The organism is Achromobacter sp. 413638 (genome assembly GCF_043119405.1).
Taxonomy (GTDB): domain Bacteria; phylum Pseudomonadota; class Gammaproteobacteria; order Burkholderiales; family Burkholderiaceae_B; genus Achromobacter.
Window position 1 is genome coordinate 1 of the sequence record NZ_JBICCO010000031.1, and the last position, 54759, is coordinate 54759.

Annotated in this window: 60 protein-coding genes, 1 tRNA gene and 1 pseudogene (1 of these 62 only partly in view); 48 read left to right on the forward strand and 14 right to left on the reverse strand. The window is 64.4% G+C overall.

The features are described 5' to 3' along the window. The 7 genes and pseudogenes from ACEU5R_RS14560 to ACEU5R_RS14590 all read left to right on the forward strand — a co-directional run. A pseudogene (locus ACEU5R_RS14560) lies at positions 1–256 on the forward strand (hypothetical protein); the annotation flags it as partial. Between the two features lie 72 nt (positions 257–328). Next, a complete protein-coding gene (locus tag ACEU5R_RS14565) occupies positions 329–1084 on the forward strand; it encodes an SDR family oxidoreductase (protein ID WP_392410647.1) in 756 nt (251 codons plus the stop codon). After that, entirely contained in the window at positions 1081–1503 is a 423-nt protein-coding gene (locus ACEU5R_RS14570) for a VOC family protein (RefSeq protein WP_392410648.1), read from the forward strand. Before ACEU5R_RS14565 ends, ACEU5R_RS14570 begins: the two co-directional genes overlap by 4 nt. Before the next feature lie 60 nt (positions 1504–1563). Further along, on the forward strand, positions 1564–2769 hold the full coding sequence (locus ACEU5R_RS14575; protein WP_392410649.1) for an MFS transporter: 1206 nt from the start codon (positions 1564–1566) through the stop codon (positions 2767–2769). 2 nt (positions 2770–2771) lie between these two features. After that, positions 2772–2963: a hypothetical protein gene (locus ACEU5R_RS14580; RefSeq protein WP_392410650.1), complete on the forward strand. Its 192-nt coding sequence runs from the start codon at positions 2772–2774 to the stop codon at positions 2961–2963. 136 nt (positions 2964–3099) lie between these two features. Further along, positions 3100–3834: a cupin domain-containing protein gene (locus ACEU5R_RS14585; RefSeq protein WP_392410651.1), complete on the forward strand. Its 735-nt coding sequence runs from the start codon at positions 3100–3102 to the stop codon at positions 3832–3834. A 271-nt stretch (positions 3835–4105) separates the two neighbouring features. Next, positions 4106–4996 carry a LysR family transcriptional regulator gene (locus tag ACEU5R_RS14590; protein ID WP_392410652.1) on the forward strand — a complete coding sequence of 297 codons (891 nt, stop codon included), beginning with the start codon at positions 4106–4108 and terminating at the stop codon, positions 4994–4996. Between the two features lie 23 nt (positions 4997–5019). Here the strand turns inward: ACEU5R_RS14590 and ACEU5R_RS14595 are convergent, their stop codons facing one another. Then, positions 5020–5313: a helix-turn-helix domain-containing protein gene (locus ACEU5R_RS14595; protein WP_392410653.1), complete on the reverse strand. Its 294-nt coding sequence runs from the start codon at positions 5311–5313 to the stop codon at positions 5020–5022. Between the two features lie 122 nt (positions 5314–5435). Here ACEU5R_RS14595 and ACEU5R_RS14600 point away from each other — a divergent pair, with 122 nt between their 5' ends. Then, entirely contained in the window at positions 5436–6074 is a 639-nt protein-coding gene (locus ACEU5R_RS14600) for a substrate-binding domain-containing protein (RefSeq protein WP_392410654.1), read from the forward strand. Between the two features lie 55 nt (positions 6075–6129). Here the strand turns inward: ACEU5R_RS14600 and ACEU5R_RS14605 are convergent, their stop codons facing one another. The 3 genes from ACEU5R_RS14605 to ACEU5R_RS14615 all read right to left on the reverse strand — a co-directional run bounded on the left by ACEU5R_RS14605 (position 6130) and on the right by ACEU5R_RS14615 (position 8615). After that, a complete protein-coding gene (locus tag ACEU5R_RS14605) occupies positions 6130–6351 on the reverse strand; it encodes a hypothetical protein (RefSeq protein WP_392410655.1) in 222 nt (73 codons plus the stop codon). 800 nt (positions 6352–7151) lie between these two features. Further along, positions 7152–7991 carry a pirin family protein gene (locus ACEU5R_RS14610; RefSeq protein ID WP_392410656.1) on the reverse strand — a complete coding sequence of 280 codons (840 nt, stop codon included), beginning with the start codon at positions 7989–7991 and terminating at the stop codon, positions 7152–7154. Positions 7992–8003: 12 nt separating this feature from the next. Continuing rightward, a complete protein-coding gene (locus ACEU5R_RS14615) occupies positions 8004–8615 on the reverse strand; it encodes an FMN-dependent NADH-azoreductase (protein WP_392410657.1) in 612 nt (203 codons plus the stop codon). A gap of 114 nt (positions 8616–8729) precedes the next feature. Here ACEU5R_RS14615 and ACEU5R_RS14620 point away from each other — a divergent pair, with 114 nt between their 5' ends. Then, positions 8730–9092, forward strand: a complete 363-nt coding sequence (locus ACEU5R_RS14620) for a winged helix-turn-helix transcriptional regulator (RefSeq protein ID WP_392410658.1) — start codon at positions 8730–8732, stop codon at positions 9090–9092. A gap of 41 nt (positions 9093–9133) precedes the next feature. Here ACEU5R_RS14620 and ACEU5R_RS14625 read toward each other — a convergent pair whose 3' ends face one another. The 10 genes from ACEU5R_RS14625 to ACEU5R_RS14670 all read right to left on the reverse strand — a co-directional run bounded on the left by ACEU5R_RS14625 (position 9134) and on the right by ACEU5R_RS14670 (position 20246). Beyond that, the gene (locus ACEU5R_RS14625) at positions 9134–11089 is read right to left on the reverse strand and encodes a tyrosine-type recombinase/integrase (RefSeq protein WP_392410659.1); all 1956 of its coding nucleotides are present in this window, start codon (positions 11087–11089) and stop codon (positions 9134–9136) included. A gap of 226 nt (positions 11090–11315) precedes the next feature. Then, positions 11316–11391: transfer RNA gene (locus ACEU5R_RS14630), tRNA-Gly, on the reverse strand. Between the two features lie 256 nt (positions 11392–11647). Then, positions 11648–12331 (reverse strand): Fe2+-dependent dioxygenase, encoded by a 684-nt coding sequence (locus ACEU5R_RS14635; RefSeq protein WP_392410660.1) that lies wholly within the window; start codon positions 12329–12331, stop codon positions 11648–11650. A 23-nt stretch (positions 12332–12354) separates the two neighbouring features. Next, positions 12355–14562 (reverse strand): TonB-dependent receptor, encoded by a 2208-nt coding sequence (locus ACEU5R_RS14640; RefSeq protein WP_392410661.1) that lies wholly within the window; start codon positions 14560–14562, stop codon positions 12355–12357. A 173-nt stretch (positions 14563–14735) separates the two neighbouring features. Continuing rightward, the gene (locus ACEU5R_RS14645) at positions 14736–15662 is read right to left on the reverse strand and encodes a dihydrodipicolinate synthase family protein (RefSeq protein ID WP_392410662.1); all 927 of its coding nucleotides are present in this window, start codon (positions 15660–15662) and stop codon (positions 14736–14738) included. A 29-nt stretch (positions 15663–15691) separates the two neighbouring features. Beyond that, a complete protein-coding gene (locus ACEU5R_RS14650) occupies positions 15692–17245 on the reverse strand; it encodes a UxaA family hydrolase (protein WP_392410663.1) in 1554 nt (517 codons plus the stop codon). A gap of 20 nt (positions 17246–17265) precedes the next feature. Continuing rightward, on the reverse strand, positions 17266–18063 hold the full coding sequence (locus tag ACEU5R_RS14655; RefSeq protein WP_392410664.1) for a transporter substrate-binding domain-containing protein: 798 nt from the start codon (positions 18061–18063) through the stop codon (positions 17266–17268). Positions 18064–18112: 49 nt separating this feature from the next. Next, complete coding sequence (locus ACEU5R_RS14660; protein WP_392410665.1) at positions 18113–18841, reverse strand: amino acid ABC transporter ATP-binding protein; 729 nt, start codon at positions 18839–18841, stop codon at positions 18113–18115. Between the two features lie 34 nt (positions 18842–18875). Next, positions 18876–19520 (reverse strand): amino acid ABC transporter permease, encoded by a 645-nt coding sequence (locus ACEU5R_RS14665; protein ID WP_392410666.1) that lies wholly within the window; start codon positions 19518–19520, stop codon positions 18876–18878. A gap of 42 nt (positions 19521–19562) precedes the next feature. Then, positions 19563–20246, reverse strand: a complete 684-nt coding sequence (locus ACEU5R_RS14670) for an amino acid ABC transporter permease (protein WP_392410667.1) — start codon at positions 20244–20246, stop codon at positions 19563–19565. Positions 20247–20443: 197 nt separating this feature from the next. On the opposite strand from ACEU5R_RS14670, the gene ACEU5R_RS14675 reads away from it, so the two are divergent. The 39 genes from ACEU5R_RS14675 to ACEU5R_RS14865 all read left to right on the forward strand — a co-directional run. Then, positions 20444–21442, forward strand: coding sequence for a GntR family transcriptional regulator (locus ACEU5R_RS14675; RefSeq protein WP_392410668.1), 999 nt, complete (start codon positions 20444–20446; stop codon positions 21440–21442). Positions 21443–22321: 879 nt separating this feature from the next. Then, positions 22322–23074: a hypothetical protein gene (locus tag ACEU5R_RS14680; protein WP_028690967.1), complete on the forward strand. Its 753-nt coding sequence runs from the start codon at positions 22322–22324 to the stop codon at positions 23072–23074. A 118-nt stretch (positions 23075–23192) separates the two neighbouring features. Beyond that, a complete protein-coding gene (locus ACEU5R_RS14685; RefSeq protein ID WP_009459729.1) occupies positions 23193–23405 on the forward strand; it encodes an AlpA family transcriptional regulator in 213 nt (70 codons plus the stop codon). Positions 23406–23447: 42 nt separating this feature from the next. Then, the gene (locus tag ACEU5R_RS14690; protein ID WP_028690966.1) at positions 23448–24323 is read left to right on the forward strand and encodes a ParA family protein; all 876 of its coding nucleotides are present in this window, start codon (positions 23448–23450) and stop codon (positions 24321–24323) included. Then, a complete protein-coding gene (locus tag ACEU5R_RS14695; RefSeq protein ID WP_019726333.1) occupies positions 24307–24555 on the forward strand; it encodes a hypothetical protein in 249 nt (82 codons plus the stop codon). Before ACEU5R_RS14690 ends, ACEU5R_RS14695 begins: the two co-directional genes overlap by 17 nt. Then, complete coding sequence (locus ACEU5R_RS14700; RefSeq protein WP_028690965.1) at positions 24548–26206, forward strand: ParB family protein; 1659 nt, start codon at positions 24548–24550, stop codon at positions 26204–26206. The genes ACEU5R_RS14695 and ACEU5R_RS14700 overlap by 8 nt, the downstream gene beginning before the upstream one ends. Before the next feature lie 15 nt (positions 26207–26221). Beyond that, positions 26222–26782 carry a DUF2857 domain-containing protein gene (locus tag ACEU5R_RS14705; protein WP_023093474.1) on the forward strand — a complete coding sequence of 187 codons (561 nt, stop codon included), beginning with the start codon at positions 26222–26224 and terminating at the stop codon, positions 26780–26782. Positions 26783–26785: 3 nt separating this feature from the next. Continuing rightward, complete coding sequence (locus ACEU5R_RS14710; RefSeq protein WP_028690964.1) at positions 26786–28018, forward strand: STY4528 family pathogenicity island replication protein; 1233 nt, start codon at positions 26786–26788, stop codon at positions 28016–28018. A gap of 318 nt (positions 28019–28336) precedes the next feature. After that, on the forward strand, positions 28337–29116 hold the full coding sequence (locus ACEU5R_RS14715) for a PFL_4669 family integrating conjugative element protein (protein ID WP_028690963.1): 780 nt from the start codon (positions 28337–28339) through the stop codon (positions 29114–29116). After that, the gene (locus ACEU5R_RS14720; RefSeq protein WP_028690962.1) at positions 29113–29640 is read left to right on the forward strand and encodes a DUF3158 family protein; all 528 of its coding nucleotides are present in this window, start codon (positions 29113–29115) and stop codon (positions 29638–29640) included. The genes ACEU5R_RS14715 and ACEU5R_RS14720 overlap by 4 nt, the downstream gene beginning before the upstream one ends. 73 nt (positions 29641–29713) lie before the next feature. Then, the gene (locus ACEU5R_RS14725) at positions 29714–30154 is read left to right on the forward strand and encodes a single-stranded DNA-binding protein (protein WP_028690961.1); all 441 of its coding nucleotides are present in this window, start codon (positions 29714–29716) and stop codon (positions 30152–30154) included. Positions 30155–30437: 283 nt separating this feature from the next. Further along, positions 30438–32450 carry a DNA topoisomerase III gene (locus ACEU5R_RS14730; RefSeq protein WP_028690960.1) on the forward strand — a complete coding sequence of 671 codons (2013 nt, stop codon included), beginning with the start codon at positions 30438–30440 and terminating at the stop codon, positions 32448–32450. A 519-nt stretch (positions 32451–32969) separates the two neighbouring features. Then, positions 32970–34577, forward strand: coding sequence for a DNA cytosine methyltransferase (locus tag ACEU5R_RS14735; RefSeq protein WP_023103930.1), 1608 nt, complete (start codon positions 32970–32972; stop codon positions 34575–34577). 242 nt (positions 34578–34819) lie between these two features. Then, positions 34820–35377, forward strand: coding sequence for a hypothetical protein (locus ACEU5R_RS14740; RefSeq protein WP_023103929.1), 558 nt, complete (start codon positions 34820–34822; stop codon positions 35375–35377). Between the two features lie 330 nt (positions 35378–35707). After that, the gene (locus ACEU5R_RS14745; protein WP_003290186.1) at positions 35708–35920 is read left to right on the forward strand and encodes a hypothetical protein; all 213 of its coding nucleotides are present in this window, start codon (positions 35708–35710) and stop codon (positions 35918–35920) included. Between the two features lie 21 nt (positions 35921–35941). Beyond that, positions 35942–36334 (forward strand): hypothetical protein, encoded by a 393-nt coding sequence (locus ACEU5R_RS14750; protein ID WP_017512401.1) that lies wholly within the window; start codon positions 35942–35944, stop codon positions 36332–36334. 173 nt (positions 36335–36507) lie between these two features. Continuing rightward, a complete protein-coding gene (locus ACEU5R_RS14755; RefSeq protein ID WP_017512402.1) occupies positions 36508–37194 on the forward strand; it encodes a hypothetical protein in 687 nt (228 codons plus the stop codon). 80 nt (positions 37195–37274) lie between these two features. Next, the gene (locus ACEU5R_RS14760) at positions 37275–38012 is read left to right on the forward strand and encodes a hypothetical protein (RefSeq protein WP_017512403.1); all 738 of its coding nucleotides are present in this window, start codon (positions 37275–37277) and stop codon (positions 38010–38012) included. A 97-nt stretch (positions 38013–38109) separates the two neighbouring features. Then, the gene (locus ACEU5R_RS14765) at positions 38110–38388 is read left to right on the forward strand and encodes a hypothetical protein (RefSeq protein WP_009459701.1); all 279 of its coding nucleotides are present in this window, start codon (positions 38110–38112) and stop codon (positions 38386–38388) included. Positions 38389–38677: 289 nt separating this feature from the next. After that, positions 38678–39490: a hypothetical protein gene (locus ACEU5R_RS14770; protein ID WP_023103925.1), complete on the forward strand. Its 813-nt coding sequence runs from the start codon at positions 38678–38680 to the stop codon at positions 39488–39490. A 124-nt stretch (positions 39491–39614) separates the two neighbouring features. Then, positions 39615–39968, forward strand: a complete 354-nt coding sequence (locus ACEU5R_RS14775; protein ID WP_009459699.1) for a DUF3085 domain-containing protein — start codon at positions 39615–39617, stop codon at positions 39966–39968. A gap of 368 nt (positions 39969–40336) precedes the next feature. Beyond that, positions 40337–41254 carry a DUF3577 domain-containing protein gene (locus ACEU5R_RS14780; RefSeq protein WP_023103924.1) on the forward strand — a complete coding sequence of 306 codons (918 nt, stop codon included), beginning with the start codon at positions 40337–40339 and terminating at the stop codon, positions 41252–41254. A 57-nt stretch (positions 41255–41311) separates the two neighbouring features. Beyond that, entirely contained in the window at positions 41312–42001 is a 690-nt protein-coding gene (locus ACEU5R_RS14785) for a DUF3275 family protein (protein WP_023103923.1), read from the forward strand. A 94-nt stretch (positions 42002–42095) separates the two neighbouring features. Then, entirely contained in the window at positions 42096–42419 is a 324-nt protein-coding gene (locus ACEU5R_RS14790) for a hypothetical protein (protein ID WP_023103922.1), read from the forward strand. Between the two features lie 101 nt (positions 42420–42520). Beyond that, positions 42521–42928 carry a hypothetical protein gene (locus tag ACEU5R_RS14795; protein WP_023103921.1) on the forward strand — a complete coding sequence of 136 codons (408 nt, stop codon included), beginning with the start codon at positions 42521–42523 and terminating at the stop codon, positions 42926–42928. Positions 42929–42944: 16 nt separating this feature from the next. Next, on the forward strand, positions 42945–43205 hold the full coding sequence (locus tag ACEU5R_RS14800; RefSeq protein ID WP_023103920.1) for a hypothetical protein: 261 nt from the start codon (positions 42945–42947) through the stop codon (positions 43203–43205). Between the two features lie 78 nt (positions 43206–43283). Continuing rightward, the gene (locus tag ACEU5R_RS14805; protein ID WP_023103919.1) at positions 43284–43931 is read left to right on the forward strand and encodes a hypothetical protein; all 648 of its coding nucleotides are present in this window, start codon (positions 43284–43286) and stop codon (positions 43929–43931) included. A 38-nt stretch (positions 43932–43969) separates the two neighbouring features. Then, positions 43970–45103, forward strand: coding sequence for a DUF6094 domain-containing protein (locus ACEU5R_RS14810; RefSeq protein ID WP_254912518.1), 1134 nt, complete (start codon positions 43970–43972; stop codon positions 45101–45103). 50 nt (positions 45104–45153) lie between these two features. After that, a complete protein-coding gene (locus ACEU5R_RS14815; RefSeq protein WP_023103917.1) occupies positions 45154–45474 on the forward strand; it encodes a hypothetical protein in 321 nt (106 codons plus the stop codon). 90 nt (positions 45475–45564) lie between these two features. Then, positions 45565–45870: a hypothetical protein gene (locus ACEU5R_RS14820; protein ID WP_023103916.1), complete on the forward strand. Its 306-nt coding sequence runs from the start codon at positions 45565–45567 to the stop codon at positions 45868–45870. Between the two features lie 135 nt (positions 45871–46005). Further along, complete coding sequence (locus tag ACEU5R_RS14825) at positions 46006–48285, forward strand: helicase-related protein (RefSeq protein WP_058655498.1); 2280 nt, start codon at positions 46006–46008, stop codon at positions 48283–48285. A 113-nt stretch (positions 48286–48398) separates the two neighbouring features. Beyond that, positions 48399–49268, forward strand: a complete 870-nt coding sequence (locus ACEU5R_RS14830) for a hypothetical protein (RefSeq protein ID WP_028690957.1) — start codon at positions 48399–48401, stop codon at positions 49266–49268. 160 nt (positions 49269–49428) lie between these two features. Then, entirely contained in the window at positions 49429–50028 is a 600-nt protein-coding gene (locus ACEU5R_RS14835; protein ID WP_028690956.1) for a PilL N-terminal domain-containing protein, read from the forward strand. Then, on the forward strand, positions 50025–50666 hold the full coding sequence (locus tag ACEU5R_RS14840; protein ID WP_023103912.1) for a hypothetical protein: 642 nt from the start codon (positions 50025–50027) through the stop codon (positions 50664–50666). Before ACEU5R_RS14835 ends, ACEU5R_RS14840 begins: the two co-directional genes overlap by 4 nt. Positions 50667–50680: 14 nt before the next feature. Continuing rightward, a complete protein-coding gene (locus ACEU5R_RS14845; protein ID WP_023103911.1) occupies positions 50681–51406 on the forward strand; it encodes a TIGR03759 family integrating conjugative element protein in 726 nt (241 codons plus the stop codon). Continuing rightward, positions 51388–51993, forward strand: coding sequence for a transglycosylase SLT domain-containing protein (locus ACEU5R_RS14850; protein ID WP_028690955.1), 606 nt, complete (start codon positions 51388–51390; stop codon positions 51991–51993). Before ACEU5R_RS14845 ends, ACEU5R_RS14850 begins: the two co-directional genes overlap by 19 nt. Then, a complete protein-coding gene (locus ACEU5R_RS14855) occupies positions 51990–52529 on the forward strand; it encodes an integrating conjugative element protein (protein ID WP_017515759.1) in 540 nt (179 codons plus the stop codon). The genes ACEU5R_RS14850 and ACEU5R_RS14855 overlap by 4 nt, the downstream gene beginning before the upstream one ends. Before the next feature lie 4 nt (positions 52530–52533). Continuing rightward, the gene (traD, locus tag ACEU5R_RS14860) at positions 52534–54723 is read left to right on the forward strand and encodes a type IV conjugative transfer system coupling protein TraD (protein WP_023103909.1); all 2190 of its coding nucleotides are present in this window, start codon (positions 52534–52536) and stop codon (positions 54721–54723) included. Then, positions 54720–54759: the 5' portion of a TIGR03747 family integrating conjugative element membrane protein gene (locus ACEU5R_RS14865; RefSeq protein ID WP_023103908.1), read on the forward strand. Its footprint extends 710 nt past the window's final position; only the first 40 of its 750 coding nucleotides appear in the window; its start codon is at positions 54720–54722; the stop codon falls past the right edge of the window. The genes traD and ACEU5R_RS14865 overlap by 4 nt, the downstream gene beginning before the upstream one ends.

Sequence of the window (54759 nt, forward strand, 5' to 3'; positions counted from 1 at the left end):
CGCCAGCGCGCGGGCGATGCAGCTCAAACCAGCTCAACCACCATCGAGATCAACTAATCTTGCAACCCCGGACTTCCTCGTTATGAATGGCACGGCAAAAGGGGGCAGGTCAATCTGGCTCGGCGCCGGCGCCCAGTCCAACGCCGACCAAGGGTCCGATGTGGCGCCTCCCGAGGCCGATCTGGCAACGGCCCGGCACCTCGGTCAGCGTGTGGCTGAAGTGACCCTGCAACTGGCCAAGGGCAAAGCTGCCTGAAACGCGACCCGACACACCCTTGTGACGACGCAGGGATGCGTCGCCACTTCACTTCCCCAAAGGTAGATAAACATGAGCCGTTTGAAAGACAAGATCGCCTTGATCACCGGCGGAACCACGGGCATCGGCCTGGCTTCCGCCCACCTGTTTCGTAACGAGGGCGCGCGCGTCCTCATTACAGGCCAGGACGCTCAGCGCCTAGCGGCCGCGCAGAAGGACCTCGGCGACGATGTGGTTGCCATCCGCTCCGATGCCTCCAGGATCGCAGAGCTGCCGCAACTAGCGGCACAGGTGAAGCAGCACGTCGACCACCTGGATGTGCTGTTCATCAATGCCGGCATCGCCAAGTTCGCTCCATTGGAGGAGATGACCGAGGACCTGTTCGATGAAATCCACGCAATCAACGTCAAGGGCGTGGTGTTCACCGTGCAGCAACTGCTCCCCCTGCTGGGAAAGGGTTCCAGCATCGTCGTGAACACGTCCATCAATGCTCGCCTGGGCATGCCCGGCACGCTGGCCTACGCCTCCTCGAAGGCTGCGGCACGCTCGCTGGTGCGTGTGCTGGCCGGTGAGCTGGCCGAACGCGGCATACGGGTCAACGCGATCAGTCCCGGCCCCGTCACGACGCCGCTGTACGACAAGCTCGGGATGAGTGCGCAGCAGTTGGACGAGCGCGCGGCTCAGATGGCCACGCACATCCCACTGGGACGGTTCGGCACGCCCGAGGAAATTGCCAACGCAGCGCTGTTCCTGGCGTCTGCAGAGTCGTCCTATTTCACTGGTGGTGAGTTTGTCGCTGATGGCGGCTGGACGCAGGTGATCCCATGAGCGACACGACCACATCGGCCATCGACAAGCTGCGCTTCGAGAACATCGCCATTTCCGTGTCCAACCTCGATCAGGCCATCGCGTGGTATCGCGACGTCCTAGGCTTCCGTGAGGTTCGCTCAGGCGAGTTCGCCATCGTAGGAGCCCACTTCGCCTTCCTGGAGGGCAAGGGCATGTTGATCGAGCTGATCAGCACAGGGAAAGCACCCCGTCCGTCATCACTCGTCGAGCCTCCGCACCATCTGGAAAGCGCTGGCTTCAAGGCCATCGTCCTGCGAAGCGACGACCTGGCGCAAGTCACCCAGGAACTGGAACGCAAGGGTGTCACGCTCGTTTGGAAGGAGCAGGTTATCACCGCCGGCATCGCCTCGACATTGATCCGGGATATGGATGGGAACTTCATCAACATCTTTGGTTGAGCTAACCCGGATGTTTCATAAACCCGCTACGGCCTTTCCGCCGAAATCCGAGGATGATCGATGACTGCTTCGCCCGCCGTCGCCAGGCCCGCGCTCAGCCGCGGCCATTACACCCTGGTGCTACTTGCGCTGGCCTTGGGCTTTTTCGCGATCGGCACCAGCGAGTTCGCGCCGATCGGGCTACTGCCGAGCCTGACCGCCGGGCTGGCGATCAGCGAGCAGCAGGTCGGCCACATCATCAGCGCCTATGCGTTGGGCGTGGTGGTCGGCGCGCCGCTGCTGGCGATCACCTGCGCGCGGTTGCGGCGCAAGCCGATGTTGCTGGCGTTACTGGCGCTGTACGTGGCCGGCAGCGTCGCCACCGCATTAGCGCCGGGCTACTACAGCATGGTCGTGGCGCGTTTCGTTGTCGGCCTGCCGCATGGCGCATTCTTCGGCGTGGCGGCGCTGGCGGCGGCGGCGATCACCCCCACGCAGAATCGCGGCAAGGTGGTCGGGCAGGTGTTTTCCGGGCTGACCGTGGCCTTGTTGCTCGGCAACCCGCTGGCGACCTGGCTCGGCCAGGCTCTGAGCTGGCGGCTGGCATTCTGGTTCGTCGCGCTGGTGCTGGTGCTGACCATGGCGTTGATCGCTTGGTTGTTGCCGGACGACCGCAGCGAGCACCCGGCGCGGCCGCTGGCGGAACTGAAGGCGTTCAACCGTGCTCCGGTGTGGCTGGCGCTGGCAATCGGCGCAATCGGCTTCGCCGGTATGTTCTGCGTCTTCAGTTACCTGGCGCCGGCGATGACCGAGGTGGCCGGGTTGTCCAAACGCTGGATTCCGTTCGGCATGGTCGCGTTCGGCGTCGGCGCCTTTATCGGCGCGCAGGCCGGCGGCTGGCTGTTCGACAAGTTCGGTTTGCGCGCCATCGCGATCATCCTCGGTTGGTCGCTGCTGGTGCTGCTGGCGTTCGGCTGGGCTGCGCATTCGCCTTGGCTAGTGCTGCCGGCGGCGGCGCTGGTCGGCACGATGATGGCGATGTCGCCGGCGCTGCAGTTGCATCTGATGGACGTGGCCGGCAAAGCGCAAACCTTGGCCGCGGCATGCAACCACTCGGCGTTCAATTTCGCCAATGCGCTGGGCCCGTGGCTAGGCGGAATGGCGGTGGCGGCAGGCGCGAGCTGGAGCGTCATCGGCCCCGTGGGCGCAGCGACCGCGTTGGCCGGCCTCGGCATCTGGTGGCTGGCCGAGCGAGTGCAAGCGCGGCACTCTCCCAAAGGGAGATAAACATGAGCCGTTTGAAAGACAAGACCGTCTTGATCACCGGCGGAACCACAGGCATCGGCCTGGCTTCCGTCCACCTGTTTCGCAGCGAGGGCGCGCGTGCCCTCATATCACAGGCCAAGATCCTCAGCGCCTCGCTGCCGCGCAGAAGGACCTCGGCGACGATGGACGGAAACTTCATCAATATCTTTGGTTAAGACCGACAGGGAGGTGAATCGACAAGAAAGCGACTGGATAGATCGACACCAAGGAGGCGAATAACGGCCTGGCTCACGTTGTTCCACCGAGTTTCGCCGCAGACACCGCATGCAAGGAAAGACTAAGGAGTTGACGATGAAGAACTATGCATTCAATCGTTCTCGCAGACCCAAGCACAAGCATCAGGACAGTCCTTACGACCTGTTGAAGATTTTCCACATCAAGCCGGACAGGAACCCGCTGGTGCTGGAAGGACCAGGCGGCGAAATCTTTACCTTCCACAAGGTAGGAGCCACTACCGGACAGAGGTACGCCTTGGCCGAGATCACATTCGAGGCAGGGCCCGGTCCATTTCCCCATATCCATCATTACGAGAACGAATGGCTGTACATCGCAGAAGGTGCCGTTCTTGTTGCAATGGGGGAAAAGCACCATCCCGATATTGACGATGTTCCGGGCATCAACTCGCCCAAGGATGTGCTCCACACCGAGGTCGCCGGACCTGGCACACTGATTTATCTGCCGCGCTATCACGTGCACACGTTCGGAAACCAAGGCCTGACTCAAGCTCGGATGTACGCAGTATGGGCGCCCGCCGGCATCGAAAACTTCTTCCAAGCGCAAATCGGACTCACGCCGGAAGAGGTTTCGCAGATGGCACCGCAATATGGGTTGACCTTCAGTAGTACGAGAGATCAGTACGTCGAGGGAATGGTCAGCGGTGGCTCGACGCATTCGGCCGACAACCATCTTGAAGAATTCGTCGATCTGCTTTCGACAAGAACCACCGGCCAACAGGAGGATGTGCCAGAGATCAAGGCCTGGGAGCGGGCTGCCGGTGTCTGGCAATTAGCTCCCGCAAGTGATTGACAGGTGACCACGGCATTGCGGCCCGGCCAACGTGGCGACCGCAATGCCGCTCGGAGCACCGCAAACGCATGCACGGCGCGCACCGGAACAGGGTGCGTTGAGGCAAGACCGTAGTTCTGCAGCCCTTTTGTATGAAGACACATAGTCGTCGCGTCCCGGTATCACCTGCTGCAGAACGCAAAGAAGCTCCACACTAGGGAACGGATGCCGCAGCCAAGTAGCTGCCGAAACGGTGCCAAGGGACGCGACAAAAGCAATGCCGGGAGCACCGATGGAACTCAGGCACTTACGCTGCTTTGTCGCCTTGGCTGAGGAATTGCACTTCAGCCGGGCCGCTGAGCGCCTGCATATTGAGCAACCACCGTTGTCGCGAGCCATCAAGGAGTTGGAGGAGGAACTGGGCGTGATTCTCTTTGATCGGAATCGACGAGGAACAGTCCTAACTCCAGCCGGTACCGTTTTCTTGCGGGACATTCGTAGGTTATTTACGGTCCTGGAGCACGCGCGAGAAAACGTAAGTGCCATCGCAGCAGGTCTACGCGGTTGCCTGCGGGTTGCGATCTCCGATGGCGCAATCGATCCTCGTCTGTCGGCGTTTCTGGCCCGTTGCCGGGAGGAAGAGCCGGAGATCGAGATACGTCTTTCGGAGGTTCCGCTTGCCGAACAATTGCGAGGGCTACGATCGGGCGACTTTCTGATCGGCTTCGCTCACACAGGCGACGTGGGCGACGACGTCATTGCCGAACCGATCTGGCAAGACCCCTTGGTCGTGGCCGTTCCCATTCGCCATCCGCTACTTGCCCACAAGGAAGTGCCGTTACAGGAACTTGCGAGCCATCCGCTGGTTTTTTGCGACCCCCAGGTATGCGAAGGCTATTGCCGCGAACTGGCTCGTGTTCTTCGGCCTATGGAGCGAGAGCCGAATGTGGTTGCGCACGTGGCTTCACTGCACATGATGCTTACCTTGGTTGGGGCCGGCTACGGCGTCGGCTTCACCACAGCGGCCAGAATGGCAGTTAATCAACGTCCTGATGTCGTCGGTCGCCCCTTGGCTTTGGAGGAAGCCGTCATCACGACCTATCTGCTTCGGCCTCAAAGTACGATCCTATCGCCACCCTTGGATCGGTTTGTCACGCGCTTGCGCTCACAGGCTGAGGGGTGAGTATGGTTTGACCCAGCGATGGCTCATGAATCGATATCGGCACGAAGATTGCGTTCAGTTGCTGCCATCAGTTCCGCTGCGCTTATCTGGAGCGCTGCGGCGATTTTGAGGATGAGCGGAAGCGTGGGCACATGTTGCCCGCGTTCGATCTTGCCCATGTGAGAACGCGCTATTCCTGCCCGAGCTGCGAACTCGTCTTGGGCAACCCCTTGAGCGACGCGAGCAGCTCGCACGGCCTGTCCGAAGGCCAACGCTGGTTTGGATTCATACGTGGATGTTCCAGAGGGGCGCCCTGGCTGAATAGTCGTCTTCTGCATTAGCAGAAGCGTCGAACAATCCACCGAAATTAACCACGTTAAAGTTCTAGACGTTAAAGTTCTCTCTTTACTATCATGTTGGCTTGCCCTTGACCCGTTTTTGTCGCTTCTGCGGGGCTTCCATGCACAACGTCACCAGTCACCCCTTCTGTCTCAGGCTTGCGGTAACGCCGGGTGTTTCTTCCTCGCAGCTTTCAGCGCTTCTCGCGCTGCATCGCGCGGAAGCGCCGGAGGTCGCTGTCACGTTTTTCGAGGTCACGGGTGAAGAATTGCGGGCTGGCCTTCGTGAAGGACGCTACGATGCCGGAGTGTCGCTTCAGGTGTTCGGCGACCCGGACCTCAGAACGCAGCCGTTATGGACGGAGATCATGGCCGTCGCCTTGCCGCCGCGATTTCGCTTGCTCGAACGGGGGAAGCTCACTCTCTCCGACCTCAAGGACTATCCAGTCTATCGTTGGCAAGAGGAGGTTTGCCCTCTCTTGGATGAGCAGTTGGTAGCTCTCATGCCTCTTGACCAGCAGAACGTCCAGCGAGTGACTTCCTTTGAGATGATGGCGCTATGGGTCGCGGCTGGTTACGGGGTCGGGATAGCCGCGCATTCGCGCATCGTGCGTGCTCATGGGTGGGGTCTCAGCATGCGGCCACTCGCCGACGGCCCTTACGAGGTCGTGACATATCTACAGCGGCCCCACGTGCAAGTTGAGGCCACTGATCGGTTTGAACGCAGGGCGTTGCAAGTTGCCAAGGCAGGCTCACCGTAGTGATACCACTATGGCGAGGTGATTCTCACCCCAGCCATAGGTTGGAACGCGAAGATTAGACCGCCTCAAGCACCGCTGCGCGATCTACAAGCAGGCGAATGCTCCGCCGCACAGCTTCAGAAATGGACCGCGGCATAACGACGTCGGGCACAGCCGCGTGGCGCAGGTAGTCGCCAATGAGGACCAGGATGATCGCAGGCATGTTTGCCCGCGTGACCGCGTCAATGACTGCGCGATCCCCCAGGTCAGGGTGAGGTTTGATCAGCGTGCGGTACAAGTCCCAAGAATCCGCGTGCAGGCACTGGTTCATGAGCACCTGTGCCAGCTTGTGCTTGAGTGGAACCCGCTGCCAGTCGCGGGATGCCCTAGGCGAGGGACACGGCCACCGCAGCGGCTGCGTCCACCGCTTCTTCCACTTCCGATATCGCCGGAGCCCCGACGATACTAATGGCCAGGTGCACGCTCTCAGCTTCGATCTGGCCCTGTTGTTCGAGGTGGTCGAGACGATCGGGCCCAGCCCTACACCATCCGGCGCGCGGCTCACCGTACCTGACGCGGTTGTAGGCAGAACCCACTTTGTTGGGGTCGGAGCGCGGAAGCTGTCACGCCCACCAAATCTTGGCATAACGATCTCATTGAGTGTCGTCGAGATGGTTCCCGGCTTCGCCGCACCAGCTCAGATGCGGGTGGAGCACCATGGGTGCAGATAACCTCCCTCAAACGAGGCATATGAGAACTCAAGGGCGGCAAGATCGCGCACAGCGTCATCACGTCGTTCTGATTTCTCCCGGCGTTCGGTCGTTCCGTCCTGTTCAGGAGAATCTGCCGTGCAATCCGCGTTCGTCGTTGCAGCCCCATCGCCACGCCGCCATCGTGTCGCGTTCGCCCTCTTGCTTGGGCTCGCCGCCATGCCGGCGTGGGCGGCGAACGTGCCGCAAACCGTCCAGTTGACTTCCGGCCTCAACACCGGCGGCACGAGCTTTCTGGATGGATTCACCCGCACCACGCCTGACCGCATGACTGCTGATTGCAGACCCACCTGCACACCGTTCAGGCCGCCTCATTTGTGCGACGCCATCAATCAAGTCCGAAATGCGCGCCCTGCCGGCGGAAATCCGCAAAAGCCGCCTGGATCTCCGCTTCGCTGTTCATCACGAATGGGCCGTGCGCTACCACGTGCTCCCGCAGGGGCCGCCCGGCAAAGAGGATCGCCCGCATCGGCTCCTCTAGGGTGGCGAACGCGACGGAGCTTGCTTCGTCCTCGTGGCTTAGCCAGGCCACCTGTCCGGCACGTACCTGCGTCGCGCTGGCCCCGATGACGCCAGCGCCCTCCAGGATCACCACAAACCCGTTGTAATCCGGTGGCAGGTCCTGCTGGAAGTTCGCATTCGGCTGCAGCCGTACTTCGACCATGGTGACGGAGGCATGGTTGCGGGTGTCGGCCCGCACCTCACCGGACGCACCCGAAAACACCCGCGCTTCGCCGCGGGAAAGCTCCCGTGTCGGTACACGATCCGCACGTAACTCCTGCACGCTCGCCTTCACCATCTTCGTCAAGCGGGGCAGATTGACCCACAATTGCAAGGTGTGCACGGGGCGCTCATCCACCGGGACTTCGTTGTGGATCAGGCCCCGACCTGCCGTCATCCACAGTGCCTCGCCTGGGCCAATGACACCTTGATGGCCGTGGTTGTCGTAATGGGAATTGGAACCCTCCAGCATGTAGGTCACCGTCTCGATTCCTCGGTGCGGGTGATTTTCGAAGGCCCCCCGTGCATACCAGTCCTCCATGAGGAGCAGAAACGGGTCGTTCTCCTCCCACTGCCCAGGTGCCACAAGCACCCGGGCCTGGCGGTCTGGCCCGATATGGTTGGTTGCCGGCGTCTCCACACGCCGCACGTCACGAGACTTGACCACGTTGCCTCCGGCTTAGATGGTGAGTGACGCGATCTGCTCGGCCGCAGCGTCCAGGGCATTGGTACGCTGTTCCGGCCCGATGTTCAGGCCCTCGGCGATGACAGTCTGCAGGTCTGTGACGCCTACAAAGCCGAAGATCGCTCGCATGTAAGTCTCGGCATGCTCTACTGCGGCGGCCGGCGAGCCCGGGCTGTAGAAGCCGCCACGCGCGACGGCCAACACGACCTTCTTATCACCGGCCAGGCCGACCGATCCCGCTTCGGTGTAGCGGAAGGTCTTGCCAGCGACCGCGATCCGGTCGACCCAGGCCTTGAGCTGGCTGGAGATGGTGAAGTTGTAGAGCGCGACGCCCACGACCACGATATCGGCGGCCAGGAATTCCTCCAGCACGTCGCTGCTCAGGGCAAGATCGTGCTGCAAGGCGCCGTCATGCTCGCCCGCCGCGCCGCGGGCTGCGGCCAGGTAGGCGCCAGACAGATGCGGGATGGGGTCGGCCGCCAGGTCGCGGTACTGGACGCTGACCGTCGGGTCGTTGGTGGTGATGTGCTTGACCACATCGGCGGACAACTGGCGGCTGACCGAGTTCTGGCCAAGGATGCTGGAATCGAGATGGAGCAGTTTCAAGGGTAGTACCTCTTCGTTTGGTGGTGTAAATTTGATACTAAGGACGAATTGAGAACCACACAAGAAGGCACATCCGTGATACCAGATACCCCTGCTGTGACCGAGACACCCGCAGTGAACTACTCCAACTGCTGCAAGGCCGTGCTCGAAACGCTCTCGCGCATCGGCGACAAATGGAGTGTGCTGACCATCATGCAACTGGCCGACGGGCCGCGCCGGTTCAACGAGATCCGGCGCATGACCAGCGGTATTTCGCAGCGCATGTTGACCCTGACGCTGCGGCACTTGGAGCGTGACGGCCTGGTGACGCGAACGGTCTATCCGACCGTCCCGCCACGGGTGGAGTACGAGCTGACCTCGATGGGGCATTCGCTACGCACCCCTTTTCAGATCTTGGGTGAATGGGTGGCCGAGCACCAGAGCAACGTCGAAGCCGCGCGACGGGCTTTCGACAGCCGAAGCGAGGTCGATCGCTGAATTTCTCCTCGCGCTCTCCGTGCGCGAAGAGATTTCAAAATTCAAGGCGTCAGCTCTGCTTGAACGGCTTGCGTACTATCCACCAGCCGACGAATGCTCTGCCATACATCGTCGGAGATCGGCGCCGGGGGCGCGACCGTATCACTCGCCTCTGCATATTGCTGTTCGCAGTTCGTGATGACCCGGATGATCGCAGCCACATTGGTCGGCGTCACCACATCGATGGCAGCGCGATCACCCAGGTCGGGGTGTGGCTGGGTCAGCATGCGGTACAGGTCCCACGAATCCGCATGCGGGCACTGGTTCATGAGCACCTGCGCCAGCCTGTGCTTGAGCGGCACCAGTTGCCAGTCGGGAACCCGCTGCCCCCGGTTGCCCAGGCTGATCGACAGCAGCTTGCCCGCCTTCAGCTCGCGGTTGATCTGGTCCTTGGACTTGCCGGCCAGCTTGCCGAACAGCGGCACCGGCAGATTGTTCGGCGACTCGTAGATGGCCAGCATTTCCTCGCGCTCGCGCTGGATCGCGGAGACTTCCGGCTCCGGGGCATGCACCGGGGGCGGCGGCACCTGCGAAAGCCGCTGAAACGTGATTCCACCGCTGTTCGGCGTCACGACGATGGGCGTGGCTACCACGGGCGGAATGCCGGGGACAGCAGGCTCGGCTACTGCGGGGGCCGCGCCCGCCACTTCCTCCACTTCCGCCATCGCCGGAACCCCGTCGATGCGGATGGTCAGGTGCGCGCTCGCGGCTTCCACTTCGCCCTGTTCGAGCAGGTCAAGGCGATCGGCCCAGTCCTGCATCATCCGGCGGCGGGGCTCCACGTATTTGGCATGGTTGTACGCCGAGCTGACCTTGTTGGGGTCGGAGTGTGAAAGCTGCGCGTCCACCCAAATCTTGGGGTAACCGATCTCGTTGAGCGCCGTCGAGATGGTGCCGCGGATGCCATGGCCGGTCAGGCGCCCCTCGTAGCCCATGAGCTGCAGGGCCTTGTTGAGGGTGTTCTCGCTGATGCGCTTCTTGAGTTCGCTGCGGTGCGACAGTAGGTACTTCTGCGCCGGCCGCATCACGCCCAGGAGATAGCGCACGATCTCGATGGCCTGCAGGGACAGGGGCACGATGTAGGGCGGCACGTCCTGCGGGCGCTTCCCGGCCTTGCGCATTTCGTCCTGAAGCTGCTTGACGACCTGCGGCGGGATGATCCACAAGCCCCGGTCGAGGTCGAATTGCTCAGGCTCGGCCAGCCGCAGCTCGCCGGTGCGCACCCCCGTCAGGAACAGCAGCCGGACGCCAAGCTGGGTCTGCCAGCCGCGGGGGTTGTAGAGCCGGAGCTTCTGAAGGAACTCGGGCAGTTCGGGCAGGTGCAAGTAGGGGTTGTGAGCCACCGGGGGCTTGGGCTCAGCCACCACGTCCAGGTCCGCAGCCGGGTTGACTTCCAGCCCCTCGGCGATGACCAAGGCATAGCGGAACATCTGGTTGAACCAAGTGCGGACTTTCTCGGCGGTGGTGAACGCCTTGCGCTTCTCAATTGCCGCCACGACGCCCACGAGTTGGGGGCGACGAATGTCGTAGATCGACATCTTGCCCAAAGTAGGCAGCACGTCCTTGTTGAAAATGCGCAGGATCTGCGACAGCGTGCTCTGGCGGCCTTCCTTGAGTTCCTTGTGGCGATGCTCGACCCAGGCATCGAAGACGTTCTTGAAGGTGTATTCGCCCGCCAGCTTGGCCGCGTGCCGGCGCTGGTCGCGTTCGATTTGGGGATCGATCCCCCTGGCGAGCAGCGCTTGAGCCTTGTCGCGCTCGGCGCGGGCCTCGCGCAGGCTGAGGGCGGGATAGCCACCCAGGGACATGCGTTTCTGCTTGCCCAGCCAGTAGTAACGGAAGATCCACGACTTGCCGCCTGCGGCAGAGACCATCAGGCCCAGGCAGTCGTTGTCGGAGAGGGTGTAGCGCTTGCCGGTGGTCCTTGCCTGCCGGACGGTCAGATCAGAGAGTGCCATTTCGAGGCTCCTAAGTTAGGACTTAGGCCTAATGCTCGTCATGGTTCCCGCTCAGCCCCAGCAACTATCCGGTAGCCGTCCCAACCGTATTCTTGTGCCTCAATTGGTCACTCAAAAACGGTAGCTGTGGGTGGATTTCCGTGGCGCTCGCTGGAATGAAAAAAGGGGCCGAAGCCCCTCTTTTCAACGACTTACAGACGTCAGTAGAAGTCTGTAGATCACTATCTGGAGCGGGAAACGAGTCTCGAACTCGCGACCTCAACCTTGGCAAGGTTGCGCTCTACCAACTGAGCTACTCCCGCGTTTGCATTGCTGCAATTTGATGTTTGCCGTTTCTTGCGTTTTTTGTTCGCGGTTTGCTATTCGCAGTTCACCGCGCACCGGCATTCACCAAAGACAGCGATTATACACAGTTTTTGGGACGTGTGCGCGCAAGTGGCAGGCAGGGGCAAGGTGGCGGTTCGCCGGAGCGTGGGTGGCGCCGGAGGCCGGCCTCGGCCAGCGCGGCCGGCCCCGCCGCATCAGGGACTCCCGGGATGCTTTGGGGGCGGGGAAGCGCTAGGGATGCGCCCAGCGGCGCAGCAGGTTGTGGTAGGTGGCGGTCAGGCGAACCACCACGCCATGGCCGGCGCCCAGCTGCTGCCCGGCATCCTGGATGGCGCCGTCCAGGTCGAACAGCAGCCCGCGCTGGCCGTCGTCGCGGATCATGCTCTGGATCCAGAAGAATGAGCACAGGCGCATGCCGCGCGTCACCGGTGTGACGCGATGCAGGCTGCCGGCGGGATACAGCACCATGTCTCCCGCCGGCAGCTTGACCGCATGTTCGCCATAGGTGTCCTGGATGACCAGCTCGCCGCCGTCGTAGCTGTCCGGCTCGGACAGGAACAGCGTGGCCGACAGGTCGGTGCGGATGCCGGACGTCGCGCCGGGCGCATAGCGGATGGCGTTGTCCACGTGCAGGCCGAAGGACTGGCCTTCGCCGTAGACGTTGAACAGCTTCGGGAAGATGCGCGCCGGCAGCGCGGCCGACATGAAGAGCGGATTGCGGGCCAGGCCCTGGTCGATCAGCGCGGCGGCCTGCAGCCCCTGTTCGGAATCGGCGGGCAGCTGCAGGTTGTTCTTCACCAGGGCGGACTGGAAGCCGGCGGTGCCACGGCCGTCCCGCCAGTCCGCCTGCTGCAGCAGTTGCCGGCAGCTCGTGAGCGGGCCGGTGGCCAGCACGCCGGGTACGTGGACGATCATCGCGGCGGCTTCCTGTCTGTGGCCTAGAACTTGTAGATAGCCGACAGCATGGCCGAGCGGCCGTCGCCGTACTCGATGGCGGACGAGCGCGACTCGTTGCCCACCACCTGGCGCACGCGTTCGACGTAGGCCTTGTCGGTCAGGTTCTCGACGTTGAGCTGCAGCTTGAGGTTGCGGTTCACGTCGTAGGACGCCATCACGCTGTGGACCCAGTAGGCGTCGAGCTTGCCGTCGCCCTGCGAGGTGACGTTGCGCGTGCCCACGGCGCGCGCGCCATAGCCGACCGTCCAGCCGCCGGGCAGGGCATAGGTGGTCCACAGGCTGAAGGAGTTGCGCGGCGTGTTGCCCAGGGCGCGGCCGACGCGCAGCGGCTGGGTGGTCGACTTGCGCGTTTCGCTGTCCATGTAGGTGTAGTTGGCGTACACGTCCCACTGCGGCGTGACCTTGCCGGACAGGTTCAGCTCCAGGCCCTTCACGCGCTGGGCGCCGGCGAGCAGGTAGCTGCCATCGGCCAGCGCTTCGCGGGCATTGGTCTTGTCCACCTGGAACAGCGCGCCGCCCAGCGCCAGGCGCTGGTCCAGCAGTTCCCATTTGGTGCCCAGCTCCACCGTGCGATTCTTCTCCGGCGCCAGGCTGTTGTTCCTGGCATCCAGGCCGCCGCCCGTGGTGACCAGGAATTCCGCCGACGGGTTGAAGGACGTGCCGTAGGCCACATAGATGCGGCCGTTCTCGGCGGGCTTGAACGTCAGGCCGACGCGCGTGCTGAGCTTGCGGTCGGCGCTGTCGACATCCAGGCGCGCGCCGCCGACGGGGCGGCTGGACGACTTGGCGTCGATCCAGTCGTAGCGCAGTCCCAGGCTGACATCGAACATCCGGCCCAGCGCGATGGTGTCCATCGCATAGAGCGCCTTGGTGTCCAGGCTGGTCTTGTTGCGGGCGGAATCGCTCTTGCTGGTGGGGCCGTCCCAGCGGCCGGGCGGCCGGGACAGCTCGAAGCCGCCCGCGGGATAGTAGCGGTTGATGTTGTAGGAGTAGGTCGTGCGGTCATAGGTTTCGCGCGAGATCTCGAAACCCGTCACCAGCGTATGACCCAGGCCGAAGGTGTCGAACTTGCTGGTCAGGTTGGTCTGGTTGACCCACATTTCGGTGGTGGAATCGCGGCCATAGCCCTGCGGGCCCGCCGGCTTGTAGTAGCCCGGCCGCATGCCGCGCAGATCCACGTGCGAGGCCGATACGGTCGTGTCACGGCTCAGGCTGGAATAGCGGGTCAGGTTCTGCAGCTTGAGGTCGGCCGAGAAGTCGTGCTCGAGCTTGGCGGTGAGCGCGTTGGACTGAATCTTCTCCTTGTCCAGGTTGCGCCAGCCGAAATAGGACTCCCGCGAGACGCCGTCGAGTCGCTTGCCATAGAGCGCCGGCACGCCGAAATCGGGCAGGTTGTCGTCGGTCTGGTGCAGGAAGCTCAGCGTCAGCCGCGTCGGTCCGTTCATGCCCAGCGTCAGTGAAGGCGCCACGCCCCAGCGGCGCTTGTAGATTTGATCGCGGCCGGGCACGTCGTTGCCATGGGCCATCAGGTTCAGGCGGAAGGCGGCGAAGCCTTCGCTGCCCAGCGTCTGGTTGGTGTCGACCGTGAGCCGCTTGTAGCGGTCGGTGCCCAGGCGCGCGGCGATCTCGGTGGAATCCGTGGACTTGGGCTGCTTGCTGATCATGTTGATGCTGCCGCCGGTGGTGCCCGAGCCGCCGAAGACCGAGTTGGGCCCCTTGATGACTTCCACCGAGTCGAGGTTGAAGAGGTCGCTGCGGCTGGTCTGCGCGCTGTCGCGCAAGCCGTCCACCTGCATGTTCGCGTTGGCGCTGAAGCCGCGGATGTTGATCGAGTCGCCGGAACCGCCACCGCCTTCGCCCGCGTTGAAGGTGATGCCCGAGACATTGGACAGGGCCTGCCGCAGGCTGAGCGCGTTCTGTTCGTCCAGCACCTGGCGCGGCACCACGGTGATGGTCTGCGGCACGTCCAGCAGCGGCACGGCGTACTTGGCCGATCCGGAAACGTCGGTCTTGGAACCCGTGACCGCCTGCCCGCTGACCGTGACCGGCGCCAGTTGCACGCTCGTGCCGTCGGCGGCGCCTTGGGCATAGGCCGGCGCGGCCAGGGTGGCGGCGGTCGCGGCCGCGAAGGCGGAATAGAGACTGGCGCGGGGCGGCAGGGCGCGGGAGCGGATGTGCGGCGAGGTCATGATGAAATCCTTTTAATAGGAATGGTTCCTATTTCTATTAAAGATTTATCGAGCCTGTCGCCGCAATCGGATAAGTCCTATTCGTGATGGAAATGTATGAGCCGGCGCGCCGCGGGTCATCCTGAGCGCGGCAGCCGCCAACAGGATGATCCCCACGCTCGCCAGGCCCGTTATCAGGCCCAGCGCAGCACGAGCGGGTCTAGCCTCCGGGCGATATCCAACAGGCCCCGGCGTGTCTCCGGATGCAGGGCGGGCCAGGGATGCCTGGGCGCGTCGCAGCGGATGATGCCGCCTTCCTTCATCAGGGCTTTGGCCGCCAGAAACCCCGCCTGCCGGTTCTCATGGTTGATCAGGGGAAGCCAGGCCTGGTACTGCGCATAGGCCTTGTCCCGGTCCCCCGCCCGATAGGCGTCGATGATGGGCCGGATGCCGTCGGCGTAGCCGCCGCCCGTCATGGATCCGGTGGCGCCGGCGTCCAGGTCGGCCAGCAGCGTGATGCCTTCCTCGCCGTCCCAGGGGCCTTCGATGGCCTCGCCGCCCAGCTGGATGAGCTCGCGCAGTTTCGCCGCCGCGCCCGCCGTTTCCATCTTGAAATACGACACCTGCTCGATTTCGCGGGCCATGCGCGCCATGAAGGCGGGCGACATCGGCGTTCCCGCCACGGGCGCGTCCTGGATCATGATGGGAATGCGCAGCGCATCGGACAGGGTCGCGTAGAAATCGTGGATCTGCGCTTCGCCGACCCGGAACGTCGCGCCATGATAGGGCGGCATGACCATCACCATGGCGGCGCCCATGTCCTGGGCGCGCCGGCTGCGCTCGACGCAGACCGTCGAGCTGAAGTGGCTGGTGGTGACGATGACCGACACGCGGCCGTCCACGCATTGCAGGATCTGCCGCGTCAGGATCTCGCGCTCCTCGTCGGCCAGCAGGAATTGCTCCGAATAGTTCGCCAGCACACACAGGCCATCGACGCCGGAGTCGATCATGAACTGCACGCAGCGGCGCTGACCGTCCAGGTCCAGGCTGCCGTCTTCGTTGAAGATCGTCGGCACGACGGGGTAGAGGCCGCGATGGCGGGGAGGGTGAGAGAGGCTCATGGGATTCCAATCAAGGAGGATGGGAGGGATCAGGTGATCACGCTGGTTTGCCAGGGCACGAATTCCTGTTGCCCATATCCATGGCGCTCGCTGCGCGACGGCGCGCCGGAAGCGGTTGCAAGCAGTTGCTCGAACAGGATCGCGCCCAGTTCGGCGATGCCGCGCGTGCCGTCCAGCACATCGCCGCAGTTCAGGTCCATGTCGTCGGCCTGCCGGCGCCACAGGGCGGTGTTGGTGGCCAGCTTGAAAGAGGGCGCCGGCGCGCAGCCATAAGCGGAGCCGCGGCCGGTGGTGAAGCAGATCAGATTGGCGCCGCCCGCGACCTGGCCGGTGGCGGAGACCGGGTCATAGCCCGGCGTATCCATGAAGACCAGGCCCTGCGCGCGCACGGGTTCGGCGTATTGGTAGACCTCGACCAGGTTGGTGGAGCCGGCCTTGGCGATGCCACCCAGCGATTTTTCCAGCACCGTGGTCAGGCCGCCGGCCTTGTTGCCGGACGAGGGATTGTTGTCCATCGAGGCGCCGTTGCGGGCGCAGTATTCCTCCCACCAACGGATCCGTTCGAGGAGCTTGCGTCCGACGTCCGGCGTCTGCGCGCGCCGGGTCAACAGGTGTTCGGCGCCGTAGATCTCCGGCGTCTCGGAAAGAATCGCCGTGCCGCCGTGCTGGACGAGCAGGTCCACCGCCGCGCCCAGGACCGGGTTGGCCGAGATGCCCGAATAGCCGTCTGATCCGCCGCATTGCAGGCCCAGTCGCAGGTGGCTGGCCGGCACGGCCTGCCGGCGCACGGCGTTGGCCTGGGGCAGCATGTCTCGGATCAGCTCGATTCCCTTGCGGATCGTGTGGACGGTGCCCCCGCTGTCCTGGATGGTGAAGGTCCGCAGGCCGGGACTCTCGGCGAGGCCCTGCGTGGCCAGCAGGCGCGGGATCTGATTGGTTTCGCAACCCAGCCCGATGATCAGCACGCCGGCGAAGTTGGGGTGGCAGGCATAGCCGCCCAGCGTGCGCTGGAGCATCTTCAGGCCGTCGCCCTCCGCGTCCATCGCACAGCCGCTGTGATGGGTCAGCGCGACCACGCCATCGACATGGGGGTAGTCGGCCAGGGCCTCGGGATGGATGTCGCGCCGGAAGTGATCGGCGATCGCGCGCGCCACCGTGGCCGAGCAATTCACGCTGGTCAGGATGCCGATGTAGTTGCGCGTGGCGATCCTGCCGTCGGCCCGGGGAATGCCCAGGAACGTGGCGGGCTCGGCCGCCATCGTCGTGGCGCGCGCTTCCGCCGAGTGGGCATAGTCGCGCACGAAATCGCCGATGCTCAAATTGTGGCTGTGTACGTGCTGCCCCGGACTGATCGGCTGGCTGGCGAAGCCGATGATCTGGCCATAGCGCCGGACCGGCTCGCCGGCGGCCAGCGTCCGCGTCGCCATCTTGTGGCCGGGCGGAACCAATCCGGAAACGGTCACCGCTTCGCTGGCGACGTAGACGCCCGCGATCAACTGGTCCAGGGCCACGACCACGTCGTCGCGCGGATGCAGGCGGATGACGCGAGCCGGTTTCAAGGGGGCGGTATCGTTGCTGGGCATGTTGTGTTTCCCCGGGTGACTCAGCGCTGCATGTCCGCAGGCAAGGGCATGCCGAAGTAGCGTTGATAGATCTCGTTGAACGCGCCGTTCTTCAGGTTCGCGGCCACCCAGTCGTCCAGCCAGGCCTTCAGCTCGGGTTCGTTCTTGCGCAGCCCCACCGCATAGGGATAGGCCGTGGCGGTGAACTTGGGCACGATGTCCCGCGCCGGATTGGCCTGCCTGATTGCGAGCAGCACGCTGGGCGCGCCGACCAGGAAGTCCTGCTGGCCCGTGGCGACGGCGGTATTGGTGGTGGCGTCGTCCTCGTAGCGGACGATTCTCGCGCCGGGCACATCCTTCAGTCCGCGGCTCAGTTCCTGGTCGCTGGTGGTGCCGCGCGTCACCGCGATGGTCTTGCCGCGCAGGTCGGCGAAGCAGGCGACGGAAACCGACGCGGGGCCGGCCACCAACACGGGCACGACGCCGTAGGGCTCCGAGTACGCCACGACCTTCTTGCGTTCTTCGGTGATCGAGAAAGAGGCCAGCACCACATCGACCTTGCGGCTCAGCAGATAGGGCACCCTGTTCGGGCCGTTCACCGGCACGATCTCCAGGGCCACGCCCAGATCCTTGGCGAGCAACCGCGCCGCTTCGACGTCCGACCCCGTCTGGCGCGCCTGCTCATCGAGCATGCCGTAAGGCGGCGCGCTGATGTCGACGCCGACCAGGATCTTCTGGCGTTGCCTGATGGTTTCGAGCGTGTTGGACCAGGCGCCGGCGCTGGCCAGGAGCAGGCTGGATGCGACGAGCGCGGAAAGCAGCCGGGACAGGATTTTCATGGGATTCTCCCTATGGATGGCGGGATGGAAAGCTGGCGGCGTAACCGGGCTACAAGCCGCTGGAAATGAACTGCCGCAATTCGGGGGTGCGGGGCTGGTCGAGCATGCGGCCGTCTCCGTGTTCCCAGACGACGCCGTCATGCATGAACAGGATCTGATCGGCCACCGATCTGGCGAACGCCATTTCGTGGGTCACGAGCACCATGGTCATGCCCTCGGCGGCGAGCGATTCGATCACGCGCAGCACTTCGCCGGTGAGTTCCGGATCCAGCGCCGAGGTCACCTCGTCGAACAGCATCAGCTTGGGCTGCATGGCCAGCGAGCGGGCGATCGCCGCGCGTTGCTGCTGTCCGCCGGACAGTTGCTCCGGGTAGTAGTGGGCGCGGTCCCGCATGCCCACCTTGTCCAGGACCTGCATGGCCAGCGCGTCGGCCCGCGCGTCCGGCAGTCCCTTGACCTTGCAGGGCGCCAGTTTGACGTTCTGCAGCACGGTCAGGTGGGGAAAGAGGTTGTAGGCCTGGAACACGATGCCGACTTCCTGGCGCAGCGCCAGCAGGTTATGGCCGCCGCGTTCCAGCGCCCGGCCGCAGACTTGCAGCTGGCCGTCCTGGATCGTTTCCAGTCCGTTGATACAGCGCAGCGCCGTGGTCTTGCCCGAGCCGCTGCGGCCGATCAGCGCCACGACCTGGCCGGGGGCGACGGAAAAGCTGACGCCCTTCAACACCTGGGCATCGCCGAAGGACTTGCGTACCTGCTTGAAGCAAACGATGTCGCTCATGAAATCTGTCTCCTGATTTTTTCCAGCCTGTCGCCTAGACGCGGCGCAGGCGTTTCTCGAGCCGGTACGAGAGCACCGACAGGGGGTAGCAGATGGCGAAGTACAGGACGGCCGCGATGCTGAACACCGCGAAGGGCTCGAAGGTCGAGTTGTTCACGACGCGCGCGGAGTAGGTCAGGTCGAAGAAGCCGATCACCACCGCGTAGGAAGAGTTCTTCACGATCTGCACCAGGAATCCCACCGTGGGCGCCACCGCGATGCGCGCCGCTTGCGGCAGTACCACATGCCGGACGCACTGCAACGGGCGCAGCGCCAGGCACTCGGCGGCTTCCCACTGCGTCTTCGAGACGGCCTGGATACAGGCTTTCCAGATCTCCGCCAGGAACGCGGCCGAATACAGCGTCATCGCCAGGCCCGCCGCCGCCAGGCTGGGCAGGTCATAGCCGGCGATGCTGATGCCGAAATAACACAGGAACATCAGGACGGGCAGCGGAATGCCCTGCACCAGCTGGATGAGCGCGCCCGTCGTGGCGCGCCACAGGCGCGCGCCGCGGCTGCGCAACAGCGCCAGCGGCAGTCCCAGCAGCGCGCCGCCGGCGAAGCCGATCAGCGACAGCAACAGCGTCCAGCCCGCGCCATGGAGGATGAAGCGCAATTGTTCGAAGGAAATGCCCAACATGTGCCGACTCCGAGAGAGGGGGGAGGGACTGCCCTTGGGGCGCTACAGCGGCGTGCCAAGCCGGCGTTGACGGGTGAACGCCGCGCGGGCCAGGCTGGCCATCAGCAGGCGCAGTAGCCAGGACAGGCAGAGATAGACCAGGGCGACGACCAGATAGATCTCGAACCCGCGAAACGTCTCGGATTGGACGCTGTAGCCAGCCGAGGTCAGTTCCTCGACGGAGATCTGGGACATGATCGAGGTCGCCAGCAGCATCAGCACGAATTGGCTGACCAGCGCCGGATACATGCGTTCCACCGCCTGGGGCAGGATCACCAGGCGCAGGACTTTCCAGCGGTTCATGCCCAGACAGGACGCGGCCTCGATCTGGCCGCGAGGAATCGACTCGATGCCCGCCCGCAGGATTTCCGTGGTGTACGCGGATACGTTGATCACCAAGGCGATGACCGCGGCGGCAATCGCCGGAATGCGCACCTGCAGCGAGGCCAGGCCGAAGAACAGCCAGAAGGCCTGAATCACCAGCGGCGTGTTGCGGATCACGTCCACGTAGGCCGTGACGATCCGGCGCGCCGCGCGCGGCCCTTGCGTGCGGATCACGGCCAGCACCGCGCCCGCCAGGAATCCCAGCGCGATCGTCGCCAGGGACATGAGCGCCGTCGAGCGCGCGCCGGCCAGGAAGGCATCCCAATGCGTGGACAGGAAACTGAAGTCGAAGTCGTAATCCATGATCCCTCGTCCGCAAGGCTCGTGCTGGTGCTCAATAAAGGGTTGTTGCCGGCAATGATCAAAAATATAAACGATCAATGCCGGCAATAAGCGCTATCGTTTTCCCTAGCTGCTTCATATCGAGTGCGTGCTTGTCTTACGATTCGGTCTGACGCATAAGCGATGCACCTCCCGTGACGCCGTCCACGAATACGTTCATGTCCACCGAATTCTCCTTGCCCGGAACGCCCGCCAGCACCCCGCTCTATGCCCGCATCGCGGACCTGTTGCGCCAGGCGCTGGCCAGCGGCGCGTTGCCGCCGGGCATGGTGTTGCTCGAGGGGCCGCTGTCCGAACTGCTGGGCGTCACGCGCAACCCCGTGCGCCAGGCGCTGCGCGAGCTGGAAAGCGAAGGACTGGTTGCGCGGTTTGACGGCCGTGGCATGCTGGCGGGCGGCGCGTCCGAGACGCCCTTGCGGCAATCGCTGACGCCAGGGATGCTGGGGCTGGGCGATGAGAGCGAACCCGTGCGCAAGGCACAGGGCTGGGAGCACATCTATCACGCGGTCGAGCACGACGTGGTCCATCTTTCGGTGTTCGGCGCCTATCGGCTCAACGAGGTCGAGCTGGCGCGGCACTTCGGGGTTGGTCGCACCGCCGCGCGCGACGTGCTGTTGCGGCTTGAAGGATTGGGGCTGGTGGGCAAGGACGAGCGCCAGCGCTGGATCGTCACGCCGCTGGACGAGCGGCGCATCCGCAACCTTTATCAGCTGCGCTGGCTGCTGGAGCCCGCCGCGCTGGCCGGCGCGGCCGCCGACGTGTCCGCCGAAGACATCGCCGCGATGGCGCAACGGCTGCGGCGCGCCAAGGCGCGCTATCCGCGCCTGACCCGGGCCGAGCTGGACGAGCTGGAACATGATTTGCATGTCGCGCTGATCGGCCGTTGTCCCAACGACAGCATCGTCGAAAGCCTGCAGCGCACGCGCTGCATCCTGACGCTGAGCAAGCATGTGCTGGGCGCTGCCGCGCCCATGCCTAACGAAGATCCGTTCATGCAGGAGCATCTGGACGTGCTGGAAGCGCTGGCTCGCGGCGAGACGGGGCAGGCGCAGGAGGCGTTGCGGCGCCACCTGGAAGCGTCGTGCCTGAAGATCGTCGAGCGTGTGGGCCTGATCCACGAGCGGGTGCCCGCGCCGAGGCTGCCTTATCTCGCGTGATGAGGGATCGCGCGGAAATGAAAAAAGGGCCGACAGGCCCTTTTTTCAATGATCCGCAGACTCCGGTGGAAATCTGCGGATCGGATGTTGGAGCGGGAAACGAGACGTGTACTAGGACAGTAAGTCGTTGTTTCCCAATCACTTTCTTCGTTGGGCTGGCCAGCGAAGACCTCAATTGTAGCCTTGTTTTTCGTCCTCGGCAACAAATTCGTCCAAAGAGTTCCACAGACGTCCAAAGAGCTGCACTCAGCACACCAGACCCACGATCGGTACATCGTCGTAGGCAACTCCCTCGAACTCATCATCCACGCCCGGTCGTCTGCCCCGCATCCATCACCGCGAAGACGATCAGGCAGATGGTTCTGGTGATGGCACAGCTCGGATGCCACCTAGGAACGCCTGCACCACAACTCACAGGCGACCTTCTGGTCAAGCTCCTTTGAAAGAACGCGCATGCTGGCCACCGCGTTTCCGCACACGATTCTTTGTCGATATATCAGGATGACGGGGCAAGCATGACAGGCGCCGGTTTGCTGCGTCCGACTGGACATTCGAGGACGATTGCGGCCCCCTCACGCTTCCTGAGACCGCTGGCATATCAGGTCATACCTAGACGGTTTTGCAGAAACCGTAACTTCTCACGACCCTGATAGCGTGAGCGTCGCTGTCGAGCCTACGTCCCGATGCTCGACCTTCTGATCGATGATTTTTGCACATCGAACACACGACGACTACCAGTTGCGCGAACTGGTGAGAAGTATTCAAACCACATGACGAAGCGGCCTTCGGGACCCACTTCCTACACAAGCGACAGGCCGACCATGAGGTCGGCGACAAAGGAGTCGGTCATGTAGTTCTTCTCCTGGAAGGAGACGGAGCATGCACGAGAACAAGAATGATGCACCAACATCAAAGGTGTTCTATCGCCCGATCGAAGCGTCCATCCGCTGGGCCGGGCTGCTGCGATACGAGCAGGTGATCCTGGCTTCGATTTCGTCGCCAAGGCGCCTGCCGCAGTCGTTGGACTGTCCACGTTGTGACGAGCTGCGGCTTTGCACCGAACGCATCTTCGACGGCATCCTCAATGGAGAACTGCCCTTCGGACGGAACGGCATCACGACGCGCGATTCCGCGCTGATCGACTCCCCTGATCTGACGGTGCGCCACGTCGATCTGAAGCGCTGGATGCGCCAGCACTATCCCGAGCAACGACCGTGCTTCCTTTTCTCCCGGAGCGAGCGCATCGCCCATCCCTTCATCTCGGTGGAAACTGGGCAGGCGATGCTAGTCGAGCGCCTGGCCCTGAAGTCCACCTTGGACCAGTACAAACGCCAACTGCATGAGCTGCAGGAAAAGCACGGAGCGCTTCTCAAGCAGATGGCGCCCTCTGCTGGCGCACAGTGCCTGATCAGTGATCGCGCCGAAGCCACCTACCTGAACATCATCGGCAGCATGCTGGACCTGATGCTCGGCCAGTCGCCTTCCGGCGTTCCGTACTCCAGCTTCAAGACGCAGGAGGCGGTGGTCAGCGCGTTGGTCGCCCATCACAGCGGCGCAATGGGGATCGCGGAGCGGACGCTAAACGGCAAGTTCGCCACGGCCAGACGCCGGCTGCGTAGCGCAACAGTCTGAGGTTTTCCATCTTGTATGTGCAATCGCGGAGATTGCATTTGCAATGTCTTTTCCCATCCATGTCTATTGAATGGAGGTCACGCCAACAAACGCCACTGAGCGTTCAGGAGTGACCGCCATGTCGCAAACACCTGCACTGCCCGCAAGCGAGCGCCGCATCCTGCGGCTTGATGAAGTCGAAACCAAGTCGGGTTTCAAACGCGCCCACATCTACAACCTGATGCGCAAAGGCCTGTTCCCGAAGGCGCTGCGCCTGGGCGTGCGCGCGGTCGGTTGGGACTCCATCGAGATCGATCAGTGGATCGCCGAGCGCGTCAACAACCGGGCCTGACCCGTTCTCCAGCGGACTTCCCATCCTCACACGGAGAACGCCATGCAGGTCGTATCCATCATTTCAACCAAAGGTGGCGTCGGCAAGACCACCACGGCCGCGAACCTCGGCGGGCTTGCCGCGGACGCGGGGCTGCGTGTACTGCTGCTCGACCTCGACGTGCAGCCCACCTTGTCCTCGTACTACGAGCTAGGCCACCGCGCACCTGGTGGCATCTACGAGTTGCTGGCCTTCAACGAGCGCGACCTCGGGCTGCTTGTGTCCCGCACGAACATCGAGGGCCTGGACTTGGTGCTCTCCAACGACCACCGAGGCGAGCTGAACACTTTGCTGCTGCACACGCCGGATGGGCGCCTACGGTTGCGCCATCTCTTGCCGGTCCTGGCGCCTCTCTATGACCTGGTGCTGATCGACACCCAAGGTGCGCGCTCGGTGCTGCTGGAGATGGCGGTGCTCGCCTCCAACCTCGCGCTGTCGCCCGTGACCCCGGAAATTCTCGCGGCGCGCGAGCTGCGGCGCGGCACCATGCAGTTGCTCGAAGACATTGCGCCCTACCGGCACCTGGGCATCGAGCCTCCACCTCTGCATCTGCTCATCAATCGCGTCCACCCTGTGTCAGCCAATGCACGGCTGATCCAGCAGGCCCTGCGCGATCTTTTCCAGGACCACGCCGGCATCCGCGTGCTGGCCACCGACGTGCCGGCCATCGAGGCGTATCCGCGTGCAGCTACGCGCGGATTGCCAGTGCATCGGGTCGAATACCGCCAGCCGCCGGGCAGAGTCGCCCTCGCCGCGCTCGACACCATGCGCGGCCTCGCAGACGAACTATTTCCGCAATGGCGGCACCGATTTGCCATGGTGTCCGGCCGTCCGCCACACCCTCTTGATGCCGGGAGGTCCCATGGCGAACGCACATGAGCTAGCCCGAGGCCACAAGCGGCTTCGCGCCCTGATCGAGTTCGCGGTTGGCGAAGGTTGGCACGTCAAACGCACGCCTGGCGGCCACCTCAAGTTCACCAAGCCTGGCTGCGCCGCGATCTACACCAGCTCGACGGCAAGCGACCACCGGGCGACCCTGAATGCCCGTGCGCAAATCCGCCGCGCCGAGCGCGAGGCCCGATACCAAGCGCAGGGAGGCGGCCATGGCTGAGATCACCTCCCAGCAGATGGCTGGCAAGCTGCTCGCGGCCGGGTTCGAGCGCAGCGGCCCGTCAGCCTCGACCTTGAGCGACCCGATCGCCGACACCCCCATGGTCGTGACCCTAGATCAGTTGCGCCCCTACGACCACGATCCCAGGAAAAAACGCAACCCGGCCTACGAGGAAATCAAGGCGTCCATCCGCGAGCGCGGTCTGGACGCAGCGCCGGCCATCACTCGCCGACCAGGTGAGTCCCACTACATCATCCGCAACGGTGGAAATACTCGGCTGGCGATCCTGCGCGAACTATGGTCAGAGACCAAGGACGAGCGGTTTTTCCGTGTATCGTGCCTGTTCCGGCCGTGGCCCAGCCGCGGCGAAGTCGTCATGTTGACCGGCCACTTGGCCGAGAACGAATTGCGCGGGGGCCTCACGTTCATCGAGCGCGCCCTCGGCGTCGAGAAGGCGCGCGAGTTCTACGAGCAAGAAAGCGGCACCACCTTGAGCCAGTCCGAGCTGGCCCGCCGCCTCGCCGCCGATGGCTTCCCGGTACAACAGTCGCACATCAGCCGCATGAACGACGCGGTGCAGTATCTCCTGCCCGCGATCCCCACCGTGCTCTATGGCGGTCTCGGTCGCCATCAGGTCGAACGCCTGTCGGTCATGCGCAAAGCCTGCATGCTCGCGTGGGAGCGCTACGCCAAGGGTCGCCCACTGGTTCAGGACTTCGACGAATTTTTCCAGGAAGTGCTGTCGCAATTCGACGTCCAGGCCGACGAGTTCTCCGCGCAGCGTGTACAGGACGAGCTGATCGGCCAGATGGCCGAGATGCTGGGTGTCGATTACGACGTGCTCGCCCTGGACATGACCGAATCCGAGAGCCGGCAGCGCGCCTTGGTCAGCGACCCAACGCCGCCATCGACGCCGCCTGCGTTGCCGGAGCCGGGAACCATCGCGCGCCCACCTGCCAACACTGCGCCACCCATCGCAGGGGCTGCATCCGCAGCGCCGCCTGCAGGCCGACCTGCGGCAACGCCTTCGACGCGCGAGAGCGACACGGATGCCAGCCAGGCAAGTCCGGCCAACCCTGCGGTGGGTGGCGATCTGCTTCGGGAGCACATCGTCTCGCCGGCACCGACGACCGAACGGCTCCAGTCCATTCAGCGCATGGTCGCCGACCAGTTGGGTGATGCGCTGCCGCTCGACTTCTCGGCGAGTGTCTTGCAGTCCATCCCTGTGCAGGCTGGCGGGCTCTATCCGATCTCCGATGTCTGGTACATCGATCCCGGCGTGGACACAGCCGAGCGCCTGCGCATCCACATCGCACAGTTCGCCCGCGAAATCGCGGGCGAGGCAGACCTGGACGAGTGCATTGATGACCGTGCAGAGGGTATCGGTTTCGTCTGCCGGGCCCGCACCCAAAGCTCGGCACCGCTGGGCCGTGCCGTCCTCGCGCTGTTAGCGTGCCTGGCCGGTCAGCGGCCCGCCGACGTCGGCCTGCACGACGGGCAAATCGTCATCGAACTGCCGGCGCTGCTGCACGGCCAGGGTGATGCGGCCCAGCGATTGAGCGATACCTCGCTGGTCAAGCTGTTCCGGCTGCTGCGGCTGGCCCGGCGCCTGCTCGACCTTGAAGCCGGCGCTGAAGGCGTTGGAATGTGAGCGAGGGAGGCCAGCATGTCCGCACCACACCCACTCAACCAGGCCGTCATCGCCCAGGCCCTCTATGACCTGCGCAATGGGCAACTGCGCCGGTGCAAACTGATGGGGTTTGGCGAGGAAGAACTGGACGCCCTCAAGCATCCCGCGCTGATCAGCGTGCTCGCCAACGCTAACGTCTCCTGGTGCTCGGTGACGGTCAACCGCGAAGTGCTCCGGCGACTGCTCAAGCAGGCGCAGGACGTGGAGAAGGAAATCGCCACGGTCGATCGCATGCTCAGGCTGGGCGCGAGCACCGAGATGGTCAGTCGGTTCTATGGCCTGACCCACCAGGAGGTGGCGCTTCGCCGCGAAATCCTCGGCCTGCCGAAGCGCAAGGGCCGCCACCCCGTGCTGGACGAGAAACAGGACACGGAGCTGTGGCGGCAATGGAAGGCCGTGACCGGCAGCAGGAATGTCGATCTCGAAGACGAAACCTCCATCCTCGACGCTACCATGGACTTGGCCGAAGGCATGTCGCTGCCTCTGTCGGTGGTCTGGGCCTCGATCAAGAGCTGGGTCGATCAGGGATTGGGTTGAGCCATGGCCGTGGACGACACCGCACCACGCCGTGGCCCCGTCGCACTCGCGGATCTGTTCGATGCTGCCCTGAAAGACCTCGCGCCCAAGCCCAGCCCCAGTGCGCCAGCACCCGTGCCTACGCCGACGCCCGCCACGTCAGGCGATGCCTTCCTCTTCAGCGGCAACCGGCACGAGACCGTGCCGCGGCGGCTGTTCCTCGACCGTCGCCTGACGCCGCTGGAGCGCAACGCCTGGCAGGTGTTCCGGCTGATGCTCAACGACGACGGCATGACAGCCTTCCCGACGTATGAGCAGCTTCGACCCTGGCTGGCGTCGATGCCCTGCGCCGGGCAGGCCTCGCATGAAACCGTGGCCCGAGCGTTGACGCTGTTGCGCCTCACCCGATGGTTGAGCCTGGTACGGCGACGGCGTGACCCCAAGACCGGCCGCATCCTCGGCAACCTCTACGTTCTGCACGATGAACCACTGACGCCCTTCGAGGCCATGCAGCTCGACGCCGACTACCTGGCACTGGTCAGCCAGTCCCTCGGCCATTCGGCCAAGGCTGTCCAGATGGTCGGTCTGAACACCCTCAAGGAGATCGCGGAAGATCCGATGCTCTCCGGACGCACACTGCCGTCGCGGCTACAGGTCCTGGCCGAACGCCTCGCCAGCCAAGGCATCACGGCCGCCGAAAGTTATCCACAGGAGGATGCCGCCCACGATTCCGAAGAAGGAGCATCGAGCCTTCTTCGGAATGCGGACGACCCGTCTTCGGAATCCGAAGCAGGGGCGAAACCCGCGCCAGACGCCTCTCTTCGGAATCCGAAGCAGGCCCGTACAGTACGTAGTAGTCGTATTAATGAAGTACGTACTACCGCGCAGGCGCGCGCGCTGGGCGATCTGCAATGGCCCAAGCGCTTCACGGAACTGAAGGCAGAGCAGCAGACAGGTGCCAGGGTGGCATTGCAGCAGGTCGATGCCGCGCTGAGACAGGCCGTGCTGGACGACTGGGCCGCACGATGCAGCAGTCATGGCATCCGCAATCCTGCGGGGTATCTGTTCGGCATCATCCAGCGCGCCATCCATGGCGAGTTCAATGCCTGGGCCAAGAAAGACGCGCCATCGGCACCCGTCCCGCCAAACGAGCGGCCACCAGCAGCACCGCCACCTCAGCCGCAGGGTAAGCCAGTGCCGCCGGAAGTCGCCAAGCAGCACATCGAGCGGCTACGCAATCTGCTCGCCAGCAAGTGAGCCGGCATGCAAGTCGGTGAAAGTAGATGCCCATGGCCGCCAATAGAGCTATCCCCTGGGGATAGTTCCGCTGCTGGGCACAACGCCAAGTTGTCGCAGGCCTGGGATCGACCATCTGCCGCAGCATCGGTGTTGCCTACCCTGATCCCGGCGTGCAGCGTTCGTTGACGCTCCATGGAGCTATCCCCTGGGGATAGCTCGCGCCGCATGCAACCGCCGCGCCCTAAACCGGGGCCCGCCGGGATTCGGATTCTTGACTGACTGCCTTCCGCTTCCTGCCGAAGCTGGCCGCTCCTTTTCCAACAACGAGCGGACACCATGGCAACCAATGAACCTCTGCAACTGAATCTCGGCTCCCTGCGCAGCGCGATGTCGCTGACCCTGCACACCCATCACGCTTCCCGCATCTGGCACGGCCGCGCCGCCGCCGAGGGGCGACCGGGCATCGTCGGCCTGAACGGCTACATCGCCCAGATGAACAAGATGCGGCGGGGCTCGGAGCAGGACGACCCGTACTCGGACTGGTGGATGCTGCGCATCGAGGACAAGCTCGACCAAACCAAGGTCACGCTGCAATCGCTGCGCGAGCAGGTGGACCAGGCGCTGGCGAGCGTGCCACCGGCGCTCAGCCTGGGCGAAAACCTCAACGTGCAGCCGGTCAAGCTCCCGCTCTTCGTCAACGCGCAGCTCGGCTTTGCCGCGGTCTATCTCCTGGCCGACTACGACGACATCGCCCGCAAGCTGATCCTCGCCCACCACACCGCGCTCATCGACCGCAGCACCTTGGAACGCTGGCTCAACGAGGGCGCGCACGCGCTGCGCAGCCTGTTCTCGCTGGCCCAGCAGTATCGCTACTCGGGCTGCACCCGCGACGATTTCGCGGCGAAGAACGCCGCTGCGCGAGTCGCGCTGGAGAAGTACGGCGAACTGCCGCAGGAGGTGCTGGAGGGGACACGCCGCTCGAAGTTTGCGCCACCCGTCGTGCGCCGTGGCCTGCAACAGCGCGGCGACGGTCCTGCCACAGCGCCTCCGCCCAGCGACGAAGCCGCCACCGCAGAGCCGCCCGAAGCGTCAGCCGGCGAGGACGAGCCCGCATGAACGATCTGAACCAACCGACCCGCTACTTCCGGGGCCTGCAACAGGGTGCCTTCATGCGGCTGGAACACGCGGCCTCTCTAAAAGGCCTTTTAAAGCCTTTTAAGGGTAAAGGGGACTTCGAGGCCTGGGCCAGCCAGTGCTTCGCCATGCGCGACGAGTTGATTGCCCTGGCACAGCGACAGGTGCTGGAGCAAGCATGCGGGCACCCCTTCCACCTTCTGCCCATCGAACTGGCCCAACAGACCACTGGCGCAGGAACCGTCTTCTTGCGCTGGCGCAGGCACGACAGGTCGGCCATGGGCGTGGCGCTGTGGCGGGAGCTGATCGCCAGCAGCAGCACACCCGTCAACCTGCTGGCCGACCTGCACGCGATCGAGCTGCAGCGCATCACGTTGAACATGCAGATCAGCCTGCTGCACACCTTGGGCAGGCAGGCGCAGGAATGCGCCAGCAAGGCCGCCGAGGCGGACGACGCCTACCTGCACCGGCTCACGTCCGTTCCTGCCGCAATGCGCGATCGGTGATTGCGCCGGGCATCCCAGCACGCGCCCGGCGCCGACGAGGCACGGGTATTTCAACCACCACGGAGATCACACCATGAGCACGCATTTTTCTGGCGAAGGCAACATCGGCTCGCCACCGGAGTACCGCGAATTCCCCAACGGCAATGACGAACCCAGCCGCTTGCTGCGCCTGAACGTCTATTTCGACAACCCCGTACCCAAGAAGGATGGCACCTTCGAGGACCGCGGCGGCTTCTGGGCGCCGGTGGAAATCTGGCACCGCGACGCCGAGCACTGGAAGGACCTGTACCAGAAAGGTATGCGCGTGCTGGTCATCGGCCGCATGGAGCGCGAGCCTTGGACGGACAACGAAGATCAGCCGCGCGAGACCTGGCAGATCAACGCGCGCAGCGTCGGCATCCTGCCGTACCGCATCGAGTCCGTGGCCCTCAGTCCGAAGCCGCAGGAGGCAGAACCGAAGCCACAGGCTGCCCAGGAATCGACCGCGCCGAAGGAGGCGAAGCGCAGGAAGTGAACCGGCATGGAGGGCGGCCGCCGTAGTGCTTCGCCGCCCTCCATGCACCCCGCAAGCTATCCCCTGGGGATAGCTCCATCAACGTCCATCGACTTCCACGCGCTCCCGCAAATCGCGGCTACTGGTCCGCACACCTGCGGCCACGCGCCATCCCCGCCCGAGCCATTCCATCGGCGTGAAAGCGGTCGCCGGCGCATGCGGCTTGTTTGCTGCTACCCCAGGTGGCGCTCGGCATCCTCGATTCCAGCAACTCCATGAACAACGGGAATCGGGATGGACGGACATGCGGCTGTTCTTGTGCGAGAAGCCCTCCCAGGGCAAAGACATTGGCCGAATTCTCGGTGCCACGCAGCGCGGTGAAGGCTGCCTCAACGGTTCCGGCGTCACCGTCACCTGGTGCATCGGCCATCTCGTCGAAGCGGCAGCCCCCGAGGTCTATGACGCGGCGCTCAAGCGCTGGTCGCTGGAGCAGTTGCCCATCATTCCTCAGCACTGGCGGGTCGAGGTCAAACCTAAAACCGCCACGCAGTTCAAAGTCGTCAAGGCGCTTCTGGCTAAGGCGACCCAGCTTGTCATCGCCACAGATGCCGACCGCGAGGGCGAGTTGATCGCCCGCGAGATCATCGACCTGTGCGGCTACCGCGGTCCCATCGAACGGCTGTGGTTGTCGGCGCTCAACGATGCGTCCATCCGCGCGGCACTCGGCAAGCTCCGGCCATCGGCCGAGACGCTGCCGATGTACTACTCGGCGCTGGCGCGCTCTCGGGCGGATTGGCTCGTCGGCATGAACCTCAGCCGCTTGTTCACGGTGCTGGGACGGCAGGCCGGCTACGACGGCGTGCTGTCGGTAGGCCGCGTCCAGACCCCCACGCTCAAACTGGTCGTGGACCGCGACCGCGAGATCACCGCCTTCGTGTCCGTGCCGTACTGGGCCATCGACGTGTCCCTGTCCGCCGGTGGCCAGACTTTCGCCGCGCAGTGGGTTCCCCCGAAAGCATGCACCGACGACGCCGGCCGCTGCCTGCAGCAGCCCATCGCGCAGCACGCCGCGCAGCAGATCCGCGCCGCGGACAGCGCCCAGGTGGTGGCGGTCGAAACCGAGCGCGTGCGGGAAGGCCCGCCGCTGCCGTTCGACCTGGGGACCTTGCAGGAGGTGTGTTCCAGGCAGCTTGGGCTCGATGTGCAGGAGACCTTAGACATTGCTCAGGCCCTATACGAGACGCACAAGGCCACGACGTACCCGCGCTCCGATTCGGGCTACCTGCCCGAAAGCATGTTCGCCGAGGTGCCAACGGTCCTCGACAGCCTGGTCAAGACCGATCCCTTGCTGCGACCGATCATGGACCAGCTCAACCGCACTCAACGCTCACGCGCCTGGAACGACGCGAAGGTGTCTGCTCACCACGGCATCATCCCGACGCTCGAACCGGCGAACCTCTCGACCATGAGTGAGAAGGAACTGGCAGTGTATCGGCTGATCCGGGCGCATTACCTGGCGCAATTCCTTCCTCACCACGAGTTCGACCGCAATGTGGCGAACCTCTCCTGCGGCCAGCAGACGCTGGCGGCCACCGGCAAGCAGGTCGTCGTCAAGGGGTGGCGCCTGGTGCTGGCCGAACCGCAATCCGAGGAGGATGGCGACCCTGCGGCGCGCAGCCAGGTACTGCCCGCGCTGCGCGAGGGCCTGGCATGTCAGGTGGCCGACGTCGATCTGAAGGCGCTCAAGACGCTGCCCCCTCGGCCCTATACGCAGGGCGAGTTGGTCAAGTCCATGAAGGGCGTCGCCAAACTGGTCTCGGACCCGCGCCTGAAACAGAAGCTCAAGGATACGGTCGGCATCGGCACCGAAGCGACGCGGGCCAACATCATCAGTGGCCTGCTGACGCGGGGCTACCTCGTGAAGAAGGGCCGCGCCATCCGTGCCTCGGATGCGGCCTTCACCCTGATCGACGCGGTGCCCACAGCGATTGCCGACCCAGGGACAACCGCCGTCTGGGAACAGGCGCTGGACATGATCGAAGCTGGACAGCTCACGCTGGACGTATTCATCGGCAAGCAGGCTGCATGGATCTCACAGTTGATCGCGCAGTACGGCAGCACGTCCCTGTCCATCAAGGTTCCCCACGGACCGCCTTGCCCACAGTGCGGCGCACCGACGCGCCAGCGCACCGGCAAGAGCGGCCCATTCTGGTCGTGCAGTCGCTACCCCGACTGCAAAGGCACGCTGCCGGTCGAATCCGGCACGTCCAAGCGTGGTGCCTCGCGCCCGCGCCGCAGCGGCCGCAAAGGCTCCTGACCGACCCCGTTCCCCGTGAACCGTGCCCGCCATCGGCGGCGCGGCCTGTGTTCCGCACGCCCTGCGGGACGCCCAGCGCGCAACGCCTTCTTGTCCGTGTGCGCGTCCCGCTTGGTCATCCCCGGCCGCGGGACCTGAAGGTAGCTTCTCCGCGAACCGCCTCCTGCGCGTTCTGCTGATCTGCATTTCTCCCGCCTCTGCGAAGGGTCCCCCGGTGGCTTGCCAAGCTGCGCGAGCCACCCGGAGACCCTTCGTGGTCAGCGGTATTCGGTGCCGGTGCCCGCCGGCGCAAAAACGGGCTCCCTTTGTGCGCGGATGTGCGCCAGACGATGCCGGCGCGAACCACGACATGCGCCGGGTGTGATTGCTGATGAGCAGACGGTTCTAGCGACGACCGGGCCTGCACCAGCCCACGGGTGGTTCTGTCCTCCCGAGCCGAAGGCCGCAGGGCCTTCGGCGCCTTTCTCCTGCCTATCAACGTCCCGGCCCGCCCCGGGCCACACGAACAGGAGACCCGACATGAACCCGCAACCTTGCACCCTTCGCGGTGCGCCCCAGGCCGCGCCACTGCTGTACGGCAGCGTGTGCAGCGGCATCGAGGCCGTGAGCCTCGCATGGCAACCCCTCGGCCTCAAAGCCGCGTGGTTCGCCGAGATCGAGCCGTTCCCGAGCGCCGTGCTCGCCCACCGTTACCCCCATGTGCCCAACCTGGGCGACATGACCGCGATCGCCCGTCAGGTGCGCGCCGGCACCGTGCCGGCGCCCGACATCCTGGTCGGCGGCACGCCGTGCCAGTCGTTCAGCGTTGCCGGCGCGCGCCAGGGGTTGAACGACCCGCGCGGCGCCTTGACCCTTGCCTATGTGGAGCTTGCAAATGCCATCGACCAAACCCGCCACCAAGACCGCCGCCCGCCGGCAACGCTCGTCTGGGAAAACGTCCCCGGCGTCCTCAACGACCGCAGCAATGCCTTCGGGCATTTCCTGGGCGCACTGGCCGGAGAAAGCCGTGCGCTCCAGCCGCCAGGGGAAAAATGGGCGCACGCTGGTTGTGTGTCTGGACCCCGCCGCCGCATCGCCTGGCGCGTGCTCGACGCTCAATATTTCGGTGTCGCCCAACGCCGCAAGCGCGTGTTTCTTGTGGCATGTGGTGGTGATGACCTCGATCCCTCCGAAGTACTTTTTGAGCGCACAGGCCTGCGCGGGGATTCTTCTGCGGGCCGCGCGCCGTGGCAAGAAGCTGCCCGCGCTGCTGGACCGGGTGCTGCAGCAGCAGGCGGATACGCAGGATTCGCTGGACTGAACCAGCCCTACGGCAAGGTCACGACGACGTTCGGATTCAGCGGCGGCATTGGCCCCGTCGATGTTGCGGCATGCCTGATGGCCGCGGGTCCCAAGCACGACATCCGCACCGAGACGTTCATGGTGCAGTCCATCGCCGGCAGCATCGCCCACACCCTCGACACCGCCAACAACGGCAAGGGCAGCAGCGAGGACGGTACGGGAAAGGGCGTGCCGATCATCGCCTTCACCGCCCAGGGCAGCGGCGCGGACGCCACGATCGACCTGACGCCGACGCTGCGTGCCGGCGGGCATCGCAACAGCCATGCGAACGCAGGCGTCGTGCCCGCCATCGCCTTCGCGCAGAACAACCGCGGCGAAGTGCGCTTCGAGTCGGGCCATGGACAGGTGTCTTGCACCGTCCTGTCCAACGGCAAGCCGGGCTACGGTGTGCCGATGGTGGCCTGCGTTGCCCTGCGGGGACGGACGCAGGGTCTTGCTGCCGAACTGGGCGGAAGCGTTGCGGCGGCGTTGCGTACCAGCGGCGGCGGCGCAGACAAGCCCCATGTCCTGGCCCCCGACTTCGAGGCACATTTCCGCTACGACTGGAATGAATCCGGTGCAGCGGACTGGTCGCAATGGCGGGTGCGGCGGCTGATGCCCATGGAGTGCGAGCGGCTGCAGGGCATGCCCGACGACTACACGCTGATCCCGTATCGCGGCAAGCCTGCCGCAGACGCTCCGCGCTACAAGGCGATTGGCAACTCCATGGCCGTCCCGTGCATGGCTTGGCTGGGCAACCGGCTGGTGCAGTGCCTGCACAAGACGGACTCGACCGCTTCGGATTGATCGACGACGCAGCCTGCCGGCCGCGCCATTCTCCCCCTGCATTGCCGATGTATCGGCAGCAGCCCGCAGCCAGGGTGTCAAGGCTGCCGTGGGTTCCGCCCACGCCACCCACCAGTTCGCTTCGGCATCTCACCGGCGAACGCTGCCCACCGGGGCATCGATGCCTCCTTTCTCCAACCCACGGGATGGTCGCCACGTCCCGTCAGGGGCATGTCGCCACCCGGTCGATTTCAGGACTTCCCATGGACACCATCACCAAGCAAGACCGCATCACGCTGAAGAACCTCAAGGTCGCCGACTTCGCCAGCGAGGAAACGCTGTGCTTCACCGCGACCATCGTGTTCGACGGCACTCCCATCGCCGAGGCCCGCAACGACGGGCATGGCGGCTCGACATTCCTCCGCGCGCTCAACGGCAAGACGACGCTGCTGGCTCAGGCCGAAGCCTTTGCCAAGGGCTTGCCGCCTGCGCCGCTCGATCTAGGCCAGGAGGGTGAAGACCCTCATTACATCGACATGACGCTCGACTTCCTGGTCGATGAACTGGCCGATGCCATGCACGCGGAGCGCAAGGTGCGAGCCGCCTTCAACCGCGACATCGGCAACAAGGTGCTGTTCATCAAGGACGGCAAACTGCTGTTCATCAAAGGCATCAAGCTCAAGGCTATCGCCGACCGCAAGGCGTACTTCGCTTCGCTGCGCACCAGGCAGGCCCAGCCCATCGTCATCCTCGCCGAGCTTCCGCCCGAGCGGGCATTCGACCTGTGGAAGCAGCATGTCCTGGGCGACAAGCCCGATTGACCCAGCGCCACCGCACCCTCCTGACAGCCCCGTACTCGATGCGGGGCTTTTCTTTTCCTGTGCTCATCAATCGGGGCTGGGCCGAATGCCGTTTTCCAACTGACGCGGCGCAGCCCTCGCACGAAGCTGCCTGCATGTTCGCTGATTCGTCAGCACATGCCAGCAGCCAGGGTTCCAGGCTGCCGCGGGTCTCTCCCGCGTCACCCACCAGTCCGCATCGCATCAATTCTGCGGATGAGCGTCCCCGTGACGCTGATGCTTTTTATCAACCGCGTGCGGGAGCTGCCATCCCGTGAGGGACAAGGCCCCGCTTTTCCAAGGAGCCCGTCCATGTCCCAGCAAGCCTCTTTCGGCCAGTTGGCCCTGACCTACTGCGGCAAGTTCCTGCCGCTCGAAGTCTTGCAAAGCGCCGCCGGCCACTACATCGGCACGCGCGATACCGAAGGTCCCGTTTCGCGGGAATCCCGCGAGTACTTCCGCAGCTATGCCGCGGCTCAACGCGCCCTCGAAAGAGGCGGCTGGTCCCAGCTCGCCATTCCCTGATCCAACTGGAGAAATCACGTCATGAACCAGCTACTGCCGCGGGAAGTCGTCGATCAGATCATGCGGGAAGAGCAGCATTTCGCTGCCGCGCCCCAAGCCTTCTTCGAGGCCTGGAAGCGCGGTGTCGAGATTGCTGGTCCCGAGTGGTTCGGCGACGGCACCCGTGAAGGCCTGAACCAGGCCAAGACCAAGTGGGATTTGCGTCCCGACATGCTGCGGCTCAACGATGCCCTCGGCGTCCTGAGCAGCGGCGAACGCATGTTCCTGTCCGCCATGGTCAGCTTCTACAACGCGCGCGAGGGCGGTGCCATGCTCAAGCGCTGCCGCTTCCACGGGCTGTCGGACTTCGACGGTCTCGATCTGGAACGCCGCAAGGTCATCGCCGACCTGCTGGTGAACTACAGCGGTTGGTGAGCCGGTCTCCGGCACGCCACTGTCCTCTCGATCCCCCCGTGAGGGACATGCGCCCATAAGGCCATGTCCCTCAATTTTTCTTCCCCATCGCCCGACGCCAACGGCCTTGGGCTATTCCCTGCGGACGCCATCGTCCGCATGGGCTGGCTCCGCTCTTCTCGAAAGGAGCCAGCATGGCAAACAACTACTACGAAGGCACGGGCGTTCTCGTGCTCAACCGCGTTACTCCCGTCATCAAGGCACTGTTCGGTGCTTTCGCGCTCGACGAAAACCATCCCGGCAATGGGCAGGCCTACATCGCCCAGATCGCCGAAACCAATGATCCACGCTGGACAGATGTGCTGGACGGTCTGGAAAACCTGGCCACACAACTCGGCATCCCCATGCCCGACGACGAAGAGTTGTCGATTCCGCCTCTGCTTGAACGGCTGGCCGCGCACTTCGGTGCTGACCAGGACGGGGAGCTGGAGAACCTGATCGAGCACCACCAATTCGAGGACGGCGCCGACCTGGAAGCCCTGCTTCTGATCGCTACCCGCTTCGATGACGGCCATAACCTGACCGCCATCCAGTTTGAGGGCTGCTGGTATTGCAGCAAGCCAAGGCTATTCGAGTTCGGCGGCAACGGCTGCTACCTGAGCCGTGAGGTCCAGGTCTTCAGAACGTCCTCGCAGGCGCTTCAACTCGGCGATCAACTGCGCAACACCATCCTGGCCGCCGACATCGAAGAGGCCTCAGCGTTGATCGCGCTGGAGGCCGCCAACCTGCTTGCCGGCATCACCGATGAGCAATTTCGCCTAAATGTGCGCCATCGCATCGCCGAACGGCTGGTTCAGACGCCAACGATCAGCGCCGACTGACGCATTTTCCACTTTCAACCAACCGGGTCCAATTCCCGGTGGCGGAGATTGGCCCCAATATTCAAATCTGGAGAGTTCCCATGTCCCAGAAACCCAATCCCTTTCTCCGCGGCTACTGGAATCTGAAAATCGTCCGCACGCTGTGCATCGGCTACGACGACGGAAGCCCGCATGTCTGGCGAATCATCCACGCGAGTCAAAAGCACTTTTCCGACGAGGAACTGATTTCATCCTCGTGCATCGTCACCAGCGATTTCGCCGTGGTCAGGAATGGTCCCGAACCCGTGAGTGCCGAGGTGCTGGCCGAATGCGATACCGCAGAAGGTGTCAGCGGCGAAGGTGTAATCGGTGCCGTGGTCTATGCCATCCATGGCGACGACTTCGACGGTCGCCCCATCCACGTCGGCGACGCCTATTCGGCAGAGGCAGCGCGGGAAGTCGTACAGCGCCTGAGTTTCGAGACCGGCTACTACAGCCGGTGCTGGGAAATCAGCAGCGCACACATCAGCCAAGAAACCGGCCAATACCTCGCCAACCTGGCAGACCTCGCTACGCCGGAGGCATTCCTGTTCATCGCGTTCCGGGTTCCGTACAGCCCGGCGATCGGCATCAAGCTGATCTCCACTCCCTGGACGGACAAGAACCTGGACCACGCCGAGGGCATCAGTGCGGAGCAGCTTCGCCAGGAGCACCGAAGCAAGGGTATGCCGGATGACCTGGCGAACGTCATTGAACTGGCTGGCCAGGCCGACGTGCGCATCCTGATTCTCGACGCCGACGCACCCGTGCTGTTGGGCCTGCCGTTGGCCGAATCCTAGCAGCCGCTCGACGCAACATCCTTCCTCTTTGTTCTCCCCCATACCGGCCCGTCTCCCTCCCGGAGCCGGGCTGGTCCATTTTCATAGGAGCAACCTCATGTTCCCCGACCTCATCTCGCGCACGCCAGACTTCGAGCACCAGCTCGGCGCCTGCGTCAATGCCATGGGCCAGGACGACGCCATCGGCCAGATCCTGGTATTCGAGCGCATGAGCGGCACGCTGCACATGCGCCATATCGCCAGCGCCGACCTGGTGGACACCGACATTGACGACTACGAAATGGTCGTCTTCGACGGTGGCAACACCAGCGGCGATACATGGAAGCATGTCTTCTTCCCACGTCAGCGCGAGCACTACTTCGTGTACGAAGCCTGACCCAACCAAGCCCCTTTTCGAGGGGCTTTTTCTTGTCCGCAGCGCAGGAAAGCGGGTGCGACGCTGTGCGATTTCTTGCAGGCAGGCCGCCCATTCCAGAGCCATCCTTGCTCCATGTTCGTCGGCGTTGCCGACACATGCCCTGGCAGCCGAGACCTTCAAGGCTGCAAGTGCGGGAAACCGTGCTGGTCGTTTCTTCCTATGGACGTACCCCGTCCGTTCACGCCACCCACAAGGGACCTCTCCCTTGCGGGCGGGGAATCCCTTGTTCTTCCTCAAGGAGATTCCCATGGACCGTTCCCTCATCAAATCCATGATGCCTTCGCTTGTCGCGGGCCATGTCCCTCGCAACGTGCGTTCGTTCAAATACCGCGTATTCGATGATCAGCCGCAGTCCTCGACGTTGGGCTTCGCCATTGACCCTCAGCCCTTCAACGGCAAGGTAGTCTCCGCGACCGACGATGCCATCGTCGTCAAGCTCAAGCCTTCCGAGTTCGCCGTGCTCGATCCCAACCTGGTGACCACCGTTCCCAGCGAGGGCGCCAAGGTCCATGTCCAACCCTACGCCCGGCGACGTTTCGACGGGCTTCGCGCGGACACCCCGGAAGTCGTCACCGAGAAGACTTCGGATGGCACGCCTTACACCATCACGAGGCATATCCTTGGCAAAGCACCCGCCAAGCTGCCCATTCCCGAGCCGCAGTGCATGGAGCTGGGCCAACTCATCGAGCAGTTGGAGGAGATGCCCGCGCCCGACGGGTTCCGGTGCATCACCCACATGCTGGTCGATGCAGGTGCCCGCGACTTCGCCTGGGTCGATCCCAAGCCCTCCAGGATCATCGAGACCCCGCCGGCGATCAGCTTCACGGTCTCAACCACCAAGTTCGAGGGTCAGGTGACGATCCTCTACGACCGTGGCGGCGACACCTACGTGGTGGAGCTGCACCGCGACGGTGAGTTGGTCGATAGGCACGACGAGGTGTATTTCGACATGCTCGGTGAAGTGCTGGAGCGGCTCATCGACGACGGGCGCTGGCGCCTGATCGACGTGAGCGTGATCGACGCCAAAGCCTTTCGGCAACGTCAGGCGGTTCCAGCCTGACGTGCCAGACAGGAAGCCTAGCGGCACGACTGATCAGTCCACAGCCTACCGGCGACTGCCCCACAAGCCTTCCATCCGTTTCGGTGGAGGGCTTTTTTCTTCATCCATACAGGAGATTTCAACCATGTCACTGCGATTCAGAGGCTCCGACCTGCGCCCCGTGCTTGCCGAAGCCATCGCCAACCAATGCCGCGTCGCCCTGGCCAAGGACCAGGGCGTGTACTTCCTCGCCGAGCGCGGAGAGCGCCGCCCCGATGGCCGCGTGAAGCTGCTGGCCTATGCCGTCGGCTGCAACCCGGATACCGACCCGTTCGATGACTGGTGGGAACTGGCACGCGCCGAGCTTGGCGGCGACGACTTCGGCGAGTTCTTCGACCCGAAAGACAGCGTTTTCACTCGCATTCTGCAAAGCTCAGATGATCTGGAGCTGTCCGCCACCGCTACGTATCTGTCGCTGGCGGCGGTGGAATCGGCGTAGTCCAAAAATGTCCGCATACCCCTTGAAGCCCCCATTTCGGGGGCTTTCTTTTGGGCGGAACTGGGCAGCCTGGAAAAAATGGGAAGCGCCCGGATGCCGATTGATTGCTGTCGCGCGCGCGAGGCCCGGCCATGCTGACCCCATGCCTGCTGACGTTGTCAGCGACATGCCAAGCAACCATCGGTCTTCAAGGTTGCGTCGCAGTTCCCACTGCGTGACCGAGCCAGCTCGCACCGCATCCATCCGCGAGCGGCCACCAGTCTCTGGTGGCGGATGCTTTCGCCTTATCGACCCACCGCGGGGTTACGCACCTTTCCCCGCATGCGTGGGGCTGGTGTGTCTCCGCTTCTTCCCTATGGAGATTCACCATGAACACCACGTCCAACGAGAAATCGTATTTCGACCTCCACACCTCGGGCATCGGCTACATCCAGCGTGTCCGTGAAGTGCCTGTCCGGGGCGGCCGCCGTGCGCAGCCTTTCCTGGCATGCACCGTTGCCGCGCTGGTCGGCCCCGCCAGGGACCCCAGCTACCGCTACTTCGACGTCAAGGTCTCGGGTGCCGAGGCCAAGAACCTCGTCCAGCGCTACATCGGCGTTGACGATCCCAAGCAGCGCCCGCTGGTGCGCTTCCGCCTCGGCGACCTGTGGGGCGATGCGTACATCCGCGACAAGGGCGAGCGCAAGGGTGAAGCCGCCGCGTCCCTCAAGGCGCGACTGCTCAAGGCCGAGCCGCTTGACCGGGCCGAACTGGCTTCCATCAAGCAGCACGAGCTGATCACCCGCGGCATCGGCTACCTCAGCCGTCCGAAGGACGTCACCCCCAAGGATGGCGATCCGTTCCTGTCGTGCTGCGTCGCGGCTCTGGCCGGGCCTGTCGGTGAACCGGACTATCGGTACTTCGACACCATCGTCGCCACCCCTGAAGCCGAGCACCTGGTTCGCCGGTGCGTGCAGGCCATCGAAGGGGACCGCAAGGTGCTGATCGCCTTCAAGTTGAACGACATGAAGATCGATCCGTACATCCGCACCAAGGGTGAGCGCGCCGGGGAGCCGGGAGCGAGCCTGGAATCGACGCTGATCCACATCGGTCTGATCAAGATCGACGGCACCCAGGTCTATCCGACGAGCCAGGCGCAAGCCGAGGCGTCGCAGGCCGAGGACGCACCCGCGCCCGAAGCCGAGGACGCCGCCGACACCGCTGCCGACCAGCCTATCGAGCCCGCCGAGCGCGAGCCCGCAGGTGAAGTCGAAGAGCAGGAGCCGGCATTGGCTGCTTCGTTCTGATCCGGCATGGCCCCTCACGGGGCCTTGCCTTTTTCCTATTCCTCAAGGAGAAGCATCATGGCAGTCACATCGGCACCCGAGAAATCGGCCACTCCCATCATCGTCCCGGGCCAGCTCGCGCTGCGCACCATTCATGGCCGCAACGGAAAGTTCAATGTTGGCAAGCTCGAATGCCAACTCGGAAAATTCACGATTAAAGACGCGGAGTTGGAGCAATACCCCGAGGGCAAGTATCAAGGGGAGTTCGTCCTTCGCTACATCTTCCTCAAAGGCTATCCGATCAGCGACGGCAGCATGCGTTTCGAGATGCGCGCCAACCTGGACGGTATGACACTTTTCGGCATCGACAAGCTGAGCAAGGCCGAAGCACATAGCTTCGCCCCGCAGGAAGTCGATCCGCTCGATGAAGATCAAGGGACACAGCCTGCGACAACGCCGGCCAAACCCGCCAAGGCATCCAGGTCCGCCAAACCTGCACCCGTGCAGACGTCCGCGGACCCGCTGGTCGATACCACGCCCTTCGGCGTGGACGCGCCGCCTGCTGCGGCTGCTGCCCCCGGCAGCACCGAGGATGGCGACGCCGCGCTGTTCGGCCTGTTGTGGCCGCTGGGCGAGTCTGTGAAGCTGGATTCGACCATCGACCGCCGCGCCCTGCGCGCCCAGATCGCCCGCCTGGGCGAACTGGGCTACGCGCTGGACTTCAAGACGCAGGAGTGGAGCCGCCAGGCCGAACTGCAACCTGCGTGATTGCAGACACCGCATCCGCGGTGTTCTTCATCCACCCGCTGGGGTTCCTTCCCCATGCGGGGGTGGCCTCGGCTTTCTTCTGGAGGTCTCCATCATGTCCACCATCACTTGCGATACACCCCGTTCCGCGCTGGACGAAACCGCGTGGCGCGCCGTTTGCAAGACGGCCGCCGAGCATGCCCAACGTGGTTGCGGCCTGTCCTGGGATCACTGGGTCACGCTTTTCAGCTCGGAGATCGACGCGCAAGCCAGTCGATTGCCGGAAAGCCAGCGCGTTCATGCGCTGGAAATCGCGACCCAGGAATGGGACTACGCAACACCTGCCGAACGGCAGGAAACCCAGGACTGGCTCGCTGAAAACGGCTGCTGTTCGCATGGGATCACGCTGGGTTGCTGCCCGGCCGGTTGCGGTTCCTAGCCCGCACTGCATTCCATCGCCGCACACGCGGCATTCCATCACCCGCTGGGGGTTCTTCCCCACGGGGAGGCCTCTGGCTCTACTTCTTCAGGAGGCCTCTCATGGGCTGGTATTTCTCTCCCCAATCGCGGTCTGAACTGATCGCCGAACTGATCGCACCGCAGGAGACCGAGCGCGCCAGCGTGAAGGTCATCGCCCACACGCTGCGCGGCAACGTCCTCTGGTCCGTCGCGGAAGTGACGGCCAGGGCCGAAGGCGTGCATCGTGATCTCGCGCCGGGCCAGTCCCTGCGCTACATCCGCTGCGATCTTCTGGAGCGCAGCGGCAACCAGTGGGGCTACAAGCCGCTGGACGAGTCCATGCACCCGTACTACTACTCGTGCCCGCTGTCCTATCTGGACCTCGCACCGGAGCAGTCCGCCGACTGGCGTGCAGGCGTTCGCGCCTACCACGCGCGGCGTCGTACACCCACGGTTGCCACGGCACCCGCCGCGGCACTATTGGCCTGAGCCAGGAGGAACCAACATGGACCCGATCCTGGCTGCGCTCCCCGCCTCGCTGTTAAAGCTCGTTGAAGGCAGTTTGTCCAACGACGAAGTTTCCTCCGACGAGGAAATGCTGGCGTACTTCATCGACAACGGCCTCACCGAGGAGCAGGCACGGCAGGCGCTGACCTATCGCGACCAGTACCTCAACAACATCTACCTGGACGGCTTCACGCCGATCACCGCGGTGGACGAGGCGCTTCACTTCAACCCGCACACCCGGCAGTTCGAGCCGGACTGAGCGGTTTTCTTCCACCCCCCCCGGGGCAGTACCTGCCCCGACGGGCGGTGCTGTTCCCGCTCATCCGAGGACACCACCATGCCCGCAAACACTTCTTCCACGCTGTACCGCATCGACGAATGCCCGGACGTGATGGCCGACGCCTGCGTTGGCGATGACCAGGGCAACCTGATCTTCCTGTCCATCTGGGCACGCGACACCGCCGTCCAGCAATTCCTCGCTCGCCTGACCCTCGGGCGCGACGAGCAGGGACTGGACCAGTTCCACGTCATCACCGACCAGGGCGGCAGCGTCCCGGTGTTCATCGGCAACGTCGATCGCCTGGAAAAGCGCATGACCCGCGCCTACCGGCGAACGCTGTTCGGTTCGCTGTCCAACGTGTGGCTGTTCGACCGGCGCTGCGTCAAGCCCGACAAGGCCAACGCCAGCGCATTGGCACTGCTGCCGCGCGACAGCGCCCACCGGCTTGACCGCCTGTGGATGCTGGTGCGGGACACCTGCCCGTTGCCGCTACTCGACCACTGGCGCGAGACCGTGCTGGAACTGCTGCAAAGCCGCGAGATGCTGGCCCGCCTTCCGTTCGCCCTCGGGCCGCTGGAAGGCCATCGGCTCGCCATCGACGTGCCGGCGCTGACCCTGGCGCTGGGCTCCCTGATCCGCAGTGACGCGCTCACCGCCTATCCCTATCCGACCAAGATTTGGACGCCGGAAGCGGTAGCGGCTTGACCCCCTCGGAGGCACGTCTCGGCGTGCTTCCGTCTTTCATCCCCGCCAACCAGGAGACTTCCATGGCCCTCATGTTCCCGCGGCTCGCCCGCAATTTCGCCAAGAACGGGTACTACCCGACCGACGAACCCACGCTCGAAAGAGCCCTCAACGCACTGATGCCCAGCGACGGGCCGATGTGCATCCTTGATCCCTGCGCCGGCGAAGGCGTGGCGATCGCCGAAGCCGCCTATGCCCTCGGGCGTGACCAGGCCAAGGCATTCGCGGTCGAGTTCGACGCGGAGCGGGCACGCCATGCCCGAGGCTTGGTCGATCACTGCCTGCACGCGGACCTGATGGACACGATGGTCTCCAAACAGTCCTTCGGGTTGCTCTGGCTCAACCCGCCGTATGGCGACCTGTCCAAGGACGTCAACGGCAACATCGGCTATCAAGGTCAGGGACGTGCCCGCCTCGAAAAGCTGTTCTATCAGCGTTCGCTGTCGCTGCTGCAGTACGGCGGCATGCTGGTCTTCATCGTCCCCGGCTACGTGCTCGACGCGGAGCTGGTTGGTTGGCTGACACGCCACTACACCGATCTGCGGATCTACCGAGCGGTGGAAACGCAGTTCAAGCAGGTGGTGATCTTTGGCCGAAGGGTGCGCCAGCGCGAGCAGGCCCCCGATGGCGTCAAGGCCGTGCGCAACCTGCTGCTGCAGGTTGGGCTTGGCGAAGTCGAAGCCGAGGAACTGCCGAGCGAATGGCCGTTCCTGCCGTACATCGTCCCCGCCAGTCCGGTCGAGCCGGAGCATTTCTTCCGCGTGACGATGGAGCCGGAGCAGTTCGCCGATGAGGTCGGTCGGCTGCAAGGCCTCTGGCCGTCGCTGGACACGCACCTGGGGGCCGCGCAGCAGTCGCTGCGTCCACCGGCGCGAGCCTTGTCCCACTGGCATCTCGCCCTGGCCTTGGCAGCGGGCGCGATCTCCGGCGTTGTGCGCTCCCAGACGGGGCGCGTGCTCGTCGTCAAAGGTGACACCCACAAGGACAAAACGCTCCAGCGGGAATTCACCGAACGCGAAGACGGCTCCATCGCCGAGACCCGCATCCTCACCGACAAGTTTGTGCCCGTCATCCGCGCGTGGGACATGACGCCTGGCTCCGCGACACGGGGCGAGGTGTTGACCATCCGCTGATCCACCGGACGCGCTGCCGTCCTGCTGTACCACATCGAAGGAGAAACACCATGTTCCCGAATCCGTTCAAGCGGCCAGCGCCGCACAAGCAACCGTTGTTCGCACCGAGTACGTTGAAGTTGAGCGAGAAGGTGCATTGGCTGGCCCGAAGAGGCCTGATCGACCCCTTAGCCTATGTCCAGCGCCATGTGCGCGGGGACTGGGGCGAGATCGATGAGGCCACACGCCAAGCCAACGACGTGGCGATCCAACAGGACAACCTGATGATCTCGCAGTTCAGGATCACGCCGGACCTGGCGCTAATCGTCAAGACCAGCGAGGACCACCAGACCACGGTGATCCAGCTTCCCGAAGAGCGGGACCTGATCTGACGTCCCCACATCGTCATCCTCATTCTCCTGACGGAGCCACTTCACTCCGGCAGGGGTGTCGTGGCTCAATGACTCATCAAGGAGGAGCCCATGGCATCACATCGCATCGAAACCTACTGTCAGAACCTGGCGTTCCCCATCGGGGCGCTTATCTTCAGCAAAGGCATTGACCGCCTGGTCCGCTCGGGTCGCCTCGACCCGATCCCGTACTTCAGGCGCCACACCCGTGGCGACTGGGGCGACGTCAACGTCCAGCAATGGCAGGCCAACAGCACCGCGCTTCAATCAGGCGCATCGCTGGCATCGCACTACGTGATCCATCCGGGGCTGGCCATTCGCATCGTTACCGACGCGGAGCGCCACGCCACCGTCATCGTTCTGCCGTCCGAGGACTGAGCACGGTTCAGCCGCTGGCCACCCAGGCCAGCACCTTCAACCACCGTCGGCCACGCGTCGATTTACTTCCCACCACGGGGCATGCCACTGCCCCGCTGGGGGTGGTGCATGCCCCTTTTTCTTTGGAGCATCACCATGTCCCTCGATCTCGAAACCAATGCCGCTGAAGCCGCGCCCGTACAGGGCGAACTGCTCGACGCGGAATCTTCCCCTCTGACCCTGAGCCTTCAGGATTTCGTCGGCGAGTTCGGCGACGAACTGCTCGACGCCCTCAACAGCGCCAACCCGCCGGTCTATACCGGCCAACCGCAAGCACATCGCCAGCTCATCGTCGCCAGCCTCAAGCGCAAGCTGTTCCAGGCCCAGGCCGAAGTCGTCCACGCCGCCGCGGAGCTGCTGATTGACCGTGGCGAGCGCGCCGCGATCGTCAATGGCGAGATGGGCTGCGGCAAGACGACCGTCGGCATCGCCACGGCCGCTGTGCTCAACGCCGAAGGCTACCGCCGGACCTTGGTTCTCTCGCCCCCGCACCTTGTTTACAAGTGGCGGCGCGAGATCCAGGAGACAGTAGCGGGCGCGAAGGTCTGGGTGCTCAACGGCCCCGATACCTTGGTCAAGCTCATCAAGCTGCGCGAGCAGTTGGGTGTGCAGCCGACCGGCCAGGAGTTCTTTGTCCTGGGGCGCGTCAGGATGCGGATGGGGTTCCACTGGAAGCCTGTCTTCACCACGCGGCGCACCCGCCACGGCGACGTGGCGGCCTGCCCGGACTGCGGCACGGTCATCACCGACCTCGACGGCGAGCCGGTCAACCCGATCGCGCTCCAAGCCGAGGAGTGCCGCAGGAAGTGCAGCCATTGCGCAGCGCCCCTGTGGACGCTGATCCGCCCACGCAGCCTGTCCGGCAGCGACCAGTCCTCGGCCGTGCTGAAAGCCTTGAAGCGCATCCCGACCATCGGGGCAGTCACCGCGCAGAAGCTGATGCAGAAGTTCGGAGACGGCTTCCTGGCCTCGATGCTCGGCGACAACATCCATGAGTTCATCAACCTCATGGACGGCAACGGCGAGCTGGTGTTTTCCGACCGTCAGGCCACCCGCATGGAACGTGCGATGGCCAACATGGAGTTCGGCTTTGGCGAAGGCGGCTACCAGCCGTCCGAGTTCATCAAACGCTACCTGCCGCAAGGCACGTTCGACCTGCTCATCGCCGATGAGGCGCACGAGTACAAGAACGGCGGCAGTGCCCAAGGCCAGGCCATGGGCGTGCTGGCAGCGAAGGCTCGCAAGACCTTGCTGCTGACTGGCACGCTGATGGGCGGCTACGGGGACGACCTGTTCTACCTGCTGTTCCGAGCCCTTCCGGGGCGGATGATCGAAGACGGCTACCGCCCGACCACGAGCGGCAGCATGACCTCGGCCGCGATGGCGTTCATGCGCGATCACGGGGTCTTGAAGGACATCTACTCCGAGAGCACCGGCACGGCGCACAAGACGGCCAAGGGCACCAAGGTATCGGTGCGCACGGTCAAGGCCCCGGGCTTCGGCCCCAAGGGCGTCTTGCGCTGCATCCTGCCGTTCACGATCTTCCTCAAGCTCAAGGACATCGGCGGCAACATCCTGCCGCCGTATGACGAGGAGTTCCGCGAAGTCGCGATGGACACGGCGCAAGCCGCGGCCTACCGCGATCTGGCGGGTCGGCTGACCGCGGAGCTGAAACAGGCTCTTGCACGACGCGATACGACCTTGCTGGGTGTGGTGCTCAACGTGCTACTGGCCTGGCCAGATTGCTGCTTCCGGTCGGAGACCGTGGTGCATCCGCGCACGCGCAACACCTTGGCGTTCGTCCCGGCTCAGTTCAACGAGTTCGAGATCAGCCCCAAGGAGCGTGAGCTGATCGACATCTGCAAAGAGGAGAAGGCGCAGGGCCGCAAGGTGCTGGCCTACACGGTCTATACCGGCACGCGCGACACGACCAGCCGGTTGAAGGTGCTGCTGGAGCAGGAAGGCTTCAAGGTGGCGGTGCTGCGCGCAAGCGTGGATGCCAGCCGCCGCGAGGACTGGATCGCCGAACAACTGGACCGTGGCATCGATGTGCTCATCACCAACCCCGAGCTGGTTAAAACGGGACTGGACCTGTTGGAGTTTCCGACGATCGTGTTCATGCAGTCGGGCTACAACGTGTACTCGCTGCAGCAGGCGGCACGCCGCTCCTGGCGCATCGGGCAGAAGCAACCCGTGCGCGTGATCTACCTTGGCTACGCCGGCTCCTCGCAGATGACCTGCCTCGAACTGATGGCCAAGAAGATCATGGTCTCGCAGTCCACCTCGGGCGACGTGCCCGAATCAGGGTTGGACGTCCTGAACCAGGATGGTGATTCGGTCGAGGTCGCACTGGCCCGGCAACTGGTCGCCGCCTGATCCCCACGCCAACGCTGGCCTAACGCCGCCGGCTTTCCGCTGTTCCCACCTTGCAGCCACGTCCACGGTCTCCGTGGGCGTGGCTGCGCTTTTTCGATCCCAAGGAGATTTCCATGAACACCAATACCCAAGCAACGACCAAAGTCGTCAGTGCTCGCCTCACGCTGGACGTGACTTACCTGCTCAACGGCGAGGCCGAATCGGAAATGCTGGCACGGCTGCGCAGCATGTGCGAATACGCCATCGATGAGGGTCTGCTGACCGGCGAGACCGCCGCGGAAGTGGATAAGTGGTCGATCGATGTGTCCGAGCAGCCCTCGGAAGCTGAGAGTGACACCCTGGTAACCGAGATCGCCTCCTTCATGCGGCAGCGCATCGAAGACGGCAATCTGAACGCTGAAGACATCCCCGTGCGCCTGGCGCGCTACGGCCTGATGGCTCCCGAGGCATTCGCCGACGAGATGCGCGAGCGCATGGGTATGGCCGACGAAGAACCCGAGAGTCAGGCTGTCATCCCTCCGACCGAGCCTGCTGAAGGCGGCGAGATCGAGATGCAAGTCGCTGTCGCCTGCGTCGATGCTTCCGGCACCCCCAACATGCCGGTCTTCAAGGTCAGAACCACCCAGGAGGAATACGACCAGGGTGCCCACTACCACAAAGCCAAGGATCTGGCCGAAGAAGCCCGGTACGAAGGGCCGTTCGTCTGCTTCGACGCTGCCGAATATGGCCCCATCCTGTCGGCCGCCCGCGAACTGGGTCTTGTCCCGCAGGTCGTCGTGGTCGATATGACCGACGGCCAGATCCACTCCATCCGCTGCGACACCGGCGAGATCAAAGTCGTCTGCTACGACACCAGCGATACCGACGAGTACTCGGTGGCGATGGCGGACCGGCCGCTCGGCGAGAACGGCCAACTCGTGCGCTGCTGGGCGCATGCCCAACTGGCACAGGTCGATCCTGGCCTGAAGCTGGCTCGGGGTTGATTCGGCAGGGTCCGACCTGCGCTCTCATTGGCCCCTTCGGGGGCCTTTTTCTTTGGAGGGAGGCTGTCGGAAAATCGGACGGGGCGTGATTCGCATTGTTTGCTGCCGCGCACGACCCCAGCGGCGATGGTGAGGGCTCGATGTTTCAGGACGCCGAGCTATGTGCCCCTCTCCACCCTGGTTTCACCATCCCGAACGCCGCCTGCTGACGGGATTTCTCGGCCTGCTTTGGTCGGTACTGGCTGGCGGCTGCGCGACAACGACTGCGCCGCACGCACCCGATGCCTTCGAGGAAGTCTCGACCGCGCCCGAACCCGAAGCGCCCGAGTACATCCCCGTTGTGCGCTATGGGCGCTACACGTTGGTCGAGCTGGCCCCCACGGCGGCGCAGCGCGACCTGCTGTTGCAGACCATCGATGTTTCGATGCCGGCGGATGCCCGCGTCACGGTCGGCGATGGGCTGCGGCACGTGCTCAAGCGCAGCGGCTACAGCCTGTGTCAAACGGCACATGCCGTGATCGAGTTGTATGCGCTGCCGCTGCCGGCGGCGCACCTGCATCTCGGTCCCATGACCTTGCGCGACGCGCTGATCACCCTAGCTGGTCCGGCCTGGGAACTGCACGCGGATGACCGCGCACGACAAATTTGCTTCGAGCGGCCCGGCGACAGCATGGCCGTCGAATCCATGCCTGAACCGGCCGCCGCCGATGCGGTGCAGACCTTCCCACTGATGCCCTCCATTCCAGGCGGCCAGCCATGAACACTCCCCAATCCTCGCGGCGCCCGGCTGCCGCCGTGGTGGCGCAAAGCCTGCTCTGGCTCTGGCTGCTCGGTCTCAGCGTCATCGTGGCCCTCGGCTACCAGGCGATGAGCGACCAGGCCGACGAGGAACGGCTCGACTCCCGTTTGCAACGCCTCGAAGCGCAGGCGGTGGCCTTGGCCGAGACCATCGGAACCATCCAGCAGCGTCCGCAGGTCGCAACGGCGGCGGACCTCAAAGACACCCGCCAAATCCTGGAAGCACGCGCTTCCCAAGTTGAGAAGACATTGAGCAGCTACGCAGCAGCCGACGACCTTCAGGCGCTGCGCGCGGAGATCGAGCAGATCAAGACGCGTCAGACCGCCGCGCGTGCAGCAACACCCGCCCAGCCGCGCACATCGAGCAAGCCCGCCGCCAAGCCTGAACCGCCGCCACTGCCGTTCCGCATCGTCGGCGCCGAACTGCGCGCCGGCCAGCTCAGTGTGTCCGTCGCGCCGAGCAGCGGGGACTTCACGCCCGACCAGCTTCAGGTGCTGTTGCCCGGTGATGCGGTCGGTCCATGGCGCTTGCAGGCAATCGATGGCAGCGCTGCGGTGTTCCAAGCCGGCGAACAGATCCGTCGCGTGGCGATTCCCTGATCGGAGCACACGACATGAAGCCGTCGATCATCCTTTCCGCACTCCTACTGGCTTCAGTCCAGTGGCCCGCGTGGGCGCAACAGCCAGCCACAGCTCCAGCCCGCAATGCGCAGAGCCAGGAGCGCCCGCTGGCCGCCCGCGTCCTGGACGACCGAGTAGCAAGCAACTGGGGGCTCCAACCCCAGGAATGGGCGCGTTACCGCGAGCTGATGGATGGGCCGCTGGGCATCTACTCGCCAAACCTGGACCCGCTGTCTGCCCTAGGCATCGAGGCACGCACCGACGAAGAACGGCGGCGCTATGCAGAGCTGCAGGTGCAAGTCGAGGCTCGCCGCGTCGAGAAGCTGCTCGCCTACCAACGTGCCTACGACGAAGCCTGGCAGCGCCTGAACCCCGGCATGCAGCGCGTGAACCTGCCCGACGACGGGCCGGGCACCGGCACCGCGCGCGGCAGCGGTCGCATGGCGGTGTTCGTCAAGGACGGCTGCGCGGCCTGTGGGCAGCTCGTGCAGCGGCTGCAATCCTCGGGTGCCGAGTTCGACCTGTATATGGTGGGCAGCCGCCAGGACGACGCACGCATCCGCGACTGGGCCAAGCGCGCGCAGATCGACCCGGCGCGCGTGCGCAGCGGCAGCATTACCCTCAACCACGACGGCGGCCGCTGGCTGTCGCTGGGCCTGCCCGGTGACTTGCCCGCGGCTGTGCGCGAGGTGAACGGCCAATGGCAGCGCCAGCCGTAGCGGCCACCTCCTTCTCGCAGCTCTTGTGCGCACTGGTGCTCGCTACCGGCCTGTGCGCCTGCGCCGTCCATGCCCAGGAGATTCCGCCACCTGCCTACCAGCTCGCCGCCCAGCAGGCGGGCATCCCCTCGACCGTGCTCTACGCCGTGGCCTTGCAGGAGAGCGGCGTTCGACGCAACGGGCGCATCGTGCCGTGGCCGTGGTCCCTCAATGTCGCCGGCCAGTCGCGCCGCTTCGCCACGCGCGCCGACGCCTGCTCGGGCTTGCAACAGGCAATGCGTACCACGCCCCACACGCGCATCGATGCAGGCCTGGTCCAGATCAACCTCGGCTACCACAAGCATCGCTTCACCAGCGCGTGCGACCTGCTGGACCCGTATCGAAACCTCGCCATCGCCGCTGAAATCCTGAACGAGCAGCACACGTCCGGCGAAGACTGGCTGCTCGCGATCGGCCGCTACCACCGTCCTGCGGGCGGCGAGCCCGCCGCCCGCTACCGGCGCAGCGTGTCGCGCCATCTCGCGCGTGTGCAGGGCGCACATCCAAACGCCGCGGTGCTCGCCGCGCGCCAGGAGACTTCCCCATGACAAAATCCCATCTGGCCCTGCGGGGCCTGCTTGTGCTGCTGGCAGGTCTGCCGCTGGCATCGCGTGCCGGCGATCCGCTGATCGTGGTCGAAGATCGCGGTGGCACGTCGGCGCTGCCGTACTACGAGGCCCTCAACCTCCAGGCGCGCGCCGATGTCCCGGGCCGGCCGCCCATTCCGACGCCACAGGTTCCCGCCACACCCGCGGACGAGGCAGCGATGCTGCCGGTGCGTAGCGCCAAGCTCACGCCCGGCACCGTCGCGCGGCGCGTGATCGAAGCGCCCGGCCTGCGGCCGTTCGTGGTCATCGGCGACGACGACGCCTCCCGGGCCTGGCTGCAGCGCCGCGGCGTCGCTTTGCGCGAACGCGGCGCGGTCGGCCTCGTGGTCAATGTCGAGACCGCGCAGGGCCTGGCACGGTTGCGTGCCCTGGTGCCGGGCGTGCCGCTCGCGCCCGTAGCCGGAGACGACCTGGCCGATCGCCTGGGGCTGCGGCACTACCCGGCGCTGATCACGGCCACCGGCATCGAGCAATGAAGCCATGTCGGGGAAACAGCCGGTCGAGGTTCTGCTACGCCCAGCGGTGGAGCTATACACCGTCGCGGCGTGTGCAGGCGCCGCGTTTCTGTGCCTGGTGGCCCCATGGTCGCTCGCGCTGAGCCCGTCGATGGGCGTCGGCAGCGCGCTGGCTTTCGGCGCTTACGGCGCGATCCGCTATCGCGATGCCCGCGTGATCCTGCGCTACCGACGCAACATCCGCCGCCTGTCGCGCTACGTGATGACGAGCAAGGACGTGCCCGTCAGCCAGCAGCGGCTTTTCATCGGGCGCGGGTTCCTGTGGGAACAAAAACACACCCATAGGCTGATGCAGACGTACCGGCCGGAGTTCCGCCGATACGTCGAGCCGACGCCTGCCTACCGGCTGGCACGGCGACTGGAGGAGCGGCTGGAGTTCGCGCCGTTCCCGCTATCCCGGCTGTCCGCGCTCACGGGCTGGGATGCTCCTTTCAACCCGGTGCGTCCGCTGCCGCCTGTGGGCGGCCTGCCACGCCTGCACGGCATCGAACCGGACGAGGTGGACGTCAGCCTTCCGCTCGGCGAGCGTGTCGGGCACTCGCTGGTGCTGGGCACCACGCGCGTGGGCAAGACGCGACTGGCCGAGTTGTTCGTGACCCAGGACATCCGCCGCAAGAGCGCTGCCGGCGAGCACGAAGTCGTGATCGTCATCGACCCCAAAGGGGATGCGGACCTCTTGAAGCGCATGTATGTCGAGGCCAAGCGCGCCGGCCGTGAAGGCGAGTTTTACATCTTCCACTTGGGCTGGCCGGAGATCAGCGCCCGCTACAACGCGGTGGGCCGATTCGGTCGCATCTCGGAAGTCGCCACCCGTATCGCAGGGCAACTCTCCGGTGAAGGCAATAGCGCGGCCTTCAGGGAGTTCGCGTGGCGCTTCGTCAACATCATTGCTCGTGCCCTGGTGGAACTGGGACAGCGCCCGGACTACATGCTGATCCAGCGGCACGTCATCAACATCGACGCGCTGTTTATCGAGTACGCCCAGCACTACTTCGCCAAGACCGAGCCCAAGGCCTGGGAGGTGATCGTCCAGATCGAGGCCAAGCTCAACGAGAAGAACATCCCGCGCAACATGATCGGGCGAGAGAAGCGCGTGGTTGCGCTGGAGCAGTATCTCTCCCAGGCGCGCAACTACGACCCGGTGCTCGACGGACTGCGCTCGGCAGTTCGGTACGACAAGACCTACTTCGACAAGATCGTCGCGTCATTGCTGCCGTTGTTGGAAAAGCTAACCAGCGGCAAGATCGCGCAGCTCCTGGCACCGAACTATTCCGACCTGGCCGACCCGCGCCCGATCTTCGATTGGATGCAAGTCATCAGGAAGCGCGCCATCGTCTATGTGGGACTGGACGCGCTGTCCGACGCCGAGGTTGCCGCAGCGGTCGGCAACTCCATGTTCTCCGACCTGGTTTCGGTCGCGGGCCATATCTACAAGCACGGAATCGACGATGGCCTGCCAGACGCCTCGGCTGGCGCGCGCGTACCGATCAACGTCCATGCGGATGAATTCAATGAACTCATGGGTGACGAATTCGTGCCGCTTATCAACAAAGGCGGCGGCGCCGGGCTGCAAGTCACCGCGTACACGCAGACCCTCTCGGACATCGAGGCCCGCATCGGCAATCGCGCGAAAGCTGGCCAGGTGATCGGCAACTTCAACAACCTGTTCATGCTGCGCGTGCGCGAGACTGCCACTGCCGAACTGCTGACGCGGCAGTTGCCGAAGGTCGAGGTCTATACCACTACCATCGTCTCCGGGGCAACCGACAGTTCGGACATCCGCGGCGCGACGGATTTCACGTCGAACACCCAGGACCGCATCAGCATGTCCAGCGTGCCGATGATCGAGCCATCGCACGTAGTCGGCCTGCCAAAAGGCCAATGCTTCGCGCTGCTGCAGGGCGGCCAGCTTTGGAAGGTTCGCATGCCGCTGCCGCTACCAGACCCGGATGAAGTGATGCCGACGGACCTGCAACAACTGGCAGGGTACATGCGCCAGAGCTACAGCGAGGCTACGCAGTGGTGGGAGTTCACCAGTTCCCCGGCCTTGCAGGATGCGGCCTTGCCCGATGACCTGCTGGATGATGCTGCTCCAGCCGAGCCTGCTGCGGTGGCCACCGACACCGACCACAGTGGCGACGAGGCCGCGCCGTGAAGGACGCCGCCTCGACCGCGCAGCGGGAGCAGAATC

Coding starts and splice junctions, on each gene's coding strand:
- traD (WP_023103909.1), top strand. CDS start 52,534: ATGTCGGGGAAACAGCCGGTCGAGGTTCTGCTACGCCCAGCGGTGGAG.
- ACEU5R_RS14735 (WP_023103930.1), top strand. CDS start 32,970: ATGAACCCGCAACCTTGCACCCTTCGCGGTGCGCCCCAGGCCGCGCCA.
- ACEU5R_RS14765 (WP_009459701.1), top strand. CDS start 38,110: ATGTTCCCCGACCTCATCTCGCGCACGCCAGACTTCGAGCACCAGCTC.
- ACEU5R_RS14655 (WP_392410664.1), bottom strand. CDS start 18,063: ATGAAAATCCTGTCCCGGCTGCTTTCCGCGCTCGTCGCATCCAGCCTG.
- ACEU5R_RS14820 (WP_023103916.1), top strand. CDS start 45,565: ATGGCATCACATCGCATCGAAACCTACTGTCAGAACCTGGCGTTCCCC.
- ACEU5R_RS14625 (WP_392410659.1), bottom strand. CDS start 11,089: ATGGCACTCTCTGATCTGACCGTCCGGCAGGCAAGGACCACCGGCAAG.
- ACEU5R_RS14725 (WP_028690961.1), top strand. CDS start 29,714: ATGAGCACGCATTTTTCTGGCGAAGGCAACATCGGCTCGCCACCGGAG.
- ACEU5R_RS14755 (WP_017512402.1), top strand. CDS start 36,508: ATGGCAAACAACTACTACGAAGGCACGGGCGTTCTCGTGCTCAACCGC.
- ACEU5R_RS14580 (WP_392410650.1), top strand. CDS start 2,772: ATGAGCCGTTTGAAAGACAAGACCGTCTTGATCACCGGCGGAACCACA.
- ACEU5R_RS14595 (WP_392410653.1), bottom strand. CDS start 5,313: ATGCAGAAGACGACTATTCAGCCAGGGCGCCCCTCTGGAACATCCACG.
- ACEU5R_RS14775 (WP_009459699.1), top strand. CDS start 39,615: ATGTCACTGCGATTCAGAGGCTCCGACCTGCGCCCCGTGCTTGCCGAA.
- ACEU5R_RS14785 (WP_023103923.1), top strand. CDS start 41,312: ATGGCAGTCACATCGGCACCCGAGAAATCGGCCACTCCCATCATCGTC.
- ACEU5R_RS14815 (WP_023103917.1), top strand. CDS start 45,154: ATGTTCCCGAATCCGTTCAAGCGGCCAGCGCCGCACAAGCAACCGTTG.
- ACEU5R_RS14665 (WP_392410666.1), bottom strand. CDS start 19,520: ATGTTGGGCATTTCCTTCGAACAATTGCGCTTCATCCTCCATGGCGCG.
- ACEU5R_RS14805 (WP_023103919.1), top strand. CDS start 43,284: ATGCCCGCAAACACTTCTTCCACGCTGTACCGCATCGACGAATGCCCG.
- ACEU5R_RS14715 (WP_028690963.1), top strand. CDS start 28,337: ATGGCAACCAATGAACCTCTGCAACTGAATCTCGGCTCCCTGCGCAGC.
- ACEU5R_RS14640 (WP_392410661.1), bottom strand. CDS start 14,562: ATGACCTCGCCGCACATCCGCTCCCGCGCCCTGCCGCCCCGCGCCAGT.
- ACEU5R_RS14635 (WP_392410660.1), bottom strand. CDS start 12,331: ATGATCGTCCACGTACCCGGCGTGCTGGCCACCGGCCCGCTCACGAGC.
- ACEU5R_RS14730 (WP_028690960.1), top strand. CDS start 30,438: ATGCGGCTGTTCTTGTGCGAGAAGCCCTCCCAGGGCAAAGACATTGGC.
- ACEU5R_RS14690 (WP_028690966.1), top strand. CDS start 23,448: ATGCAGGTCGTATCCATCATTTCAACCAAAGGTGGCGTCGGCAAGACC.
- ACEU5R_RS14800 (WP_023103920.1), top strand. CDS start 42,945: ATGGACCCGATCCTGGCTGCGCTCCCCGCCTCGCTGTTAAAGCTCGTT.
- ACEU5R_RS14790 (WP_023103922.1), top strand. CDS start 42,096: ATGTCCACCATCACTTGCGATACACCCCGTTCCGCGCTGGACGAAACC.
- ACEU5R_RS14685 (WP_009459729.1), top strand. CDS start 23,193: ATGTCGCAAACACCTGCACTGCCCGCAAGCGAGCGCCGCATCCTGCGG.
- ACEU5R_RS14585 (WP_392410651.1), top strand. CDS start 3,100: ATGAAGAACTATGCATTCAATCGTTCTCGCAGACCCAAGCACAAGCAT.
- ACEU5R_RS14680 (WP_028690967.1), top strand. CDS start 22,322: ATGCACGAGAACAAGAATGATGCACCAACATCAAAGGTGTTCTATCGC.
- ACEU5R_RS14675 (WP_392410668.1), top strand. CDS start 20,444: ATGTCCACCGAATTCTCCTTGCCCGGAACGCCCGCCAGCACCCCGCTC.
- ACEU5R_RS14660 (WP_392410665.1), bottom strand. CDS start 18,841: ATGAGCGACATCGTTTGCTTCAAGCAGGTACGCAAGTCCTTCGGCGAT.
- ACEU5R_RS14835 (WP_028690956.1), top strand. CDS start 49,429: ATGTGCCCCTCTCCACCCTGGTTTCACCATCCCGAACGCCGCCTGCTG.
- ACEU5R_RS14855 (WP_017515759.1), top strand. CDS start 51,990: ATGACAAAATCCCATCTGGCCCTGCGGGGCCTGCTTGTGCTGCTGGCA.
- ACEU5R_RS14575 (WP_392410649.1), top strand. CDS start 1,564: ATGACTGCTTCGCCCGCCGTCGCCAGGCCCGCGCTCAGCCGCGGCCAT.
- ACEU5R_RS14695 (WP_019726333.1), top strand. CDS start 24,307: ATGGCGAACGCACATGAGCTAGCCCGAGGCCACAAGCGGCTTCGCGCC.
- ACEU5R_RS14590 (WP_392410652.1), top strand. CDS start 4,106: ATGGAACTCAGGCACTTACGCTGCTTTGTCGCCTTGGCTGAGGAATTG.
- ACEU5R_RS14850 (WP_028690955.1), top strand. CDS start 51,388: ATGGCAGCGCCAGCCGTAGCGGCCACCTCCTTCTCGCAGCTCTTGTGC.
- ACEU5R_RS14845 (WP_023103911.1), top strand. CDS start 50,681: ATGAAGCCGTCGATCATCCTTTCCGCACTCCTACTGGCTTCAGTCCAG.
- ACEU5R_RS14770 (WP_023103925.1), top strand. CDS start 38,678: ATGGACCGTTCCCTCATCAAATCCATGATGCCTTCGCTTGTCGCGGGC.
- ACEU5R_RS14780 (WP_023103924.1), top strand. CDS start 40,337: ATGAACACCACGTCCAACGAGAAATCGTATTTCGACCTCCACACCTCG.
- ACEU5R_RS14825 (WP_058655498.1), top strand. CDS start 46,006: ATGTCCCTCGATCTCGAAACCAATGCCGCTGAAGCCGCGCCCGTACAG.
- ACEU5R_RS14645 (WP_392410662.1), bottom strand. CDS start 15,662: ATGAGCCTCTCTCACCCTCCCCGCCATCGCGGCCTCTACCCCGTCGTG.
- ACEU5R_RS14710 (WP_028690964.1), top strand. CDS start 26,786: ATGGCCGTGGACGACACCGCACCACGCCGTGGCCCCGTCGCACTCGCG.
- ACEU5R_RS14570 (WP_392410648.1), top strand. CDS start 1,081: ATGAGCGACACGACCACATCGGCCATCGACAAGCTGCGCTTCGAGAAC.
- ACEU5R_RS14650 (WP_392410663.1), bottom strand. CDS start 17,245: ATGCCCAGCAACGATACCGCCCCCTTGAAACCGGCTCGCGTCATCCGC.
- ACEU5R_RS14700 (WP_028690965.1), top strand. CDS start 24,548: ATGGCTGAGATCACCTCCCAGCAGATGGCTGGCAAGCTGCTCGCGGCC.
- ACEU5R_RS14745 (WP_003290186.1), top strand. CDS start 35,708: ATGTCCCAGCAAGCCTCTTTCGGCCAGTTGGCCCTGACCTACTGCGGC.
- ACEU5R_RS14740 (WP_023103929.1), top strand. CDS start 34,820: ATGGACACCATCACCAAGCAAGACCGCATCACGCTGAAGAACCTCAAG.
- ACEU5R_RS14750 (WP_017512401.1), top strand. CDS start 35,942: ATGAACCAGCTACTGCCGCGGGAAGTCGTCGATCAGATCATGCGGGAA.
- ACEU5R_RS14565 (WP_392410647.1), top strand. CDS start 329: ATGAGCCGTTTGAAAGACAAGATCGCCTTGATCACCGGCGGAACCACG.
- ACEU5R_RS14830 (WP_028690957.1), top strand. CDS start 48,399: ATGAACACCAATACCCAAGCAACGACCAAAGTCGTCAGTGCTCGCCTC.
- ACEU5R_RS14670 (WP_392410667.1), bottom strand. CDS start 20,246: ATGGATTACGACTTCGACTTCAGTTTCCTGTCCACGCATTGGGATGCC.
- ACEU5R_RS14840 (WP_023103912.1), top strand. CDS start 50,025: ATGAACACTCCCCAATCCTCGCGGCGCCCGGCTGCCGCCGTGGTGGCG.
- ACEU5R_RS14795 (WP_023103921.1), top strand. CDS start 42,521: ATGGGCTGGTATTTCTCTCCCCAATCGCGGTCTGAACTGATCGCCGAA.
- ACEU5R_RS14600 (WP_392410654.1), top strand. CDS start 5,436: ATGCACAACGTCACCAGTCACCCCTTCTGTCTCAGGCTTGCGGTAACG.
- ACEU5R_RS14705 (WP_023093474.1), top strand. CDS start 26,222: ATGTCCGCACCACACCCACTCAACCAGGCCGTCATCGCCCAGGCCCTC.
- ACEU5R_RS14720 (WP_028690962.1), top strand. CDS start 29,113: ATGAACGATCTGAACCAACCGACCCGCTACTTCCGGGGCCTGCAACAG.
- ACEU5R_RS14760 (WP_017512403.1), top strand. CDS start 37,275: ATGTCCCAGAAACCCAATCCCTTTCTCCGCGGCTACTGGAATCTGAAA.